The organism is Pseudomonas sp., assembly GCF_030150285.1.
In the GTDB taxonomy this organism is placed as follows: Bacteria; Pseudomonadota; Gammaproteobacteria; order Pseudomonadales; family Pseudomonadaceae; genus Aquipseudomonas.
Window position 1 is genome coordinate 57,672 of record NZ_JASLGE010000032.1, and the last position, 56,366, is coordinate 114,037.

At 61.1% G+C, this 56,366-nt stretch carries 52 protein-coding genes (2 of these 52 cut by a window edge); 35 read left to right on the top strand and 17 right to left on the bottom strand.

Translation table 11 applies throughout. The annotated features are described in order from the left end of the window. From Q1W15_RS06955 to Q1W15_RS07000, 10 genes are all read left to right on the top strand, one after another. Positions 1-459 carry the 3' portion of an ATP-binding protein gene (locus Q1W15_RS06955; RefSeq protein WP_300725445.1) on the top strand. 1,263 nt of this gene lie to the left of the window's left edge, so the window shows 459 of its 1,722 coding nt (coding positions 1,264-1,722); its start codon lies beyond the left edge, outside the window; it ends in the stop codon at positions 457-459. 52 nt (positions 460-511) lie between these two features. Continuing rightward, positions 512-1,840, top strand: coding sequence for a sigma-54 dependent transcriptional regulator (locus tag Q1W15_RS06960; protein WP_300725447.1), 1,329 nt, complete (start codon positions 512-514; stop codon positions 1,838-1,840). Positions 1,841-2,033: 193 nt separating this feature from the next. Next, the gene (locus tag Q1W15_RS06965) at positions 2,034-3,356 is read left to right on the top strand and encodes an ABC transporter substrate-binding protein (RefSeq protein WP_300725449.1); all 1,323 of its coding nucleotides are present in this window, start codon (positions 2,034-2,036) and stop codon (positions 3,354-3,356) included. A gap of 23 nt (positions 3,357-3,379) precedes the next feature. Then, entirely contained in the window at positions 3,380-4,705 is a 1,326-nt protein-coding gene (locus tag Q1W15_RS06970; RefSeq protein WP_300725450.1) for an ABC transporter substrate-binding protein, read from the top strand. Between the two features lie 109 nt (positions 4,706-4,814). Then, the gene (locus Q1W15_RS06975) at positions 4,815-5,711 is read left to right on the top strand and encodes a branched-chain amino acid ABC transporter permease (protein WP_300725452.1); all 897 of its coding nucleotides are present in this window, start codon (positions 4,815-4,817) and stop codon (positions 5,709-5,711) included. Position 5,712: 1 nt separating this feature from the next. Next, the gene (locus Q1W15_RS06980; RefSeq protein WP_300725454.1) at positions 5,713-6,657 is read left to right on the top strand and encodes a branched-chain amino acid ABC transporter permease; all 945 of its coding nucleotides are present in this window, start codon (positions 5,713-5,715) and stop codon (positions 6,655-6,657) included. Beyond that, the gene (locus Q1W15_RS06985; RefSeq protein WP_300725456.1) at positions 6,654-7,424 is read left to right on the top strand and encodes an ABC transporter ATP-binding protein; all 771 of its coding nucleotides are present in this window, start codon (positions 6,654-6,656) and stop codon (positions 7,422-7,424) included. The genes Q1W15_RS06980 and Q1W15_RS06985 overlap by 4 nt, the downstream gene beginning before the upstream one ends. Continuing rightward, positions 7,421-8,068, top strand: coding sequence for an ATP-binding cassette domain-containing protein (locus Q1W15_RS06990; protein ID WP_300725459.1), 648 nt, complete (start codon positions 7,421-7,423; stop codon positions 8,066-8,068). The genes Q1W15_RS06985 and Q1W15_RS06990 overlap by 4 nt, the downstream gene beginning before the upstream one ends. Positions 8,069-8,076: 8 nt before the next feature. Beyond that, complete coding sequence (locus Q1W15_RS06995; RefSeq protein WP_300725460.1) at positions 8,077-9,231, top strand: iron-containing alcohol dehydrogenase; 1,155 nt, start codon at positions 8,077-8,079, stop codon at positions 9,229-9,231. 17 nt (positions 9,232-9,248) lie between these two features. Then, a complete protein-coding gene (locus Q1W15_RS07000; RefSeq protein ID WP_300725461.1) occupies positions 9,249-10,403 on the top strand; it encodes an iron-containing alcohol dehydrogenase in 1,155 nt (384 codons plus the stop codon). Positions 10,404-10,665: 262 nt separating this feature from the next. Here the strand turns inward: Q1W15_RS07000 and poxB are convergent, their stop codons facing one another. Further along, positions 10,666-12,387, bottom strand: a complete 1,722-nt coding sequence (gene poxB / locus Q1W15_RS07005) for a ubiquinone-dependent pyruvate dehydrogenase (protein ID WP_300725463.1) — start codon at positions 12,385-12,387, stop codon at positions 10,666-10,668. 625 nt (positions 12,388-13,012) lie between these two features. On the opposite strand from poxB, the gene Q1W15_RS07010 reads away from it, so the two are divergent. Then, on the top strand, positions 13,013-14,392 hold the full coding sequence (locus Q1W15_RS07010; protein WP_300725465.1) for a glutamine synthetase family protein: 1,380 nt from the start codon (positions 13,013-13,015) through the stop codon (positions 14,390-14,392). A gap of 118 nt (positions 14,393-14,510) precedes the next feature. Beyond that, positions 14,511-15,158, top strand: coding sequence for a class I SAM-dependent methyltransferase (locus tag Q1W15_RS07015; RefSeq protein WP_300725467.1), 648 nt, complete (start codon positions 14,511-14,513; stop codon positions 15,156-15,158). Here the strand turns inward: Q1W15_RS07015 and ampC are convergent. Continuing rightward, on the bottom strand, positions 15,155-16,309 hold the full coding sequence (gene ampC, locus Q1W15_RS07020) for a class C beta-lactamase (protein ID WP_300725469.1): 1,155 nt from the start codon (positions 16,307-16,309) through the stop codon (positions 15,155-15,157). The genes Q1W15_RS07015 and ampC overlap by 4 nt on opposite strands. A 221-nt stretch (positions 16,310-16,530) precedes the next feature. Here ampC and rnd point away from each other — a divergent pair, with 221 nt between their 5' ends. From rnd to Q1W15_RS07035, 3 genes are all read left to right on the top strand, one after another. Further along, entirely contained in the window at positions 16,531-17,664 is a 1,134-nt protein-coding gene (gene rnd / locus Q1W15_RS07025; RefSeq protein ID WP_300725471.1) for a ribonuclease D, read from the top strand. Further along, entirely contained in the window at positions 17,661-17,954 is a 294-nt protein-coding gene (locus tag Q1W15_RS07030; protein WP_300725473.1) for a YcgL domain-containing protein, read from the top strand. Before rnd ends, Q1W15_RS07030 begins: the two co-directional genes overlap by 4 nt. A gap of 119 nt (positions 17,955-18,073) precedes the next feature. After that, positions 18,074-19,006: a D-2-hydroxyacid dehydrogenase gene (locus tag Q1W15_RS07035; RefSeq protein ID WP_300725475.1), complete on the top strand. Its 933-nt coding sequence runs from the start codon at positions 18,074-18,076 to the stop codon at positions 19,004-19,006. A 176-nt stretch (positions 19,007-19,182) separates the two neighbouring features. Here Q1W15_RS07035 and Q1W15_RS07040 read toward each other — a convergent pair whose 3' ends face one another. Beyond that, a complete protein-coding gene (locus tag Q1W15_RS07040; protein WP_300725477.1) occupies positions 19,183-19,776 on the bottom strand; it encodes a nitroreductase family protein in 594 nt (197 codons plus the stop codon). Positions 19,777-19,931: 155 nt separating this feature from the next. On the opposite strand from Q1W15_RS07040, the gene Q1W15_RS07045 reads away from it, so the two are divergent. The 8 genes from Q1W15_RS07045 to Q1W15_RS07080 all read left to right on the top strand — a co-directional run bounded on the left by Q1W15_RS07045 (position 19,932) and on the right by Q1W15_RS07080 (position 29,962). Further along, a complete protein-coding gene (locus Q1W15_RS07045) occupies positions 19,932-20,381 on the top strand; it encodes a YcgN family cysteine cluster protein (protein ID WP_300725479.1) in 450 nt (149 codons plus the stop codon). 28 nt (positions 20,382-20,409) lie between these two features. Then, on the top strand, positions 20,410-21,648 hold the full coding sequence (locus tag Q1W15_RS07050; protein ID WP_300725481.1) for a hypothetical protein: 1,239 nt from the start codon (positions 20,410-20,412) through the stop codon (positions 21,646-21,648). A 392-nt stretch (positions 21,649-22,040) separates the two neighbouring features. Continuing rightward, complete coding sequence (gene kdpF / locus Q1W15_RS07055; protein WP_300725483.1) at positions 22,041-22,130, top strand: K(+)-transporting ATPase subunit F; 90 nt, start codon at positions 22,041-22,043, stop codon at positions 22,128-22,130. 8 nt (positions 22,131-22,138) lie between these two features. Next, a complete protein-coding gene (gene kdpA, locus Q1W15_RS07060) occupies positions 22,139-23,833 on the top strand; it encodes a potassium-transporting ATPase subunit KdpA (RefSeq protein ID WP_300725485.1) in 1,695 nt (564 codons plus the stop codon). A gap of 10 nt (positions 23,834-23,843) precedes the next feature. Beyond that, positions 23,844-25,913, top strand: a complete 2,070-nt coding sequence (gene kdpB / locus Q1W15_RS07065) for a potassium-transporting ATPase subunit KdpB (RefSeq protein ID WP_300725487.1) — start codon at positions 23,844-23,846, stop codon at positions 25,911-25,913. 17 nt (positions 25,914-25,930) lie between these two features. Continuing rightward, positions 25,931-26,482 (top strand): potassium-transporting ATPase subunit KdpC, encoded by a 552-nt coding sequence (gene kdpC / locus Q1W15_RS07070; RefSeq protein WP_300725489.1) that lies wholly within the window; start codon positions 25,931-25,933, stop codon positions 26,480-26,482. 93 nt (positions 26,483-26,575) lie between these two features. Beyond that, positions 26,576-29,239 carry a sensor histidine kinase KdpD gene (locus Q1W15_RS07075; protein ID WP_300725491.1) on the top strand — a complete coding sequence of 888 codons (2,664 nt, stop codon included), beginning with the start codon at positions 26,576-26,578 and terminating at the stop codon, positions 29,237-29,239. Between the two features lie 36 nt (positions 29,240-29,275). Beyond that, complete coding sequence (locus Q1W15_RS07080) at positions 29,276-29,962, top strand: response regulator (RefSeq protein WP_300725493.1); 687 nt, start codon at positions 29,276-29,278, stop codon at positions 29,960-29,962. Here Q1W15_RS07080 and Q1W15_RS07085 read toward each other — a convergent pair. Then, the gene (locus Q1W15_RS07085; protein WP_300725495.1) at positions 29,959-30,999 is read right to left on the bottom strand and encodes a patatin-like phospholipase family protein; all 1,041 of its coding nucleotides are present in this window, start codon (positions 30,997-30,999) and stop codon (positions 29,959-29,961) included. The genes Q1W15_RS07080 and Q1W15_RS07085 overlap by 4 nt on opposite strands. Before the next feature lie 165 nt (positions 31,000-31,164). Here Q1W15_RS07085 and Q1W15_RS07090 point away from each other — a divergent pair, with 165 nt between their 5' ends. From Q1W15_RS07090 to Q1W15_RS07100, 3 genes are all read left to right on the top strand, one after another. Continuing rightward, positions 31,165-31,443: a hypothetical protein gene (locus Q1W15_RS07090; protein ID WP_300725497.1), complete on the top strand. Its 279-nt coding sequence runs from the start codon at positions 31,165-31,167 to the stop codon at positions 31,441-31,443. Positions 31,444-31,469: 26 nt separating this feature from the next. Next, the gene (locus Q1W15_RS07095) at positions 31,470-32,237 is read left to right on the top strand and encodes a CHAD domain-containing protein (RefSeq protein WP_300725499.1); all 768 of its coding nucleotides are present in this window, start codon (positions 31,470-31,472) and stop codon (positions 32,235-32,237) included. Between the two features lie 76 nt (positions 32,238-32,313). Next, the gene (locus tag Q1W15_RS07100) at positions 32,314-33,111 is read left to right on the top strand and encodes an acyl-CoA thioesterase II (protein ID WP_300725501.1); all 798 of its coding nucleotides are present in this window, start codon (positions 32,314-32,316) and stop codon (positions 33,109-33,111) included. Position 33,112: 1 nt separating this feature from the next. Here the strand turns inward: Q1W15_RS07100 and Q1W15_RS07105 are convergent, their stop codons facing one another. The 3 genes from Q1W15_RS07105 to Q1W15_RS07115 all read right to left on the bottom strand — a co-directional run bounded on the left by Q1W15_RS07105 (position 33,113) and on the right by Q1W15_RS07115 (position 35,876). Further along, positions 33,113-33,370, bottom strand: coding sequence for a terminase (locus tag Q1W15_RS07105; RefSeq protein ID WP_300725503.1), 258 nt, complete (start codon positions 33,368-33,370; stop codon positions 33,113-33,115). A 99-nt stretch (positions 33,371-33,469) separates the two neighbouring features. Further along, positions 33,470-34,951: a methyl-accepting chemotaxis protein gene (locus tag Q1W15_RS07110; protein ID WP_300725505.1), complete on the bottom strand. Its 1,482-nt coding sequence runs from the start codon at positions 34,949-34,951 to the stop codon at positions 33,470-33,472. Positions 34,952-35,069: 118 nt separating this feature from the next. After that, positions 35,070-35,876: a TatD family hydrolase gene (locus tag Q1W15_RS07115; protein WP_300725507.1), complete on the bottom strand. Its 807-nt coding sequence runs from the start codon at positions 35,874-35,876 to the stop codon at positions 35,070-35,072. Between the two features lie 237 nt (positions 35,877-36,113). On the opposite strand from Q1W15_RS07115, the gene Q1W15_RS07120 reads away from it, so the two are divergent. From Q1W15_RS07120 to Q1W15_RS07130, 3 genes are all read left to right on the top strand, one after another. Then, entirely contained in the window at positions 36,114-37,532 is a 1,419-nt protein-coding gene (locus Q1W15_RS07120) for a transglycosylase SLT domain-containing protein (RefSeq protein WP_300725508.1), read from the top strand. A 99-nt stretch (positions 37,533-37,631) separates the two neighbouring features. Then, positions 37,632-38,066, top strand: coding sequence for a DoxX family protein (locus Q1W15_RS07125; RefSeq protein ID WP_300725510.1), 435 nt, complete (start codon positions 37,632-37,634; stop codon positions 38,064-38,066). Positions 38,067-38,360: 294 nt separating this feature from the next. Further along, on the top strand, positions 38,361-38,669 hold the full coding sequence (locus Q1W15_RS07130) for a class I SAM-dependent methyltransferase (RefSeq protein ID WP_300725512.1): 309 nt from the start codon (positions 38,361-38,363) through the stop codon (positions 38,667-38,669). Positions 38,670-38,750: 81 nt separating this feature from the next. On the opposite strand, the gene Q1W15_RS07135 is transcribed toward Q1W15_RS07130, so the two are convergent. The 9 genes from Q1W15_RS07135 to epsC form a co-directional block, all read right to left on the bottom strand. After that, positions 38,751-39,512 carry an amino acid ABC transporter ATP-binding protein gene (locus Q1W15_RS07135; protein WP_300725515.1) on the bottom strand — a complete coding sequence of 254 codons (762 nt, stop codon included), beginning with the start codon at positions 39,510-39,512 and terminating at the stop codon, positions 38,751-38,753. Positions 39,513-39,521: 9 nt separating this feature from the next. Further along, positions 39,522-40,619 (bottom strand): amino acid ABC transporter permease, encoded by a 1,098-nt coding sequence (locus Q1W15_RS07140; protein WP_300725517.1) that lies wholly within the window; start codon positions 40,617-40,619, stop codon positions 39,522-39,524. 9 nt (positions 40,620-40,628) lie between these two features. Beyond that, positions 40,629-41,807, bottom strand: a complete 1,179-nt coding sequence (locus Q1W15_RS07145; protein WP_300725519.1) for an amino acid ABC transporter permease — start codon at positions 41,805-41,807, stop codon at positions 40,629-40,631. A 65-nt stretch (positions 41,808-41,872) separates the two neighbouring features. Further along, positions 41,873-42,892 (bottom strand): amino acid ABC transporter substrate-binding protein, encoded by a 1,020-nt coding sequence (locus tag Q1W15_RS07150; protein ID WP_300725714.1) that lies wholly within the window; start codon positions 42,890-42,892, stop codon positions 41,873-41,875. Between the two features lie 253 nt (positions 42,893-43,145). Continuing rightward, complete coding sequence (locus tag Q1W15_RS07155; RefSeq protein WP_300725521.1) at positions 43,146-44,303, bottom strand: M20 aminoacylase family protein; 1,158 nt, start codon at positions 44,301-44,303, stop codon at positions 43,146-43,148. A gap of 5 nt (positions 44,304-44,308) precedes the next feature. After that, positions 44,309-45,826, bottom strand: a complete 1,518-nt coding sequence (locus Q1W15_RS07160) for an aldehyde dehydrogenase family protein (protein ID WP_300725523.1) — start codon at positions 45,824-45,826, stop codon at positions 44,309-44,311. Then, complete coding sequence (locus Q1W15_RS07165; RefSeq protein ID WP_300725525.1) at positions 45,823-46,719, bottom strand: NAD(P)-dependent oxidoreductase; 897 nt, start codon at positions 46,717-46,719, stop codon at positions 45,823-45,825. The genes Q1W15_RS07160 and Q1W15_RS07165 overlap by 4 nt, the downstream gene beginning before the upstream one ends. 15 nt (positions 46,720-46,734) lie before the next feature. Further along, a complete protein-coding gene (locus Q1W15_RS07170; RefSeq protein ID WP_300725527.1) occupies positions 46,735-47,625 on the bottom strand; it encodes a VOC family protein in 891 nt (296 codons plus the stop codon). 14 nt (positions 47,626-47,639) lie between these two features. Next, entirely contained in the window at positions 47,640-48,404 is a 765-nt protein-coding gene (gene epsC / locus Q1W15_RS07175) for a serine O-acetyltransferase EpsC (protein ID WP_300725529.1), read from the bottom strand. Positions 48,405-48,509: 105 nt separating this feature from the next. On the opposite strand from epsC, the gene Q1W15_RS07180 reads away from it, so the two are divergent. The 6 genes from Q1W15_RS07180 to Q1W15_RS07205 all read left to right on the top strand — a co-directional run bounded on the left by Q1W15_RS07180 (position 48,510) and on the right by Q1W15_RS07205 (position 54,843). Then, positions 48,510-49,418: a LysR family transcriptional regulator gene (locus Q1W15_RS07180; RefSeq protein WP_300725531.1), complete on the top strand. Its 909-nt coding sequence runs from the start codon at positions 48,510-48,512 to the stop codon at positions 49,416-49,418. A gap of 87 nt (positions 49,419-49,505) precedes the next feature. Next, entirely contained in the window at positions 49,506-49,997 is a 492-nt protein-coding gene (greB, locus tag Q1W15_RS07185; protein ID WP_300725533.1) for a transcription elongation factor GreB, read from the top strand. Positions 49,998-50,189: 192 nt separating this feature from the next. Next, positions 50,190-51,161, top strand: a complete 972-nt coding sequence (locus Q1W15_RS07190; protein ID WP_300725535.1) for a LuxR C-terminal-related transcriptional regulator — start codon at positions 50,190-50,192, stop codon at positions 51,159-51,161. A 168-nt stretch (positions 51,162-51,329) separates the two neighbouring features. Continuing rightward, positions 51,330-52,442 carry a class II histone deacetylase gene (locus tag Q1W15_RS07195; RefSeq protein ID WP_300725537.1) on the top strand — a complete coding sequence of 371 codons (1,113 nt, stop codon included), beginning with the start codon at positions 51,330-51,332 and terminating at the stop codon, positions 52,440-52,442. 399 nt (positions 52,443-52,841) lie between these two features. Further along, a complete protein-coding gene (locus Q1W15_RS07200; protein WP_300725539.1) occupies positions 52,842-53,852 on the top strand; it encodes a helix-turn-helix domain-containing protein in 1,011 nt (336 codons plus the stop codon). Position 53,853: 1 nt separating this feature from the next. Continuing rightward, on the top strand, positions 53,854-54,843 hold the full coding sequence (locus tag Q1W15_RS07205; RefSeq protein WP_300725541.1) for an AraC family transcriptional regulator: 990 nt from the start codon (positions 53,854-53,856) through the stop codon (positions 54,841-54,843). A 97-nt stretch (positions 54,844-54,940) separates the two neighbouring features. On the opposite strand, the gene Q1W15_RS07210 is transcribed toward Q1W15_RS07205, so the two are convergent. Beyond that, positions 54,941-56,366: the 3' portion of an aldehyde dehydrogenase family protein gene (locus tag Q1W15_RS07210; RefSeq protein ID WP_300725543.1), read on the bottom strand. Its footprint extends 29 nt past the window's final position; 1,426 of the gene's 1,455 nt are visible here — the last part of the coding sequence; the start codon falls outside the window, past its right edge — the gene reads right to left on this strand; its stop codon occupies positions 54,941-54,943.

A 56,366-nucleotide genomic window follows, 5' to 3' on the forward strand; every position in this document is an offset into this window, starting at 1 on the left:
CCGCCCAAGCCACAGGTGGTGTCGGTGGCGCAGTTGTTCGAGCAAACGGCCCAATCGGTGATGCCACAGATGCAGGCGCGTCAGGTTGAATTTCAGTACGAGGCAGCGCCGGATTGCCAGGTGCTGATCGACCCGGACCAGGCGCAGCAAGTGCTGCTCAACCTGTGCCTGAACGCGTTGCAGGCCAGCGCTGATGGCAGTGTGGTCAAGCTCTACACCGAGCCCGGGGCAGGCCGTGTGCGGATGGTCGTGGCCGATCAGGGCTGTGGGATCTCGGCAGTTGATCTGCAAAACATTCGCCAGCCGTTCTTCACCTTAAAGGCCCGGGGCACCGGCCTGGGCTTGAGCATTTGCCATCAACTGCTGGAGGCCAATGGCGCGCGCATGGAAATTGTCAGTACCGTAGGCGTGGGCACACAGGTCACACTGGACTGTTGTGCACCACCGCGTTCTTTGTAGCCGCTGCCCGTGTGGCGTGTCAGCGATTACGGGTTTATAGGGATAACCCTCGATGTCCGATGTTCACGTTTTAATTGTCGATGATGAAGAAGCGCTGGTGCGCTCCCTCAGTTTTGCCTTGCGCGAGGAGGGCATGCGTATCAGCACGGCCAACAGCGGTGAGGCCGCGTTGCAACACGCACTGGATGACATCGACCTTGTGCTGCTCGACCTGGGCCTGCCGGGCATTGACGGCATGGCCACCCTGGAGGGTTTGCGTCAGCGCAAGCCGCAGTTGCCGGTGATCATGATCTCGGCCCATGGCGATACGCGGGCCGCTGTGCAGGCGGTCAAGGGCGGTGCCACCGATTACCTGACCAAACCATTTGAGCTGGACGACTTGCTGGCTACCATTGGCAGCACCTTGGCCCTGGAAGCTCCCGAAATGCCCATCAGCCTTGAGCTGACGGCGGGCCTGCAAGGCCAGAGCGCGGTCATGGCCGGCCTGCACGCGGCGGTGCAGCGCATCGCCCGCAGCTCCGCGACGCGCATTCTACTGCTGGGTGAATCCGGTACCGGTAAAACCCTGGTGGCTCAGGCACTGCACGGGCTGAGCGTGCGCTCGGCCAGCCCGTTTATCGAGGTCAACTGCGCGGCCTTGCCGGAGCAATTGATTGAGGCCGAACTGTTTGGCTCCGAAAAAGGGGCCTACACCGGCGCGCATCAAAAACGCGTCGGGCTGGTCAGCCAGGCCAACGGCGGCACGCTGTTTCTGGACGAGATCGGTGAACTGCCGCTGACCTTGCAGGCCAAGTTGCTGCACTTTCTGGAGAACGGCAACTACCGCGCCGTGGGGGCCAGCCAGGCCAGCAGCGCCGACGTGCGCGTGGTCGCGGCCACCAACCGTGACCTGGCCGACGATGTGCGGTTGGGGCGCTTTCGTGAAGACCTGTTTTACCGCCTGAACGTCATCACCGTGGATATTCCCGCGTTGCGCGAGCGCGGTGACGACTTGCTGCTGTTGGCCCAGTACTTCGCCCGGCGTCAGGCCGCGGAAGAGGGCGTCGAGGCGATTCGTTTTCTACCCGAGTGTGTGGCGGCGCTGCGTCGGCATCGCTGGCCCGGCAACGTGCGCGAACTGAAAAACCTGGTCGAGCGCCTGACCATTCTGTCGCCGGGCCAGGCCATCAGCGCGGCGATGCTGCCTGCACACCTGCAGGCTGCCCCCGGCGCGCACCCCTCCGAGTTGATGCTGGGCGACCAGCTTGAGCGTGCCGAGCGTGATCTGGTGAGCGATGCCCTGGCCCGCAGCGCCGGCCACAAAGGTTTGGCGGCGCAATTGCTGGGCATTTCGCGGCATGCGCTCAAGCGACGTTTGCAGCGCCTGGGCATTGAGCGCTAACCGCTCAACCTTGCGCGCCGGTTGAGCGGTTAGCGCTCAAACTTTCTGCGTTTAAAGATCGCGAGCACGCTCATTCCTACAGAAGTATCTGCAATATGTAGGCGCGGGCGTGCTCGCGATCCTTTTGGCACATCCCTTGCTCTATCCCTTTCGCTGACCAACAAGAGGCGTTCACAACGCCCGAAGGATTTTTATGCGCCCGATCCGTCAATGGGGTTTCCACTTCCTGGCTCTGAGTAGCCTGCTTGCCAGCGCCGCCGTTTGCGCCGAAGCCGGGCGGCTGGAGTTGGGTGTGCCTGCCGCACACGCCGACCTGACCATGGGCTGCCTGTACCCGATGACCGAGCGGGCCGCCATTTATGGGCTGGACAGCATCCTCGGCATTCAGGTCGCCCTCGCCGAGCTGGAGGCCCGCCACCAGGCCGGTGAGCCGGTACCGCGCCTGCGGGTGATCGTCGACGATGACCAGTCCAAGGCCTCTTACGGTGTCAGCCTGGCCAAAAGTTTTGTGCACAAGGACGGCGTACAGGTGCTGTGCGGCATGGTGTCGTCCGGCGTGGCCCTGGCGGTCAGCCAATGGGCGCGGCAGGAAAAAGTGCTGATGATCGGCACTGACCACGCGTCCTCGCGCATGACCCTGGAAAACGGCCACCCGTACTATTTTCGCGTGACCAACGACACCTGGACCTCCATGGCCGCTGGTGCCCGCTACCTCAAAACCCTGCAAGGCAAGACCGGCTGGAAGCGCCTGGCGTTTATCGGCCCCGACTATGAATACGGCCACGTGTCGCGCGATGACCTGCACGCCGCGCTCAACCAGTTGGGCGTGAAGTTCGATGATGTCATTGAGCTGTGGCCGCGCCTGTACGAGCCGGACTACTCGGCCTACATCACGGCGCTGGAGCAATCCAAGCCCGACATTATCGTGTCGGCCCTGTGGGGCGGCGACTTCCACGCCTTCCTCAAGCAGGCCGCCGGTACGCGTTTGCTGGACACCGCGCGCCTGGCGAACTTTGACACCGGGGCCAACTACGACTTTCTGGTGTCGCTGGGCAACAAAGCGCCGGCGGGGCTGATTCTGTCGGCCCGCCATCACAACAACTGGCCCGATACCGCACGCAACCATGCCTTCGTCGAGCGTTTCCGCGAAATGAGCGGGCGCTATCCCACCTACGCCGCCCAAGGTGCTTACACCGGGGTGATGGTGCTGGCCAAAGCCTACGAAAAGGCCGGGGGTGCCACCGACACCCAAGCGTTGATCAAGGCTCTGGAAGGCCTGGAAATTGCCTTGCCGGAAGACCCGCAAGGCTTCGATTCGCGGATCGACCCCGTGACCCATCAGATCCAGCAGAGCCAGGCCATTGGCTCGCCGGTCAGCAACACCGATTACCCGCCCGCCCAGTTGATGCTGGGTGATTGGTCGGTGTACTCGGCGCAAGAACTGCAACTCGACAGCGCCACCTTAAAGCGGCGTCTGGCAGCCCGAAAACCCGTTGTCGAAGGGCAGGCCCCCTAGACCTCACACTCCGAGACTTTGGCATGAACAACTATAAGAAAAGTACACGTAAACACCCTTTGGCCCTGGCCATTACTGCTGCTGCCGGTCTGGCGCTGTCGTTTAACGCCAGTGTTCAGGCGGCCGATAACGGCAAGTTCCGTATCGGCGTTGTCACCTTTTTGTCGGGCCCGGCAGCCGGGCCATTTGGTGAGCCGTCGGCCAACGCCGCCAAGTTGCTGGTGGAAGGCCTCAACCAGGGCAAACTGCCCGCGCCTTACGACAAGATCGGCATCAACGGTGCTGAAATTGAAATGGTGATCATCGACGAGGCGGGCGGTGCGGCCAAACAGGTCGAGGAATTCCGCAACCTGGTGCAGCGCCAGAAGGTCGATGCCGTGGTCGGCTACATCTCGTCCGGCGACTGCCTGGCCATCGCGCCGGTAGCTGAAGAACTGGGGGCCATGACCGTGTTTTACGACTGCGGCACCTCGCAGTTGTTCAAAGAAGATAAAACCCCGCAGTACGTGTTCCGTACCAGCCTGGACGCGGCCGTCGACAACATTGGCGCGGCCCGCTACCTGGCCAAGGTGCGCCCCGACGCGCAAAAAGTGGCCGGTATCCAGCAAAACTACGCTTGGGGCCAGGACAGCTGGAACGACTTTACCCACTCGATGGACCAGCTGATGCCTAAGGCCAAGGTGGTTGAATCGCAGATGCCGAAAGTTTTCCAGGGCCAATACGGCGCTGAAATTTCCGCCATTTCGGTCAAGCGCCCGGACATCATCCACTCCAGCTTCTGGGGCGGCGACATGGAAGCGCTGGTCTTGCAGGCCAACGCCCGCGGCCTGCTGGAAGACGCCACCGCCGTTCTCACCTGTGGCGAGTCGGCCATCGACCGCTACAAGGATCAGGCACCCAACGGCATGATCATCGGTGGCCGTGGCCCGTTCGGCGCGTTTGCCCCGGATAACGACCTGAACCGTTGGTTCAAGTCCACCTACGAGACGGCCTACAAAACCTCGCCGACCTACCCGGCCAGCAAAATGGCCCAGGCCATTCTGGGCCTCAAGCACGCCGCTGAAAACGCCAACGTCGCGTCGGGCAAAGTGCCAACGCCGCTGGAAATCGCCAAAGCCTTCAAGGGTTCGACCTTTGAGTCGGTGTCGGGCACCGTGCAAATGGCCCGTGCCGATGGCCACCAGGCCATGCAGGGCATCGCTTACGGCGAGTACCAGTACGACAAGGCCAGCAAAAAAGGCAGCGTGCAGAACGTTATCGCGTTCTCGGGCGAGTGCGTGACCCCGCCGGACGGCACCACAGCGCTGGACTGGATCAAGGCCGGTTTCCCCGGCGCGCAATGTAACTGATCCGCTAACGGCTACTGTAGGAGCGAGCGTGCTCGCGATCTTTTAAAGATCGTGAGCACGCTCGCGCCTACAGGTTTTGCCACCTTCTTGCCAAGGTAGGACCTCTATGATGAGTCTTTTCGCGGTGCTGATTGACGGCACCATCTATGCCTCGTGGCTGTTTCTGGTCGCGGCCGGGCTCACGGTTATTTACGGGGTGATGCGCATCCTGAACATGGCCCATGGCAGCTTTTATGCCATCGGTGCCTACACCGCCGCGTCGCTGGTGGGCTGGTATTTCAATAACGGCATTGGCCCGGTGTGGGTCGGCTACTTGATGATGCTCGGCTGCGCGCTGGTGGCCGGCCTGATCGTGGGCCTGATCATCGAGCGCGGCTTGCTGCGCTTTATGTACGGCCGTGACGAAGTGCTGATGGTGATCATCACCTACGCGCTGCTGCTGATCCTCGAAGACACCATGAAAATGATCTGGGGCGTGAACCCTTATTTCGCTTATCAGCCGTATGCCGAGATGGGGCGCAGCGCCCTGGCCGGGCTGAAAGTCTCCAATTACGACCTGATGCTGGTCGGCGTTTCCGCGGTGCTGGGCCTTGGCCTGTGGCTGTGGCTGGAGCGCACGAACCAGGGCAAGGTACTGCGCGCCGTGATCCACGACCGCGAAGTGGCGATGGCCATGGGCGTGAACGTGCGCCGCATGTTCACCCTGGTGTTTGTGCTGGGCACCATGCTCGGCACGCTGGCGGGTGCCCTCACGGCCCCGGCCATTTCGGTGGTGCCGGGCATTGGGGTTGAAATCATCGTACTGGCCTTTGCCGTGGTGGTAATCGGCGGCATGGGCAGCATTGAAGGTGCTGCCGTCGGTGCGTTGCTGGTGGGTTTGAGCCGCGCAGCGGCGGTGCATTACGCACCGGAATTCGAACTCTTTGTGATTTACGGGGTAATGGCCTTGGTGCTCGCAGTGCGCCCCCAAGGGCTGTTCGGCCGTGTGCTGGCGAGGAAAATTTGATATGCGCCTGAGTAAAACCGAATTGATTCTGCTGGGCGTGGCAGTGCTGCTGGCCGCCGGCGGTGTGATTGCGCCGCAGTGGCTGGTGTTTCTGCTGACGATGGCGCTGGCCAAGGCGATGGTGGTGCAAGGTGTGGTGATGCAAATGCGCGCCGGCCTGGTGACCTTCGGCCAGGGCCTGTTCTTTTGCGTCGGCGGTTACGCCGTGGGCATGAGCGGGCACTTTTTAAACATCAGCGACCTGGTGGTGTTGCTGTTGATCGGCGTGGGCGCGGCGGTGCTGCTGGCCATGGTGCTGGGCTTGCTGATGACCCGCTACCGCGAGATTTTCTTCGCGATGCTGTCGCTGGCGTTCTCGATGATCCTCTACGGCGTGCTGGTCAAAAGCTCGGCGCTGGGCAGCACCGACGGCTTCAACGTCAAGGCCTGGACCCTGTTTGGCTGGACGCCGGCGGCCGGCCAGGCACCGTTGGCGCTGTTCATCATCATCGTCGCGTGCTCGGGGCTGCTGGCGGTGTTGCTGCACCGCTACAGCCGCAGCAGCGCCGGCATGATGTGCGAAGCCATTCGTGAAAACGAAGTGCGCGTCGAATACCTGGGCCAGTCCCCGCGTTGGGTGCTGTACATGAACTATGTGGCAGCGGCGGCCGTGTCGGCGTTGGGCGGTGGCTTTATGGCCTTGTCCGCCGGGCATATCGACCCGGAAATGGCCTACTGGATCACCTCCGGCGAGTTTGTGTTTATCGCCTTGCTCGGCGGCACTGCCCACGTGGCGGCACCGTTTATCGCGGCCATTCTGTTTGCCGTGGTGCGCACCTACGCCATCGAACTGGTGCCGCACAGCTGGCAGATGATCCTGGGGTTCACCCTGCTGGCCATCATCGTCTTTTTGCCCAAGGGCCTGTGGAGCCTGTTCACCGGGCAAGCACGGAGAGCTAAAGCATGACTTGCATTCTTGAAACCCAGGGGCTGTGCAAATCGTTCGGGGCCGTCACGGCGGCCAAGGATGTGAATGTGCGCATCCACAAAGGCGAAGTGGTGGGCGTGATCGGCTCCAACGGCGCGGGCAAGACCACGTTTATCAACATGGTCACCGGTTACCTGAAGCCCAGCAGCGGCGAGATTCTGTTCAACGGCCAGTCAATCATCGGGCACACGCCGCGTGCCATCACCCGTTCGGGCATGGCCCGTTCCTTTCAGGTGGCGCAACTGTTCCCGCAACTGAGCGTACTGGACAACCTGCTGATTGCAGTGTCGGCGGCACAAAGCCCGTTTCCGTCGTTGCTGGCCCCCATGCGCAATGCGTCACGCATCGCCCAGGCCGACGCGATTCTGGCCGAGTTCGACATCAGTCGCTGGCGCGATACGCAGGTCACGGCGGTGCCCCAAGGCGTGCGCAAGCTGATCGACATCGCGATGGCGCTGATTGGTGACCCGCAAATGCTGCTGCTCGACGAACCTACCAGCGGCGTCAGCGCCGAAGAAAAAACCGCGCTCATGGACACGGTGATGCGCGTGGTGGCACAGCACCAGGTCACGGTGCTGTTTGTGGAACACGACATGGACGTGGTGCGCCGTTACGTGTCGCGCATTCTGGCGTTCTACAGCGGTGAAGTGCTGGCCGACGGCGCACCTGAAGAGGTGCTGGCCAACGCCCGCGTTCAGGAATTTGTCACGGGCGGCCCCAACGCTCACACGAGGGCAGCGCAATGACTCTGGCCATTAGCAACCTGCACGTCTCGATCGAAGGCGTGCCGATTCTTCACGACGTGTCCCTGCAGGTGGGCACTGGGCAAATGGTCGGCTTGATCGGCCACAACGGTGCCGGTAAAACCACGCTGATCCGCACCATCATGGGCCTGCTCGATGCCGACTCCGGCACACTGACCTTTGACGGCCAGGACCTGCGCAGCCAGCCGGGCTTCACCCGTGCCGGGGCGGGCATCAGTTACCTGCCGGAAGACCGGCGGCTGATCCCGGCCCTCACGGTGCAAGAAAACATCCTGTTGCCGGTGTGGGCCAACAAACTGCCTGCCCATGAACAACGCCTGGAATGGGTTTACAGCCTGATCCCGGAAATCGCCCAGTTCCGTGACCGCAAGGCCATGCAACTGTCGGGCGGCCAGCAAAAGCTGGTGGCGCTGGCGCGTTCGTTGATGCCGGGCAACAAGCTGTTACTGCTGGATGAGCCCTTTGAGGGCGTGGCGCCGGTGTTGTCCCGGCGCTTGAGCGAGGTGATCGCCAAGCTGGGCCAGGAAGGCCTGTGCGTGCTGATTTCCGAATCCGATGACACTCATTCTGCTGACCTGGTTGATGCGGTGTTTCGCATCGAACGCGGCAGTGTGACCGCAGGGTAATGACCATCATGTCGACATTTACGTTTGAAACCACCCCCCGCGTGATCTGTGAAGTGGACGGCGCGCTGCGCTTGGGTGCGCTGTGCCGTGAATTGAACGCCGAGCGCGTATTGCTGGTCAGCGACCCGGGCCTGCACCGCGCCGGGTTGCTGGACGCCCCGTTGCAAGCCCTGCGTGACAGCGGTTTGCAGGTCACGCTGTACAGCGATGTACAGGCCGACCCGCCGGCGGCGTCGGTGCAAGAGGCGGTCGATGCGGCCCGCGCCTGTCGCGCGCAAGCCGTTATTGGCCTGGGCGGTGGCAGCTCGCTGGACACCGCCAAACTGGTGGCCTTGCTCTGCGGCCAGGAACAGCGCCTGGAAGACATCTACGGCATCAACCTGGCCAAAGGTCCGCGCTTGCCGCTGATTCAGGTACCGACCACGGCGGGCACCGGCTCGGAAGTCACGGCGGTGGCGATTGTCACCACCCCCAGCCACGAGAAAAAAGGCGTGGTCAGCCCGCTGCTGTACCCCGACATTGCGTTGCTGGATGCGCGCCTGACGGTTGGCTTACCGCCTGCGGTCAGCGCCATGACTGGCATCGACGCCATGGTGCACGCCATCGAGGCCTACACCAGCGCGCACAAAAAGAACGTGCTGTCAGATGGCCTGGCCGTACAAGCCCTAAAGCTACTGGCGGCCAACATGGATCGCGTGCTGGCCGAGCCGGGTGACCTGTCTGCGCGATCCGACATGCTGGTGGGCTCAATGCTGGCGGGTATGGCGTTCGCCAACGCTCCGGTGGCGGCGGTGCATGCGCTGGCGTACCCGTTGGGCGGGCACTTCCATGTGCCCCACGGGTTGAGCAACGCCCTGGTGTTAGTGCCGGTGCTGAACTTCAACCGCCCGGCGGCGCAAGCGCTGTACGCGCAATTGGCGGCAGCGGTGTTGCCGGGCCAACGGTTCGCCAGTGACGCCGAGGCCTGCGACGCCTTTATCGGCTTTATGACCGAGTTGGTGGCGCGCATGCCCTTTGCCCAGCGCCTGAGCGACGTGGGGGTAACGGTGGAAGACCTCGACCGGCTGACCACTGACGCGCTGAAAGTCGAGCGCCTGTTGATCAACAACCCGCGTCCCGTTACCCGCGACGACATCCACGGCATCTATGCCTCGGTGCTCTAAGTTTTCAGGAGTCAGTCATGAGTTATGAATTTAGAAGCGTGCCACGCATTGTCTGCGAAGCGGGCGCGATGCAGGGTGTTGGCCAGGCCTTTGAACAGTTGGGTGCCCGGCGCGTTCTGCTGGTGTGCGACCCCGGCATCGTCCGGCTGGGCTTTACGGCGCAAGCGCAAAGCGCCCTTGAAGCTGCCGGGTGCGCAGTGGCGGTGTTTGATCAGGTCACGCCCGACCCCTCCACCGCTGTGGTTGAAGCGGCCACCGCTCAAGCGCAGGCGTTCAAGGCCGATGGCGTACTGGGGCTGGGCGGCGGCAGCTCACTGGACGCGGCCAAACTGGTGGCGTTGCTGATCAACAGCGAACAACCGCTGGAAGCGCTGTACGGTACCGACAAAGCCCGCGGGCAACGGGTACCGCTGGTGCTGATGCCCACCACCGCCGGCACCGGTTCGGAAGTGACCTGGGTGTCGGTGATCACCGACCCGCAGCAGCGCAAACAGGCGGTGTACTCCGCGCAACTGATGCCCGACGTGGCCATCCTCGACCCGCTGCTGACCCTGGGTTTACCCGCCCACGTTACGGCGGCCACGGGGCTGGACGCCATGGTTCACGCCATTGAGGCCTACACCAGCCGCACCCGCAAAAACCCGATTGCCGATGGCCTGGCCACCGCCGCGCTGACGCTGCTGGGGAGCAACCTGCGCAAGGTGTTGGCCGACGGCCAGGACGTTGCCGCGCGCACCGCCATGCTGCAAGGCTCGCTGATGGCGGGCATGGCGTTCGTCAACGCCTCGGTGGCGGCGATTCATGGATTGGCGTACCCGCTGGGGGCGCGTTTCCACATCCCCCACGGCCACGCCAATGCGCTGGTGATGGCCCCGGTGATTCGCTTCAATCTGGTCGAGGCGCAGCGCGAATACGCTGAGCTGGCGGCCTATCTGTTGCCGGGCGAGTATTTTGCCGATGAGTCAGAAGCCGCCGAAGCGTTTGTTCGGGCCATTGAAGCGTTGGTCAATGACAGTGGCCTGGAGCGGCGCTTGTCCGCGTTGAAGGTGGATGAAGCCTCGCTGCCATTGATGGCCAGCGAAGTGGCCGTCGGCATTCGTCGTTTGATCGACAGCAACCCGCGAGACATGACTGCACAGGAGATCGAAGCGATCTACCGCAGTATCTTTTAACCCGCGAAGACACGCCTTTCGTCGCAATCATCGTGAAAACAGGTTGCGCGGTATACCTGTTAGATCCGGGATTCAGGTTTTACGATCGCTGCGCAATCGGACGTAGCCTCGTTCCTTCGGCAACTGCTACGAAGCGCGAGCCCTGTAGCAGTTGCCGAGCCTTGCGAGGCTACGTCCGGCGACGTAGTCGTCGTAAAACCAGGCCGCGCGGTGCACCTGTCAAACCCAGGCTCGATCGCAACCTGCGGCAGCGATTAGCGGGTTAACGCCACAGATTGACCTTGGCCAGGTCAATCAGCTCGCGGGCGCGGCCATCCATCACGGTTTTGAGCATAAACAGGCTGAACCCCTTGGCCTGCTCGAAGGTGGTGGTGGGCGGCATCACCAGTTCCTGACGGGCGCTGACCACGTCCACCAATACCGGGCCGTCATGGCTGAAGGCTTCGCGCAGGGCGGCTTCCAGTTCCGCCGGGTGTTCGACGCGGATGCCCTTGACCCCCATCGCCTCGGCCATCGCCGCAAAATTGGGGTTGTCCAGGTTGCAGCCCACATCCGGGAAACCGGCTGCCTTCATTTCCATTTCCACAAAGCCCAGAGTGCCGTTGTTCAGCACGATCACCTTCACCGGCAGGCCCACCTGATTGAGGGTCAGAAAGTCGCCCATCATCATCGTGAAGCCGCCGTCACCCGACATGGACACCACCTGGCGATACGGGAACGTCGCCTGCGCGCCAATGGCTTGCAGCATGGCGTTGGCCATCGAGCCGTGGTTGAACGAACCCACCAGCCGGCGCTTGCCGTTCATTTTCAGGTAACGCGCCGCCCAAGCCGTGGGCGTGCCCACATCGCAGGTGAAAATCGCATCCTCGTCCGCCAGTTCGCTGACCAGCCGGTTGAGGTACTGCGGGTGAATGATTGAACTGTCAGGCCCACTTTCTGCCAGCGCGTCGAGGTCTTCGCGGGCTTTTTTGTAGTCTTTGAGCGCAGCGTCCAGGTGGCCACTGTCGGGCTGTTGAGTGAGGCTGGGCAGCACCGCCTGCAAGGTCAGTTTGACGTCACCGAGCAACCCCAACTCCAGGCGGCAGCGGTTGCCCAAAGCCTCGGCGCGCAAGTCGATCTGTGCCACGCGGCCGTGTTCCGGGTAAAACTGGCGATACGGGAAATTGGTGCCGAGCATCAGCAGCGTGTCGCAGTTCATCATCGCTTTATAGCCCGAGGCAAAACCGATCAGCCCGGTCATGCCCACGTCATACGGGTTGTCGTACTCCACATGCTCTTTGCCACGCAAGGCATGCACGATGGGTGCTTTGAGGCGCTCGGCCAGGGCCAGGATTTCAGTGTGGGCCCCGGCACACCCCGCCCCGCACAGCAGCGTGACTTTCTTGCCGTCATTTAAAAACGCCGCCAGCGCATCGATATCGGCATCACCGGGGCGAACCAGCGGCTGCGAGGGCTTGAGCCAGTGGGGCACCTTGGCCTCGGTGGCTTGCAGCGCCACATCGCCGGGAATCACCACCACCGCCACACCGCGCTTGGCGATGGCCATGCGCATGGCGCGCTGCAGAACTTGCGGCAACTGATCGGGGTGCGACACCAACTCCACATAATGGCTGCACTCCTTAAACAGACTCTCGGGGTGCGTGGCCTGGAAATAATCGATACCGATTTCGCTGCTGGGGATATGCGCGGCCAACGCCAGCACCGGCACACCGCTGCGGTGCGCATCGAACAGGCCGTTGATCAGGTGCAAATTACCGGGCCCGCAACTGCCGGCGCACACCGAAAGCTCGCCGGTCAAATGCGCCTCGGCCCCGGCGGCAAAGGCGGCGGCCTCTTCGTTGCGCATATGAACCCACTGGATCTGCTCCTGACGGCGCAGCGAATCGGTAAACCCGTTGAGGGAATCGCCTACCACGCCAAACACGCGTTTGACGCCTGCTTGCTGCAGGGTTTCGGTGATGAAATCGGCAACCGTTCGGGTCATGGCGTGGCTCCTTGAAATAAGAAAAAGACAACAGCGGCGCAGTGACACACCGCCCCGGGCAGGATAGACGCCCACGCCCGGCTGTACAGGTGAGCAGTCGGCGGGTAAGGGCGTGCTAGTTCCGACTCGCGTCATTGCGCCCAGTTCCTTATGGGGACAGGATTGGCCTAGAACCACGTCCCCCTCGGGTCTGCCCCTGAGCAACCGTACGCGCTGACGATGTCGAAGGTTTATCCCGGTGACAGGCTGTTTGGTCAATGTTTAGCCATCGCGCACCCAAAGGTTTGAAACTGGCTATTGAAATGACACGATCAGTCGTGTGAGGCTGTGGGATCTTTGTGACTTGCGGTTGTGTGTATGGTTGTTGGGTGTGTAGGGCAGGTGGGTCGAGGGCTGTCGCCGAGCATTGCGCTTCGTGGGGTGGTCTGTCGTTTCTTTGCCTTGTATGCGCCTAGCCTGTGCAAACTCCCTTCCGAACTGGCCTTTTGGGCTTTGTATCACTGTCGCCACGCCCGCCCACCAGATACGTCTTTTTCCCGTTAAGCCTTGAGTGTTTGCGCCTGTTGCGGTGCAAGCCAATCGGCGCGCCTGTGCGCCTGCCTGATGCGAAAATGTGAGTATCCCCATGAGTGCCACGTCCACGTTTGCCCCGCTGCAAGAAGCCCAGCAATTTCTGGAATCGAACCCGGATATCGAGATGTTCGAGCTGTTTATTCTCGATAACAACGGTGTGCCTCGGGGCAAGTTGTTGCACCGTGATGAGTTGCTGGAGGTTTACAAGAGCGGGCGGCCGTTGCCGAGCACGATTCTGGGCTTGAGCATTCAGGGCGATGATGTCGAAAACACGGGTCTGGTGTGGGAAGTGGGTGATATCGATTGCCGGGCCTACCCCATTAGCGGCAGTTTGCAGCGGATGCCGTGGCGTTTGATGCCGATGGCGGCGGTGCAGGTCAGCATGCACCCGCAGCAAGGCATGCCAGCGACCGTGGCCGACCCCCGGCATGTACTGGCCAAGGTGATTGATGGCCTTAAAGCCGACGGTTACTACCCGGTGATGGCCGCCGAGCTGGAGTTTTACTTGCTGGACCAGCAGCGTGATAGCAACGGCCGGCCGCAGCCGGCACGTGATGCCGACGGCCAGCGCCCTCGGGCGACGCAGGTGTATGGGTTGCGTGAGTTGGAGCAAATCGAACCGTTCCTGGCCGACCTGTACAGCGCCTGTAAATTGCAGGGCATTCCGGCCCGCACGGCCATTTCCGAATACGCGCCGGGGCAAGTGGAAATTACCCTGGAACACCGCAGCGATGCGTTGCAGGCCATGGACGAGGCGGTGCGTTACAAGCGCCTGGTCAAGGGCGTGGCGCACAAGCACGGCATGGTGGCGTGCTTTATGGCCAAGCCGTTCGATGACCTGGCCGGCACCGGCATGCACATGCACGTGAGCCTGGCGGACAAGGACGGCCATAACCTGTTCGCCAGCGAAGCGCCGGACGGCACGCCCTTGCTGCGCCAGGCGGTCGGCGGAATGCTCAGCACTTTGCTCGATTCGCTGTTGCTGTTTTGCCCCAATGCCAACTCGTACCGCCGTTTCCAGAGCAACAGTTACGCGCCGCTGGCGGCCACCTGGGGGGTCGACAACCGTACGGTGAGCCTGCGGGTGCCCGGCGGGCCGGCGTTTTCGCGGCATATCGAACACCGGATTTGTGGGGCCGACGCCAACCCTTATCTCGCGGCGGCGGCCATTTTGGCGGGTATTCACCGCGGCATCCGTGAGCAGATGGACCCGGGCGAACCGGTTGAAGGCAATGGCTATGCGCAGGCCAGCGAGCGGCTGCCGACAGACTGGCTCACCACCCTGCGGGCGCTGGAAGGCTCAGCCTGGGCCAAAGAAGCGTTCGGGCCGGACTTTCTGAAGGTGTTCCTGGCGGTGAAGCAGGCCGAGTACCGGCAGTTTATGGGCGAAGTCGGTGAGCAGGACTGGCGCTGGTACTTGCACCAGGCCTGACGAAGGGCTTGCGGCGCGGGTTGTCCGCAGTTTTTTCAATGATTGCTGACAATTTTTTCACTGATGGCCCTCTAGTCTTTGTGCTGATCTTCTTCCTACACCTAAGAGTTCGTGGGCCATGTCATCGCAGCTACCTTCCACTTTTGAGCTTGAGCTGGCCGAGCAGTATGACCGCGAGCACGCCCGAGTTTGCCAGCAGGCCCGCCCCCTGGGGCTGTTGCAGCGGCTAGCGTTGCGGCGTCAAAAAAGCCTGGTGCGCCGTGCGCTCAAAGCGGCCGGCGAGCCGGGGCTGGTGTTGGACATGGCCTGTGGTGCCGGGCTGTTTTGGCCGGTGCTGGCCGAGCATGGCAACCGCGTGATTCTGGCCGCCGATTCGTCACAAGCCATGCTGGATCATGCCCGCACGCATCACGGCGCGAGCCTGCTGAAGCGGATCAAACCCTTTAAAAGCTCGGTCTTCAACATCGACTTGCCCGCCAATGCCGTGGACAGCATCTTTTGCATGCAGCTCTTTCACCATGTGCGGGACAGTGAACATCGCTTGGCCCTGCTGCGTGAGTTTCACCGGGTTAGCCGCGACAGCCTGATTGTATCGGTGCACGTGGGGCGTTCGGCTGCTCAGCGCAATGACCCGTTGTGCATCGCGGTGAGCCGCGCCGAGCTTGAGGCGCAGTTTGCGCTGGCGGGTTTTAGCGTGTTCAAGCACTACACCGTGCTGCCCGGCAGTGCGCTGGGCAGCATTTATATTGTGCGCAAAGAGCGTTAGTTCAGCGTGTCCAGCAGGGTGTAGGCCAGCTTGATGCGGGCCTCGTTGGGGTAGTTTTTGTTGGCCAGGATAACCACGGATTTCTGTTCGCCCGGCACAAAGGCCACGTAGGCACCAAAGCCACCGGTGGAACCGGTTTTGTTGACCCATGCCGCGGGTTGGGGAGGCTTGACGGGGTTCAGGGCAATGGCCCCGTTGTTCGAGTACGCCATCTTGTTTGAGTTGCCGGTTAGCAGTGAGTCCAGGGACACGGGTGTGGGGTATTGCTCCCAGATCAGGTCCTGGGTCATTGGCCCCACCTGGAAATACCCGACGCGGGTGTCGTCCAGTGCCTGGCGAAGGGGCGCGGGGAGTGTGCCGGGTGCCATGCTCAGTTGTGTGAAGTGCAACAGGTCGCGCGCACTGGTTTTAACCCCATACGCTTCATCGGCCAATACCCCCGGGTTCAACCGCACTGGCTTGCCCTCTTTGTCGTAACCCTGCGCATACAGCGCCATTTTTTCTTCAGGCACGCGCAAGTAGCTGTTTTTCAGGCCCAGTGCCGGGAACAGGTGCTGTTCCAGTGCCTGGTTGTACGTCATGTTCAGGCTTTTGGCCGCAATCAGGCCGAGCATGCCGATACTGGGGTTGGCGTAACTGCGTTGCGTGCCGGCGGGGTAAAGCGGTGTCCAGTCGTTCAAGTATTCAATGAGCTGGCGCCGATTTTTCACGGTCTCCGGTACCTGCAGCGGGAACCCGCCTGCCGTGTGGGTGGCAAGGTGCGTGAGCACGACCTTGCCAAACGCTGAACCCTTGAGTTCGGGCAGGTAGTGGCTGACCGTCTCGGACAGCGACAATTTGCCGTTGGCCTGGGCGTAGGTGGCCAGGGTGGCGGTAAAGACTTTGCTGATCGAGCCGACTTCAAACAACGTGTCGGGTGTTACGCCGGCCTGCGTTGACCGTGACGCCACGCCGAAGTTATGGAACTGCTCCTTGCCGTTGACGCTGATTGCGATGGCCAGCCCTGCAATATCGTAGGTGTTCATGACGTCTTTGACGGCTTCATGCACCTGGGGGGGCAGGGCCGTGGTCTCGGCCCGGGCCAATGGAGCCAACACACACAGGCTTAAGAGAGAGAGCGCAAGAGTGCAGGATGTGAGGTGCGCACGCATTCGGGTGATCCTCTTTTATAGGGATAGACAACGATGGGTGTTCAGACTGCACCGCCCTGTGTGAATCAGGGGGCTCGGGCAACCTATAGCTAAAAGGTCCATTTGGATGCAGTCCCGCGACCTAAATTCTGTAGGCTTTTTCGATGACAAGATGACGAGTCGATGCCCGGTTATCCCTGGTGCCGATATATACTGCCCGCCATTCTTCAAGGGAGAGCCGTGTGGCCATCGATACTCACTGGATTTGCGACAACGATAGCCTCGGCCAACATTGCGCTGAATGGCAAAAATTGCCATTCGTCGCCCTCGACACCGAATTCATGCGGGTCGATACGTTTTACCCGATTGCCGGCCTGATCCAGATCTGCGACGCAGAGCGCGCTTACCTGATCGACCCGTTGACAATCGATAACTGGCAGCCATTGTCAGCGCTGCTGGAAAATCAGTCCGTGGTCAAAGTGCTGCATGCGTGCAGCGAAGACCTCGAAGTGCTGTTGCGCCTGACGGGAAGCCTGCCGGTGCCGTTGTTCGACACCCAACTGGCTGCGGCCTATCTGAACCTCGGGTTCTCGATGGGCTATTCGCGCCTGGTCAAGGACGTACTGGACATCGACTTGCCGAAAGGTGAAACCCGTTCGGACTGGTTGCAGCGCCCGTTGTCTGAAACACAAGTCAGCTATGCGGCCGAAGATGCCCTGCATCTGGCACAAGTTTACACCCAGTTGCAGCCGCGACTGTCGGAGCAAAAGTACGGCTGGGTGCTGGAAGACGGCGCTGAGCTGGTGGCGAACCTGCGCCGCGAAGTGGACCCGTATGAGGTGTATCGCGAGTCCAAACTGGCCTGGAAATTGTCCCGTGCCGAGCTGGCGGTGTTGCGTGAAGTGTGTGCCTGGCGTGAGCGTGAAGCCCGCGCCCGGGATGTACCGCGCAACCGCGTGGTGCGCGAGCATGCGCTGTGGCCATTGGCCAAAACCCAGCCCGATAACCTGGTGTCGCTGGCACGCATTGAAGACATGCACCCGCGCACCGTGCGCCATGACGGCGAGTTTTTGCTCAAGCTGATCAAAGGCACCGCCAGTGTGCCGCCAGAACAGTGGCCGCCTGCCGTGCCCGAGCCGCTGCCAGTCGAGGCGGCTGCGCTGATCAAGCGCCTGCGTGCCATTGGCCAGGCTGAAGCCGAGCGTCTGGACATGGCTGCGGAGCTGATGCTGCGCAAGAAAACCCTGGAGGCGCTGGTCAAAAGTGGCTACCCACAGGGCCCTTATCAATTGCCGGATTCACTGCGCGGATGGCGCCGTGAACGGATGGGTCAGGCGTTGCTCGACTGCCTGGCCACCGCTGGAGAAGCGTCTTGAAACGTATTTGTTCCATTTACCGCAGCACCAAGCGCAACGAAATGTACCTGTATGTGCTCAAGGCCGATGCCCTTGAGCGCGTGCCGGAAACCCTGATGTCGGCCTTTGGCAAGGCGATCCATGCGTTCGACCTGGTGCTGACGCCCGAGCGCAAGCTGTCTCGCGAAGACATCAGCAAGGTGCTGGAAAACCTGGAAACCCAGGGTTACCACCTGCAAATGCCCCCAGCTGAAGACGAATACATCGAGCATTTGCCCGAAGAGTTGTTGCGCCGCAACGACCCGATGTGAACGGCTCCAGGTGCCCGCAGTGGGCACCTGTCTCACACTGATATTGATTGGCGCCGGTCGAATTCGACGGGACAACCCGCGATGGCGAGCGCTGGCCGTGGTTTAAGAAGGTTAGAAACATGCGTGTTCTGATTGCCGAAAACGATTACCCGCTCTACACCCGACTCCTGCAAAAAGCCGCGCCGGGCCTGGAGATTCTCTCCAGCGGTGATTCGGCGCAGCTTTCGCAAATGGCCGCTGATTGCCCGGTGTGGCTGGGGCAGCCGGACCTGCTGGCGACCCTGCTGCGTCAGGGGCATACCCCACGCTGGGTGCAGTCGACTTGGGCGGGGATTACACCGTTACTGGCCGAAGGCGTACCGCGTGATTATCGTTTGAGCCGTGCGGTCGGTATTTTCGGTCAGGTGATGGCCGAGTACGTGTTGACCTACATGCTCGGCCACGAGCGTGAAGTCATGGCGCGTCTGGTGAGCCAGGTGGAACGCAAGTGGGACGGTCGCTTGGGCCAAAGCCTGGTGGGGCGCAAGGTGCTGATTGTGGGCGCGGGCGATATCGGCCAGACAGTGGCTCAGTTTCTGCAGCCGTTTGGCGTTGAAACCTACGCCATTGCCAGCCGTGTGCGTGAACTGGCACCGTTTAAAGAAGTGGGCGTATTGAGCGACCTGCCGCGGTTGGTCGGGCAAATGGACTATGTGGTCAACCTGTTGCCCAACACCCCGGACACCCATGACTTGTACGACGCCGAACTGTTTGCGCTATTCAATCCGACGGGCGTGTTTATCAACGCCGGGCGCGGCGTTGCGGTGGTCGATGCTGACCTGGTTGAAGCGTTGCGCCTGGGCCATTTGGCCGGTGCGGTCATTGATGTGTGCCGCCAGGAACCGTTACCGGCCAAACATCCGTTCTGGACGGCCTGGGGCTTGTTGTTAACGGGCCACAGCTCGGCACCGACATCGCCGCCGATGATGGTGCAGCTGTTTGTCGAAAACCTGAGCGCGTATCAACAAGGACAGCCGTTGCGCGGCGAAGTGGATTTTGAACGCGGCTACTGACGCGCAACAGAATCCTTGGGCAGCGACTACCCACCGGTAGTCGTTGACGCGCTTTGCGAGGCTACGTCCGGCGCCGAAGGCGTCTTGAACCCCGGTCAAACCCGGGACTCAGCGTTTACGCTTGCTTGGCAACCAGACGCAGCCTTGTTCCTTCGGCAACGAATACGAGGGAATCGTTACAGGCTGAAATCGCCTTCTGCCACGCGGGTGCTCAGGGGCTCGCGCTGGCTGGGCACTTCCTTGGCTTGCAGGTAATCCACCAGGCGGGTTTTGTCGCCAATCTTGCCGATGGCCACCATCGCTTGCACCTCATAACCCTCGGGGATTTTCAGTTCTTGGCGCGCGCGTTCGTAGTCCAGACCGCTCATGCCGTGGGTGTGCCAGCCGCTCAAGTGCGCTTGCAGCGCCAGGTAGCCCCAGGCTGCGCCAGTGTCGAAAGCGTGGGTGGGGGCCGGTTTTTCTTCGGTGGTGCCCGGTGTGGCAAACGTGGTTTTCGACACGATCACCACCAGCGCAGCGGCGTGCTTGGCCCAGCCCTGGTTGAATTCCACCAGCAGTTTCAGGTAACGGTCAAAGTCCGGTGTGCCGCGCAAGGCGAACAGGAAACGCCACGGTTGGGCGTTGTAAGCCGACGGTGCCCACCGCGCCGCTTCGAAAAAACTCAGCAGCGTCGGTTTGTCGATCGGGGTGTCGTCAAAGGCGCGGGGCGACCAGCGCTGAGTAAATTGTTCATCAATCGCGTGTTCGGCAATGCGGTGTGAGGCTGGCATTCGAGTGTCCTGAGTTGAATGTAATGGGTTAAGACCGGGCATAAAGCTACTGTTATGCCATGCGACTGACAAGTCTGACGGCCAGCCCTTGGCCCACGGGCCTTTGGGCACTAGACTGGCGGCCTTTTCCACTCCCTGATGTTGATGTTCGAACCATGGCCGCAATCGTTCAACCCTTCTGGATCCGCAAAACCCTTGACCAACTGGATCAGGAGGAATGGGAGTCGCTGTGCGACGGCTGCGGATTGTGCTGTTTGCAAAAGCTCGAAGATGAAGACGACAACAGCGTCTACTACACGCGCATTGCCTGCAAACTGCTCGATCTGAAAACCTGTCAGTGCACCGACTACCCCAACCGTCGCGACAGCGTGCCGGACTGCATCCAGCTGTCACCGGGCAAGGCCGAGTCGTTCAAGTGGCTGCCTGTAACCTGCGGCTACCGTCTGGTCAGCGAGCGTAAGGACTTGCCACTGTGGCACCCCTTGGTCTGTGGTGACCCTGAAGCCGTGCACCATGAGCGTATTTCCCAATCAGGCCGCATGCTTGCCGAAGGCAGCGTGTCGGAAGACGACTGGGAAGATCATCTGATTTTTCGCGCCGGTTAACTGCCGGAGCGGTCGCGAAGGAGTGTCTATGCCGCTGCGTTTTAAAGGGCTTGCCGGGTTGGGCCTGCTGCTGTTGATCAGCGGCGGCCCCGTGTGGGCGGCCAAAAAGGTCGATCTGGACTACCACGTTCGCCTGTTGCCCGAGAGCAATCAGGCCGAAGTGCGCCTTACGCTGGGCGACGGCGCGGTGGTGCGCAGCCTGGAGTTCGACCTGGGTGCGCCGGGCAACTACACCGACTTCAAGGCAGACGGCCCGTGGAAGCTGACACCCGACGCCCAGCACAGCCGGGGCCTGTGGCACCCGGAGGCGGGCAAGGCCAGCCTGACCTACCGCGTGCAATTGGACCATCAATACCCGAACGGCAGCTACCAAACGCGGATCACGCCCAAGTGGGCCCTGTTTCGCGGTGAGCAACTCGTCCCCCCCGCCACCCTTGATCAGCAGGACGGTATCGAATGGGCCTCACGCCTGGCCTTCGAGTTGCCAGAGGGCTGGAAAAGCGTTGAAACCGCCTGGCCGCGTATTGGCAAACAACGTTTTCGCATCGATGACGTGACACGGGTCTTCGACCGCCCGACGGGCTGGATGCTCGCGGGCACGCTGGGCAGCCGCCGCACCACCCTGGGTGAAACCGAAGTCACCGTTGCCGCGCCGCAAGGGCAGGGTATGCGGCGTATGGACGTGCTGACCTTACTGACATTCGTCTGGCCTCAGGTCCAGGCCGTGTTCCCGCGCAACCCGGCCAAGTTGTTGATCGTGGGCGCTGGCAGCCCGATGTGGAAAGGCAGCGCTGCGGCGCGCAATTCGATCTACCTCTCCAGCAGCTTGCCGATGGTCAGCGAAAATGGCAGCAGCCCATTGTTGCGCGAAGTGGTGCAACTGTTTAGCGACATCAATGCTGAGCCGGGCCATGAGTGGATCAGCGAAGGCTTGAGCGAGTACTACGCCATTGAACTGATGCGCCGGGCCGGTGGCATGAGCGACGAGCGCTACCAAACCTTGCAACACCGTCTCAATGCGGCGGGCAAAGGGGTTACGCGCCTGCGCGGCACACCGGCCAGCGTCGCGACGGTGGCGCGTTCGGTCACCCTGTTGCAGGCGCTCGACCGTGAGATACGCCTGCACACCCACAGCAAGCGTTCGCTGGACGATGTGAGCCAAGCGTTGATGCGAGCGGGTAAGGTCAACACCCAGTCGTTTATTCAACTCAGCGAAAGCGTGCTGGGCAGTGGTTCTGACGTGCTTGATACCTCATTACTGCGCTGACCGCGCTCGGCCTCCTCCCGATCAGCAGCGACTACACAACCCGTAGCAGTTGACGAGTAGAACGAGGCTACGTCCGGCGGCGAAGCCGTCGTGAAACCAGACAGCGCGGTGTTCCTGTTAGATCCGGGATTCAGGTTTTACGATCGCTGCGCAATCGGGCGTAGCCTCGCATGGCTCGGCAACTGCTACGGAACACGCCGCACGCGCTGTTGATTTTGATTTTCAAGACCCTTTCGGTCTCCCGGGAGGGCAGGTAGGTCAACATCACGACCGCTTTCTGTGTTTTTTACGACTTCTTTACGAACCAACATCCCTCTCGATCTCGATCCTTTACGCCCTCATTCCACACACTCTTCCTACACGCGGCAGTCGCCGCTTTTGGGAGTTTTGGCATGGGCGTTCTGGATGGGGTGTCGCTGCTGTTGGCAGCCGGGCTGTTCGTTTATCTGCTGGTGGCGCTGTTGCGCGCCGGTCAGCATTAGGAGCCGCCATGCACATTTATGACTATGCGCTGGTTCTGGCGTTTTTCGGGTTGGTGTTGCTGCCAGCACCGTGGCTGGGGCGGTTTTACTTCAGGGTGATGGAAGGCCAACGCACTTGGCTGACCCCGCTGCTCGGCCCTGTGGAAAGGGCCTGTTATCGCGTCGCCGGGGTCGACCCCGGCACCGAGCACACTTGGCAGCAGTACGCCCGGGCCTTGTTGGCGTTCAATCTCGCCGGCTTTGTGTTGTTGTTTGCGATTCTGCTGTTTCAGCAGTACCTGCCCCTCAACCCGCAACACTTGCCAGGGCAGGCGTGGACGCAAGCGTTCAACACGGCGGTGAGTTTTGTCACCAACACCAATTGGCAAAGTTACAGCGGCGAAGCCTCGCTCAGCTATTTCAGCCAAATGGCCGGGCTGACCGTGCAGAACTTTGTCAGCGCCGCGACGGGCCTGGCCGTGCTGGTGGCGCTGTGCCGTGGTATCAGCCGGCGTTCGGCTCATACGCTGGGTAACTTTTGGGCCGATATGACCCGCGCCACGCTCTACGGCCTGTTGCCGCTGTGCCTGGTGCTGGCGCTGGTGTTGGTGTGGCAGGGCGTGCCGCAAACCTTCGCCCAGTATGCGAACGCTTTGACGCTGCAAGGTGTGGATCAGGTGATCCCGCTCGGCCCGGCCGCCAGTCAGATTGCGATCAAACAACTGGGTACCAACGGCGGCGGCTTTTTCGGGGTGAATTCGGCGCATCCGTTCGAGAACCCAAGCGCCTGGAGCAATCTGTTCGAGGTAGCTTCGATCATCCTGATACCTGTGGCGCTGGTGTTTACCTTCGGTCATTACGTCAAGGATCTGCGCCAAAGCCGCGCCATTCTGGCCTGCATGCTGACGCTGTTTTTGATCGGTGGCGGCACTGCGCTGTACGCCGAATACCAGCCTAACCCGGCCCTGAACAGCCCGCAGGTGGAGCACACCGCACCGCTGGAAGGCAAGGAAGTGCGCTTCGGCACCACGGGCAGCGTGTTGTGGGCCACGACCACGACCGCCGCGTCCAATGGTTCGGTCAATGCGATGCATGACAGCCTCAGCCCCCTCAGCGGAATGGTGGCGCTGGTCAATATGATGGTCGGCGAAGTGATTTTCGGCGGCGTGGGGGCAGGGCTTTACGGCATGTTGCTTAACGTGTTGATCGCGGTGTTTTTGGCCGGGCTGATGATTGGCCGCACGCCGGAATACCTCGGCAAAAAGCTGCAAGCCAGGGATGTGCAACTGCTGGTGGTCACGTTGTTGGTGATGCCCGTGGGCGTGCTGGTGCTGGGTGCGATTGCTACGGCGGTACCGGGTGCCATGGCCTCGGTGAGCAACCCCGGCCCGCACGGCTTCAGCCAGGTGCTGTACGCCTTTACCTCGGCCAGCGCCAATAACGGTTCGGCGTTTGCCGGGCTCAATGCCAATACGCCGTTTTACAACCTGATGCTGGGGGTGGGCATGTTGATTGGCCGCTTCGGTTACATCTTGCCAGTGCTGGCGCTGGCGGGCGGCCTGGCGATCAAGAAAGCCGCGCCGCTCGACCCGAACAGTTTTGCGACCCACGGCCCGCTGTTTGTCGTGCTGTTAACCGTGACCATCGTGTTGGTGGGTGGCCTGACGTTCCTGCCGACATTGGCCCTGGGGCCGATAGCGGAACAACTGACTTTGGGTTTCTGAGGAGACGATGATGACTCTGCCTGCGCCTGTTTCACTTAAATCTGCGCCTGATAATCAGGTACCCGAAGCCCCGAAAACGGCCTTTGCGCACCTCTGGCGGCCCGCCCTGCTGCAAGCGTTTGTGAAGCTGGACCCGCGCCAGCTCAAACGCTCGCCGGTGATGCTGGTGGTCGAATTGACCGCCATGTTCACCACCGTGTTGTGCGTGGTGCCCGACCCGCTCGTGCCCACCGGGGTGGCGGTGCAAATCGCCGTGTGGCTGTGGTTCACCGTGTTGTTTGCCAACTTCGCCGAAGCTTTGGCCGAGGGCCGGGGCAAGGCCCGCGCTGACAGCCTCAAGGCGGGCAGTGTTGGCTTGAGTGCGCGGCGGCGCATGGCTGACGGTAGCTATGAAGTCGTGGCGGCCACCCGTTTGCGCAAGGGCGATGTGGTCCGCGTTGAAGCCGGGGAAATGATCCCCGGCGATGGCGAAGTCATCGAAGGCATCGCAGCGGTCAACGAAGCGGCAATTACCGGCGAGTCGGCCCCGGTGATACGAGAGTCGGGGGGCGATCGCTCGGCAGTCACGGGCAATACCCGGCTGGTGTCGGATTGGCTACTGGTGAGCATCAGCGCCAACCCCGGCGAGTCGACCCTGGACCGCATGATCGCGCTGGTGGAGGGGGCCAAACGGCAGAAAACCCCCAATGAAGTGGCGCTGGATATTCTGCTGATCGGCCTGACCCTGATCTTTTTGATCGTGGTCGTGACGCTGCAACCCTTTGCGGCGTTCTCGGGGGGGCGCTTGCCGCTGGTGTTTTTGGTGGCGCTGCTGGTCACGCTGATTCCCACCACCATTGGCGGCTTGCTGTCGGCCATCGGTATAGCCGGTATGGACCGCCTGGTGCGCCTGAACGTGATCGCCAAATCCGGGCGCGCAGTGGAGGCGGCGGGGGACGTGCATGTGTTGCTGCTGGACAAGACCGGCACCATCACCTTTGGCAATCGCCGTTGCAGTGCGCTGTATGCGGCTCCGGGTATCAGTGCCCAGGCGTTGGCCGAAGGCGCGCTGCTGGCGTCGCTGGCGGACGAAACGGCGGAAGGTAAATCCATCGTCGAATTTATCGCTCACCACTACCCCCTGGCGCAGCCGTCGGTGGCGGACTTCACCGCCGTACCGTTCACCGCTGAAACGCGTCTGTCGGGCATCGATTGGCACGGCCGGGTGTATCGCAAAGGCGCGGTGGATTCGGTGCTGGCGTTTGTCGGCCTGGACCGCAGTGCCGTGCCCACCAGCCTGGCGCGTGACATCGAGCAGATTGCGCAAAGCGGTGGCACGCCGTTGTTGGTGTGCGCCGAGGGCCAACTGCTGGGGGCCGTGCACCTCAAGGACGTGGTCAAGCCCGGTATACGCGAGCGGTTTGCCGAGTTGCGCAAGCTGGGCATCCGCACCGTGATGGTCACCGGTGACAACCCGCTGACTGCCGCCGCCATTGCCGCCGAAGCGGGCGTGGACGACGTGCTGGCCGAGGCCACGCCCGAGAAAAAACTGGCGCGTATTCGTCACGAACAAAACGACGGCCGACTGGTTGCCATGTGTGGCGACGGTGCCAACGATGCCCCGGCGCTGGCCCAGGCCGATGTGGGCATGGCGATGAACGATGGCACCCAGGCCGCCCGCGAGGCCGCGAATATGGTCGACCTGGACAGCGACCCGACCAAGCTGCTGGATGTGGTGCAAATCGGCAAGGAGTTGCTGGTGACACGGGGCGCGCTGACCACATTTTCGATTGCCAATGACGTGGCCAAATACTTTGCCATTCTGCCCGCGCTGTTTGCCTCGGTTTACCCGCCATTGGCGGTGCTTAACGTGATGCACCTGGCCAGCCCGCAGAGCGCCATCCTGTCGGCCATTGTCTTTAACGCATTGATTATTGTGCTGTTGATTCCGCTGGCGTTGCGCGGGGTACGGGTGCAGGCCAGCAGTGCCGCGCAATTGCTGCGCCGCAACGTACTGATTTATGGCGTGGGCGGGCTGGTGGTGCCGTTCGTGGGCATCAAACTGATCGACCTGTTGCTCACTGCGCTGCACCTGGTTTAACCCTGGAGAAATTGCCCATGATGACTTTATTACGCCCGGCCCTGAGCCTGATGCTGTTGATGACGGCCATTACCGGGGTGGTGTACCCGCTGACCGTGACGGGCATTGCGCAACTGGCTTTCCCTGAGCAGGCCAACGGCAGTTTGCTGCGTGACAGTGTTGGTGCCGTGCGCGGTTCACGTTTGATCGCGCAGGACTTCACCGGGGAGGCGTGGTTTCAGCCACGGCCGTCAGCGGGGGCGTTTGCCACCGTGCCCAGCGCTGCCAGTAACCTGGCCCCGAGTAACCCGGCGCTGGCAACGCGCATCAAGGACAGCGCAGCGACATGGGCCGTGGCCGGCCAGGGCCCGGTGCCGATGGCTTTACTGACCACCTCGGGCAGCGGCCTCGACCCGCACTTGCCACCCGAGGCAATACGCTATCAACTGGCACGTGTTGCCGCCGCGCGCCACCTGCCGGTGCAGGCCGTCGAACAGCTCGTGGCCGCACACACCGAGCAACCCTGGGTAGGACCGCCGGTGGTGAACGTGCTGCTGCTGAACCAGGCACTGGCCGAGCTCAACCGCTGACCTGTGTTTACAACGTGTAGTCCACCGCGCGTTACGCGGGGGGCTACAGGTGGGGTGCCCGCTCTGGCACCCCAAGACGTATAAGGACATCCCATGAATGATTCCGGTCGCGCCGATGCGCTGTTAGCTGATTTGCCCCGGGCAGGCCGTGGCCGGCTCAAGGTGTTTCTGGGGGCGGCACCCGGCGTGGGCAAAACCTATGCCCTGTTGCAGGCCGCTCATGCACAGGTGCGCCAGGGCATCAAGGTGATCGCTGGCGTGATCGAAACCCACGGTCGCGCCGAAACCGAGGCGCTGCTGAACGGGTTGGCGCAACAGCCCTTGCTGCGCTCTGAGTACCGCGGGGTGCCGCTCGAAGAGATGGACCTTGATGGGTTGTTGCAGGCCCGGCCGGCCTTGGTGCTGGTGGATGAACTGGCTCACAGCAACGCGCCTGGCAGCCGTCATGCCAAACGCTGGCAGGACGTGCAAGAGCTGTTGGCCGCCGGGATCGACGTGTACACCACCGTCAACGTGCAGCATCTGGAAAGCCTGAACGACCAGGTGCGGGGTATCACCGGGGTGCAGGTGCGCGAAACCGTGCCCGACTGGGTGGTGCAGGAAGCCTATGAACTGTTGCTCATCGACTTGCCGCCGCGTGAACTGCTGGAGCGCTTGCGCGACGGCAAGGTGTATGTGCCCGAGCAGGCGCGTGCGGCCATTGATGCGTTCTTTAGCCAGACCAACCTCAATGCCCTGCGCGAATTGGCGATGCAGACCGCCGCCGTGTACGTCGACGATGAACTGGACAAGGGCTACCGCCAATTGGGCCAGGCCGCGCCGGCTTTGCGCGGGCGGTTGTTGGTGGGGATCAAGGGCGACGTGCATGCCGAGCGCCTGGTGCGCCACGCCAGCCGAGTGGCGGAGCGTCGGCATCTGCCCTGGAGCCTGGTGTCGGTGGATAACGGCAGCGCACAGGATGAACAATCGCGCTTGCGCCTGCAAAGCGCTCAGCAACTGGCAGAGCGCCTGGGGGGCGAGGTGGTGCTGTTGCGCGCCGGTGAAGTCGCCAAAACCCTGATCCTGCACGCCCGTGAACGCCGCGCCAGCCTGTTGCTGGTGGGGCAATCGCGGCCCTCGTGGCGCCGACGGGTGTTTGGCGGCGGGTTGGCGGCGCGGTTATTGCGCGATGCCCATGGCCTGGAAATCAACGTGCTCGACAACGAGCCCACGCTGCACACGGGCCCCGGCCGCCGTAGCCCTTCACTGAGGGGGTTTGACTATGGCCTGGCGGTGCTGGCCACGCTGCTGGCCAGTGCCTTGGCCTGGGGCGTGTCCAGTGTGCTGGCATTGCCCAATATCTCACTGGTGTTTCTGGCCGCCGTGCTGCTGGTGGCCGTGCGCAGCAGCCTGGGGCCAGCGCTGGCCTGTGCGGCGCTGTCGTTTTTGGCCTATGACTTTTTGTTTATTCCGCCTAACTTCTCGCTGAGCATCCAGCGCGAAGAGGATGTGCTGACGCTGTTGTTCTTCCTGCTGATGGCCGCTCTGACCGGCAACCTGGCGGCCCGGCAACGGCGGCAGTTGCAGGCATTGCGCGACACTCAGCAGGAAACCACCGAGCTGCTCGACCTGTCGCGCCGGCTCACCGCCGCCACCGATCGCCAGGCGGTGATCACGGCCGCCGCCCAGCATTTGAGCGGCTGGAAAAGCGTGCATCTGTGTTTGCTCAACCGCGATGGCAACGCCGGCTGGACGGTCGAGACGGGTGGCCCGCTGACGTTCAGCGAGGCGGAGCGGGCCGCCGCCGACTGGGCCTGGGCCCATGACCAACCTGCAGGCCATGGCACGGGCACCTTGCCGATGGGCCGCTGGTGGTGGTGGCCATTGACGGTGGACAGTGCGCCGTTGGCCTTGCTTGGGGTGTGCCCCAAAGACGGCCAGCCGTTCAGTGATCAGCATCGGCGATTATTGATGGCGCTCAGCCAGCCGCTGGCCCAGGCGCTGGCCCGTGCTCAGTTGGCGCAAGACCTGGAAGCCGCACGGCTGCATGGTGAAACCGAACAGTTGCGCAGCGCGTTGCTGGCCTCGGTGTCACACGACTTGCGCACACCGCTGACCACCATGCGCGGCAGCATCGACACGTTGCTGGCGCTGGGCGAGGCGATCCCGCTGGCCGACCGGCGCGACTTGCTCGAAGGCACCCGCGACGAAGCCGAACGGCTGGACCGCTACATTCAGAACCTGCTGGACATGACCCGCCTGGGCCACGGAGCCTTGAAACTGGCCCGCGACTGGGTGTCTCCTGCCGACATCGTGGGCAGCGCGTTGAACCGTCTGCGTGCAGTGCTGGCACCGTTGCAGGTGCGCGTGGCGGTGCCCGCGCCATTGCCGCTGCTGCATGTCCACGCGGCCCTGATCGAGCAGGCGCTGGTGAACGTGCTGGAAAACGCGGCCCGCTTTTCCCCGCCCCATGGTGTGTTGCAGTTGAGTGCCGGGGCGGATGCGGGTGAGCTGTGGTTTGCCGTCAGTGATCAGGGGCCGGGCATTCCCGAAGCCGACCGCGCCCGGATTTTCGACATGTTTTACACCGCCGCACGGGGGGACCGTGGCGGCCAGGGCACGGGGCTGGGCCTGGCGATTTGCCAGGGCATGGTCGGTGCCCATGGCGGGCGCATCACCGTGGGCGCGGGCATCGACGGCCAGGGCACCTGCATCACCCTGTATTTACCGTTGGCGCAACAACCGGCCGCTGATGAAGAGGTCGATCCCGATCGCTGATATTCTTTTGCCCTTCCTTTGCCGCGATGAGAAACCATGAGCCAGCCTGCAACCGTACTGGTCATCGACGACGAGCCACAGATTCGCAAGTTTTTGCGCATCAGCCTGGTCTCCCAGGGCTACACCGTGCTGGAGGCTGCAACCGGCGAGCAAGGGCTGAGCCAGGCCGCGTTGGGGCGACCGGACGTGGTGGTGCTGGACCTGGGCCTGCCAGACATGGACGGCCAGCAAGTGCTGCGCGACTTGCGCGAGTGGTCGGGCGTGCCGGTGCTGGTGCTGTCGGTGCGCGCCAGTGAAACGCAAAAAGTCGAGGCATTGGACAACGGGGCCAACGACTACGTGACCAAGCCCTTCGGGATTCAGGAGTTTTTGGCGCGCATCCGCGCGCTGTTGCGCCAGGCCCCCGGCGCAGAGCCCCACGCGGGTGCGATTGAGCGGGGCCCCTTGAGCATCGACCTGGCCTTTCGCCGCGTACTGCTGGAGGGCGTTGAAGTGCCCTTGACCCGCAAGGAATACGCTGTACTCGCGCAACTGGCGCAGCACCCGGGGCGGGTGATTACCCAACAGCAACTGTTGACGGCCATCTGGGGCCCTAGCCACGTTGAAAACACCCATTACCTGCGCATCGTGGTCGGGCATTTGCGGCAAAAACTGGCGGATGACCCCACTCGGCCGCGTTTTATCGCCACGGAAGCCGGCGTGGGGTATCGCTTGCTGGATTAATGCGCGTCGCGCTCGTAGCGGTCCAGGGTGTCGCGGGCAATTTCGCGGCCCAGTGCGATAAGTTCCGGTGCCTTGTAAAACTCGAAAAACCGGCAGGCGCGCTTGGGCACGTTGATCAGAATATCGGGCGGGTAACCGGCGATCTTGTATTGCGCCAGAGACGTTTGCATCACCTCGAAACTCTGGTTGACCAAGTCCAGCAGCGAGGCCGCACCGACGTTGTCGATGATAAACGAGCCGGTCGCGGATTTCGGCGCACCCTCTGCGGTGGGCGCTGCTGTCGCTTGCTCGCAGGTGCCCCGTGGCGGCTGTAGCCAGGGGTCGACTGTTTCGCTGGGGGCCGGCTTGAGCATTTCGCGCTCCAGATCGAGCAGGTCCTGGGCGTGTTTGTTGCGAAACGGCAGGTGCGAGCCGAGGGATGTCATGAGGTTGTCAAAGCGGCTTTTGAAGGCGGGTGTGCGGGGAATGACCGGCAATTGGTAGCCGTTCTGCTGGGTGGAGTTGAGGTTGACGGCGATGATCAGGTCACAGTGGCTGGACACCACCGGCACGATCGGTAACGGGTTAAGCAGGCCGCCGTCCACCAGCATGCGGTTGCCTTGCATCACCGGGGTGAAGAGGCTGGGGATCGCCGCCGAGGCGCGCATGGCTTGATGCAGGCAGCCTTCCTGAAACCAGATCTCCTGTTGGTGAGTGAGGTCGGTGGCGACGGCGGTGTAGGGAATGCGCAGGTCTTCGATATTGATCTCGCCGACGATATTGCGGATTTGGCCGAAGACTTTCTCGCCGCGAATGGCCCCCAGGCGAAAACTGACATCCACCAGCCGTAACACATCGAGATAATCCAGGCTTTGAATCCAGTCGCGGTACAGATCAAGCTTGCCGGCGGCGTAGATGCCGCCGACCACCGCGCCCATTGAACAGCCCGCGATGCAGGCGATGTCGTAACCGCGGCTTTCGAGTTCTTCAATGACCCCGATATGCGCATAACCCCTGGCACCGCCAGAACCCAACACCAATGCGATCCGCTTTTTCATGAGTCGATCCTTCGCCAGTCAGACGTTCACAATGCCCTTTTGTGCGCTACAGCGACAGCCCGTTGCATTTTCCCCCTTTAGGCTAGAGTGATGGGGGTTACCGGGCACTTTTTGACAGGTTGCCCGTCTTAGCCTGCACTGAATACCAATCGTGAGGAAATCAGCATGAAAGCATGGATGTGTTTGCCCTTGATGGTCATTGCTTTGGCCGGGTGTGCGGGTAAAGCCGCTTATCGCGACAGTTGCGCCACGCAACTGGATGCGGCCTGGCATGAGCTGGACTTGGCCAAGGCCGAAGGGTTTGCCGGCACGATCAGTTATTCCAAGGCGTTTTCCTTGCTGACGGCCGCCAAAACCCAGCAACAGTTCGAAGCGTTCGAAGGCTGTACAAGCAAGGCCGAAAAAGCGCGTTTCTATATTCGTGAGTCCCGTGCGGGGCGTTAAGTCAATGTGGGTTGGGGAGGGTAAGGATGTCTGAGTGGGCTGACCGGATTGCGGCAGTGGTGGTACGCCTGGAGGTCAAATTGTTGGCCTGCCAGGCGCGTTTGCAAGCTGATACCGACCCTGAAGCGCTGCACGATTTGCGTACCACCGTACGTCGACTGCGCAGCGTTTTAAGGCCCTTGCGTGGTTTGCCGGGGGTTTTGCAACTGGAGATGGCGGCCGCCGGGGTTGGCCGCTTCACCACGCCGCTGCGCGACCGTGAAGTGCTGGGAGCCTGGTTGCAGGCGCACGGCTATGCACCGTTGGCGGCCAAGTACCTGCAGTCGCGTACCGCCACGTATGCCACCGTGGCCGAGAGCGCCGAACTGGCGCAGTTGTTGATGATTGTGGATGTTTTTCCGCGTTTTCTGCGGGCGGCCGAGCGTGAAGGTTTGCTGCGCGGCTTGCGTCAACGCATCGAGAAGGTCCTGGAAAAACAATGGCGCACCCTGGAAAAGGCCCTGAATGATCCGGGCCACGACCGGCACCGCGTGCGGCTGTTGATCAAGCGCGTGCGCTACGCCGCCCAGGCCTACCCCGACCTGGATCACCTGCCGCCGTTGGTGATCGAGCGGCTCAAGGCCGCGCAACAGGCCTTGGGCGAATGGCATGACGCTTGGCAGTGGTTGTTGCAGGCCGAGCAGCAGCCAGACTTGCAACCGTGTGTTGCAAAGTGGCGGGCAGCGTTGGAGGCGGGCGAGAAAAACGCCGACCGTGCACTGGTGAAGCTCAGCGCCGCCTGTTTTCACGCCTAGAATGGCCGATATAGACGCTGTGCACAGGTTGGCGGGTGGGTAGTATGACCGGCTCTCAATGGACGTCGAGGTGGTTATGCAGTTCTCTGAATTGATCCAGGCGGTTCGCCGCAATGCATCCAGCGTCATCATTCCCGCCGATTGGGGGCAGGGGCGGGCCAGTTTTGGCGGCCTGGTGGTGGCTTTGCAGTATGAAGCCATGCGGGCGCAGGTCGCTGTAGAGCGCGCCCTGCGTTCATTGTCGGTGAGTTTTGTAGGCCCGGTGGAACCTGAAGTTCCCGTCAGCTTTGAGGTCGAGGTGCTGCGCGAAGGCAAGGCGGTCACCCAAGTGTTGGGCCGCGTGGTGCAAAACGGCGCGGTAGTGACGTTGGTACAAGGCAGTTTTGGTGCGGCCCGCGAATCGGCCGCGCGCATTGATGGCCAGCCGGCACCGTCCATGAAACCGGAAGGCGACTGCCCGCTGTTGCCCTACATCAAAGGCATAACCCCGGAATTTATGCGCCACCTATCGATGGGATGGGCGGTGGGGGCTTTGCCGTTTACTGGCCAGGGTGGCCGTGAGATGGGCGGGTGGGTGCGCCTGGCGGGCGATGTGCCGGATGAGCCCGTGACCGAAACCCATCTGCTGGCGCTGGTGGACGCTTGGCCACCGGCGTTGTTGCCGCTGTTGAGCAGGCCTGCCGCCGGCAGCACATTGACCTGGACCCTTGAGTTTGTGCAGCCATTGCCCGCCGTCAGCACCTTGCAAGCATGCCAATACTTGGCCGTGATCGACCATGCCCGTGACGGTTACGGCCATGTCGCGGCCAACCTGTGGGCCCCGTCTGGCGAGCTGATAGCAATCAGCCGCCAGACGGTCACCGTTTTCGGCTGAATCAAAAGGCCTTGCTGGACGCGTCCTTGGTTTCGCTCGTGCGGGCTTGACGTTGCAAGGCCAGTGCACCAAACAGGGCGATCAGGCCAATCACCGCGCTGCTGGCGTTGGCGCTGAAAATGCCGGAGGCCAACAGCAAAAAGGCCACGACCATGATACCGGCGCCCATCAGATGAGCCGCCTGACTCGCTGCACGCGGATGGCGCTGTGGGTTGGAGCGCCATTGCCAGGCGGGTAAGTGAGGATGACGTTTGCCCATGATTGTTCTCCTTGTTCGAGGGTTCAGCCTTGGCTGAACCGGATGAACAAAGAATAGGGGCGCAAAGCGGCGACTGCGAATCGACAATGGCTATTGGCCTTATAGCTTTAACTGACCAATGGCCCGGTTCAGTTCACCCGCCAGTGTGGCCAACTGGCTGCTGGTGGTGGCCGAGTCGACGGTCTGCTGCACGGTGTTTTCCGTAACGTCGCGAATACTCACGACCGCTCGGGTCATTTCTTCCGCCACCTGGCTTTGCTGCTCGGCGGCGACGGCGATTTGCGTATTGCTCTCACGCATACGGGCCACGGCATCGGTGATGTCGGCCAGCGCCGCGCCGGCTTCCTGAGCCTGTTGCACGCAGTCATCGGCCTTGAACGAACTTTCCTGCATAAAGTCCACCGCGTCGCGGGTACCCGATTGCAACGCCTGGACCATTAACGTGATCTCGTCGGTGGAGGTTTGTACGCGTTTGGCCAAGTGCCGCACTTCATCGGCCACCACGGCAAACCCGCGCCCCATCTCACCGGCCCGTGCGGCCTCAATGGCGGCGTTCAAGGCCAGCAGGTTGGTTTGCTCGGCAATGCTGTGAATCACGCTGACCACGCCGTTGATCTTCTGGCTGTCCTGGGCGAGTTTCTGGATCATTTCGGCGGTGCTTTGCACCCCCGTGGACAGGCTGGCGATGGACTGCTGCACGCGGCTGACTACCTGTTGCCCGCTGCCCGCCAGAGTGTCGGCGGTTTGCGAGAGGTCGCGGGTGGCCCCCGCGTGCTGAGCGATATGGTGCACGGTGGCGGACATTTCGTTGATCGCGGTGGCGGCCTGATCGGTTTCGCTTTGCTGGCCGAGCATGCCGTGGCGCACCTCGTCCATGCTGCTGGCCAGGCGGGCGGCTCCTGCATCCAGTTGCGCGGCGGTGTCGGCCACGGTGCTGACCACCCGCTGGTAACCGGCCTGCATGGCGTTAAAGGCGCTGGCCATTTGCCCCACTTCATCGGCGCAGGCCAGGGGCACACGGGCGGACAGGTCGCCGGTGCTCTCCACATGCAGCATCACGTCTTTCAAGGTGTTGAGCTGGCTGAGCAGAAAGCGGATCAGCAATTGCGACGCCGCCAGCATGGCCAGCATCAGGATCAGCACGGCCGCCGCGTAGTGAGGCAAGCGGTCGACAAACACGTGGGCCAGGCTGGGCGCATAGGCCAGCACGGCGGCTTTTTGCCCGTCTGCCCGGGTCAGCACGTCGCCACCCAGCAGCAGGTCTGAGCCGAACGTAGACGGGGGGTTGAAGGCGGCCCAGCCGTTGGCGTGACGCAACTGCGCCAGTTGCAGCTCACTGAGGCCGGGCACTGGCGTGCTATCGAGCAACACCACGTGCTCGTTTTGCGGCAAGGGCTGGTTCGCGGGCCAGGCCTTGAGCAGGTGCGCCTGGGCCTGGGCACTGCTCTGGGCGGCCTGGCTGCGCGATTGCTGTTCCAGTTGCACGGCGTACAGCACCAGCAGCAAGGTGGTCACAAAGGCAACCGCGTTGACGGCCCAGAATTTGTATTTGAGCGAGATGTTGCTAAGCCAGGTACCCATGGAAGGTCTTCTCTGATTTGGCGGAAACACTATTGGCAAGGTGCCATTATTGTGCCGCTATTCAGTACAGGCTTGTTGATATGAGTCAAGGTCACAGTGGAGCCACCGGCAGTCGTCGCTACAGGAGGGCTGGCAGGCCGAAAAAGCGGCGGGCGCACGCAGTGGTGTGGGCGGCCAGGTCGGCTTCGCTTTCGCCGCGATGGCGCGCGACTTCGCGCAGCACTTCGGGCAAGTAGGCCGGCTCGTTGCGTCCGCTTTTGGGTTTGGGCCGCAAGGTGCGTGGCAGCAGGTACGGCGCATCGCTTTCCAGCATCAGCCGGCCACGGGGGATCTCGCGCACCAGCGGGTGCAAGTGCGTGCCGCGACGTTCATCGCAAATCCAGCCGGTGATGCCGATGTGCAGGTCCAGGTCGAGGTAGCTGAACAGGGCGTCTTTTTCGCCGGTAAAACAGTGCACCACTGCAGCGGGCAAGTGGTCGCGGTAGTCCTGCAGGATTTCCAGTAGCCGTGGGTTGGCATCGCGTTCATGCAGGAACACCGGCAACTGCAAGTCAACCGCCAGTGCCAAGTGGTACTCCAGCACCTTTTCCTGTTGCGCGCGGGGCGAGAAGTCGCGGTTGAAGTCCAGCCCGCATTCGCCCACGGCGCGGACGTTGGGGGCCTGGAGCAAGGCTTGCAAGCGCTGGGCGCTGTCGCTGTTCCAGTCGCTGGCCGAGTGGGGGTGAATACCGGCCGTGGCAAACAGCCGTTGGCCGCTTTCGTCCAGTGCGCGGCACAGGTTCAAAGCCTGTTCGCTGCCGTCGACGCTGGTGCCGGTGAGCACCAGTTGTGCCACGCCAGCCGTATACGCACGTTCCAGCACCGCTTCGTGCTTGCCGTCGAAGGCGGAGTTGGTCAGGTTGACGCCGATATCGATGAGTTGCATGGTGCTACCTCAGGCCACAGGCCGCGAAGCATATCAGAGCTGTAGATTTATAAGAAAAATCAAGAACTACAGACAGTTATGGTTGTCTTTGAATGCCGCAACAACGTAATGCCCCGTACGCCACAGGGCGCATTTATCGTTTTGCGTGCTGTTTTCAGCGCCGAAAACCCCGAAAAGGGGCGACCGATTGTCGGGTAATCTGACAGGGTGCTGGGCTGTATTCTTTCCGGAGAACGGATGACAAGACCCACGCTTTTGCTTGCGCTGTGCCTGCTGCTGTTGCCCTTACCGGCACTGGCGCGCCTGGCTGGCCCGCTACAGGTCGGGCAGCCGAGTCAGGTTCGCGATCTGGCTCAAATTCGCAGCAGCCAGGTGCTGCGGGTGCTGGTCAACCAAAGCCGCAACAGTTCCGGCGAAGTGCAGGGCCAGGCCATCGGCGTGGAATACCACCGGCTGCGGGCTTTTGAACACTACCTCAACCAGCGCGCCCGCGATGGTCATGAAATCACTCTCAAGATTATCCCGACCCCCAAGGACCAATTGCTGGGCGCGTTAATGCGCGGGGAGGGCGACCTGGTTGCCCCCGGCGAATTGATCGATGCGCCGCCCAGCCATGCCATCAGCCCCAGCAACCCGATTATCGATGACGTGCCCTTACTGCTGGTGGGGGTGAAAGGTGAGCATCGTTATACCCGTTTCGAACAACTGTCAGGCCGCACGCTGGCCCTTACCACGGGCAGCGCCGCGGGGGCGGCGGTCAATGCGATCAATCAAAAACTGGCGCTGCGCAAATTACCGCCGGTGAAGATCGAATGGGTGGACCCCAGCCTGGCCGTAGAGGATGTGCTGGAAATGGTGCAAGCCGGCATTTTTCACCTGACCATCGTTGAGCAGCCGATTGCTGAGCGCTGGGCCACGCTGATGCCCAAACTGCGTTTCGACCGCAAGGTGCTGGTCAGCGAACCGACAGCGATGCGCTGGTATGTACGGCGCGATGCCTCCATGTTACGTGCCAGCATTGATCAGTTTCTGACCCGTTATACGGCCCCCGACGATCAGGATGTGGCGTTTGAACGGGTGTATCGGCGGCTCTACCGGGTGCATTACCCCTTGGCCCATGCAGACCGCCAGAAGCTGGAAAAGCTGCGCCCGGTATTGCAAAAACACGCGAGCCAGCAAGGTATGGACTGGTTGAACCTGGCCGCGCTGGCGTTCAAGGAATCGGCCCTTAACCCGGCCGCCAAAGGCTCGGGCGGGGCCACGGGCCTGCTGCAAATCACCTCGGCCGCCGCTCAGCGCGTGGGGGTCAATAACATTCAAAATGTCGACAGCAATGTACAGGCCGGGGCCAAGTACCTGGCCATGATCCGCCGCACGTTCTTTTCCAGCCCCAAACTCAACGAGCGAGAGCGCATGGCGTTTGTGCTGGCGGCCTACAACATGGGGCCGGAACGCGTGCAGAGCATGCGGGCTGAAGCCAGGCGACGGGGTTTGAACCCCAACAAATGGTTCTTTCAAGTTGAGCGTATCGCGATGGAACAAGTGGGAATGGGGGCCGTCAGCTATGTTAATAGCGTGAACAAGTACTACTTGGCCTTTGACCGCGAGCGGGACTCGCTGGAGCCCTTGAAGCCTGAACGGGTTGCCCGAAAATAATCGAATAACTTGATTGTTTTGTCAGGGTTTTTCGGCTTTTAGTAATGGTTTATTCGATTAGTATGCTGTCCATTCCCATCTGACTGAAAGGGCTTCGCCATGAGCAAATTGATCCACACCGTTTTGAACACTCGCGCGGGTTATGGGCTGACGGTTTTGCGTATTTTTGTCGGCATTATTTTTGCGGCCCACGGTTCGCAAAAACTGTTTGGCTGGTTCGGCGGCAATGGTCTTGCGGCCACTGCACAATGGATGGAAAGCATCGGCCTGGCCCCCGGCACGTTGATGGCCCTGATGGCCGGCGGCACCGAGTTCTTCGGTGGCTTGGCGTTGATCATCGGTTTGCTGGCCCGCCCGGCGGCGCTGGGGTTGTCGTTTACCCTGCTGGTGGCGATTTTCTCGGTGCATATCCACAACGGCCTGTTCATGGCCAATAACGGTTATGAGTTTGCCCTGGCGCTGCTGGGTGGCACGCTCGCGGTGTTGATTGAAGGGGCGGGCAAAATCTCCCTTGATCGGGCCATTGCTGACTGAGGCTAGCGTGTGTGCAGAGGGGGCCGCGCAATCGGCTCTTTCGATTAAACGGCAGGTCAAAAGATCGCGAGCAAGCTCGCGCCTGCGCAGCGGTGTTGTGTGTGGCCTGAGCGGCCCGTGTAAACGTGATTGTTGACAGTTGTAACCCGGTTTCTCTAGGATGTTTCTTGCGCCGATTTAAACAGCTACTTGCGGGGCGCCGAGGCTTGATACAGGTCTCCAAATACCGCTAAAGCGCTGGTTCGGTGTTGCCTCTCACCTGCCACGCAGAAACTTGAGGCGGAGAACCGATTCATGAGTCAGCCACATCCCCTTGTACGTCTGGTGCCGGTCACGGCTCCTGTCAGCTTGCGCAACCCCAAAATTCTGTTAGGCGGCAATCATCAGCCAACGCTGTTGCGTTATCTGGATGGGTGGCCACGCCGAAAAGGCCGCGCTTCGGCCTTTTTGATTCAGTTTGCGCAAGCCGGTGACAATCTCGAGCGTTTTGCCAGTAATCACTTCGACCTGGCGGTTATTCAGTCGCCGGGTGCCGAGTTGGCCGAGCAGGTCATTCGCAACCTGGTCCGTGTGTCGCGCCAGGGGTTGATTGCCCTGCGCTAAGGCGCTCGCAACAGCAGCAGTGGGCGGCTGACCCCGCCGGCCCACTGCTAAATATCGCCGCTGAGCGTGCTGCGGGCCGGGCTAGTGCAGAATTTGCCCGAGAAACAGCTTGGTCCTCTCGTTTTGAGGGTGGTCGAAGAACACGTCGGGCTTGGCCTGTTCAACGATTTCGCCCTTGTCCATGAAGATCACCCGATCTGCGACGGTTCGTGCGAAGTTCATTTCGTGGGTGACGCACAACATGGTCATGCCGTCCTGGGCCAGGCCCACCATGGTGTCCAGTACCTCTTTGACCATCTCTGGGTCCAGGGCAGATGTCGGCTCGTCGAACAGCATGATTTTCGGTTTCATGCACAACGCCCGCGCAATCGCCACCCGCTGTTGCTGGCCCCCGGACAATTGGCCGGGGTACTTGTGCGCCTGTTCCGGGATCCGTACGCGCTCCAGGTAATGCATGGCAATTTCTTCAGCCTGGCGCTTGGGCGTTTTGCGCACCCACATGGGGGCAAGCGTGCAGTTTTGTAGAATCGTCAGGTGCGGGAACAGGTTGAAGTGCTGAAAGACCATACCGACTTCGCTGCGAATGGCCTCGATCTGTTTCAGGTCTTGGGTGAGCTCGATACCGTCGACAATAATGCGGCCTGCCTGGTGCTCTTCCAGGCGGTTGATGCAGCGGATGGTCGTGGATTTGCCGGAACCCGAAGGGCCGCACAACACGATGCGCTCGCCCTTTTTGACGGTGAGGTTAATGTCTTTGAGTACATGAAACTGGCCGTACCATTTGTTCACGGCCTGCAGCTGGATGATGGTTTCGCCGGTGGTTTCTTTCAGGGCTTGAGACATGATTGATTCCTAATTTTTATGGCCGGTATCGAGCGTGCGTTCCAGGTGAACGGAGTAGCGCGACATACCAAAACAAAAGATCCAGAACACCAGAGCAGCAAACACATAGCCTTCGGTGGCCATGCCCAGCCACTTGGGGTCAGAAGCCGCTTGTTTGACGCTGTTGAGCAGGTCGAACAGGCCGATGACGATGACCAGGCTGGTGTCTTTGAACAGCGCGATAAAGGTGTTCACGATGCCCGGAATCACCAGTTTCAAGGCTTGCGGCAGCACCACCAGGCCCATGCTTCGCCAGTAGCCCAGGCCCATGGCCGCTGCCGCTTCGTATTGCCCTTTGGGTATGGCCTGCAGGCCGCCACGCACCACCTCAGCCACATACGCCGACTGGAACAGAATTACGCCAATCAGCGCGCGCAGCAGCTTGTCGAAACTCATGCCCTCGGGCAGGAACAGCGGCAACATCACCGACGACATAAACAGCACCGTGATCAACGGCACGCCGCGCCAGAATTCGATGAAGGTGACGCATACCACCTTGATCGCCGGCATGTGCGAGCGCCGCCCCAGTGCCAGGATGATGCCCAGCGGCAAGGCCCCGGCGATGCCCACCGTGGCGATGACCAGGGTCAGCATCAGGCCGCCCCATTGGCTGGTTGCCACTTGGCTAAGGCCCAGCACGCCGCCGTGCAGCAAGCCGTAAGCGATGACCGGGTACACCACCAGGAAGCTCAGCCCGTACACCGTTTTGTGCGAGAAGCGCGAAATAAACAGAGGCGCTGCGCCGATGATCGCCAGCAACACCGTGGTATCGACGCGCCAGCGTTGTTCGAACGGGTAATAGCCGTACATGAACTGGCCAAAGCGTTGTTGGATAAACACCCAGCACGCGCCTTCTTTTGTGCAGTCGGCGCGGGTGGTGCCGACCCAGTTGGCATCGACAATCGACCAGCTCAGCAAGGGCGGCAACACCAGCCACACCAGGTACAGCGCGAACAGGGTCAGTAGCGTGTTCAGCCAGTTGGAGAACAGATTCGCCCGCATCCAGGCCAAGGGGCCGACGCTGGTCGTGGGCGGCGGCAGGTCAGGTTTAAAGGTGTGTGCGCTCATGGCCAACCCTTATCGCTCAATTAGCGCAATGCGCTTGTTGTAGAGGTTCATCAGCATCGAGATGGAAATGCTGATAGCGAGGTAGACGCTCATCGTGATCGCAATCACTTCAATGGCCTGGCCTGTCTGGTTCAGCACCGTACCGGCAAACAGCGAAACCATTTCGGGGTAACCGATACCGGCGGCCAGCGACGAGTTTTTGACCAGGTTGAGGTACTGGTTGGTGAGTGGCGGGATGATCACCCGCAGGGCTTGCGGAATAATCACCTTTGACAGCATCGGCCCGGGGCGCAGCCCCAGTGAACGCGCAGCTTCGGTTTGGCCGTGGCTGACCGACTTGATGCCCGAGCGCACGATTTCCGCAATAAAGGCGGCGGTGTAGACCGTGAGCGCCAGGGTCAGCGCCAGCAGCTCCGGGATCAGCACCCAGCCGCCGACGAAATTGAAGCCCTTGAGCTCCGGGACTTGCCAGTGAACCGGGCTGCCCCACAGCAGAACGCTGAGGGTCGGCAGCACGAGCACCAGCGCCAGGCTTGCCCATACCTTGTGAAACGGCTGGCCGGTGGCTTCAAACCGCCGGGTGGCCCAGCGGCACATCAGTGCCGAGGCGACGATTGCGAGGGCCAGGCTGGCCCAAAAAGGCCAGGCACCGTCTGCGGGTAGGGCCGCCGGCATGTTCAGCCCGCGGCTGCTGACGAAAAACACCTCCATAAACCCGTGGGCATTGCGCGGGCCGGGCATTGAGAGGAACACGGCGAAGTACCAGAACAGAATTTGCAGCAGAGGCGGGATATTGCGAAAGACCTCGACATACACCGTGGCCAGTTTGCTGATCAACCAGTTGGGCGAGAGCCGGGCGATGCCGATCACGAAGCCTAGAACCGTGGCCAGCACCACACCGATGGCCGACACCAGCAACGTATTGAGCAAGCCAATGAGGAAGACCCGCGCATAGGAGTCGGACTCGGTGTAGTCAATCAGGTGTTGTGCAATACCGAAGCCGGCCGTGTTCTGCAGAAAATCGAAGCCGGTGGTGATGCCGCGGTGCATCAGGTTGGTGTAGGTGTTGTGGTAGAGCATCCAGCCGAACGCGACGACCGCTATCACGGTCAGCAACTGGAAAATCAAGGCCCGTGTGGCGGGGTTGGCCAAAGAGAAACGAGGCCTGGTAACGATTTGAGTGTGCATGCAGCGCCCCCTGAAAGACAGGCGAAGGGACAGTGCCCGGCAGCTCACTGCCGGGCGAGCGAAGGTCAGCGTACCGGTGGGCCGTATTGAAGCCCGCCCTGGGTCCACAGGGCGTTCAGGCCGCGTTTGATCTTCAAATCGCTGCCAGCCCCGAGGTTGCGGTCAAAGGATTCGCCGTAGTTGCCCACTTGCGCCACGATTTTCGCCGCCCAGTCATTGGGCAGGTTCAGGTCTTTGCCGAGGGTGCCCTCGGTGCCGAGCAACCGCGCAATGTCCGGGTTTTTGGACGATTTGATCATCTCGCCGACGTTCTTGGAGGTAATGCCCAGCTCTTCGGCATTGAGCATGGCGGCCAGCGACCAGCGCACCACGGTGAACCATTCGTCATCGCCTCTGCGCACGGCCGGGGTCAGGGGCTCTTTGGAAATCACCTCGGGCAGCACGATAAAGTCATCGGGTGCCGAGAGTTTCAGGCGTTGCCCGTAAAGCTGCGACTGATCGGTCGTGAGCACATCGCACCGCCCGGATTCCAGCGCCTTGAAGCTTTCGTCCGAGGTATCAAAGGTGATGGGGGTGAACTTCATGCCGTTGCTGCGGAAGTAGTCCGCCAGGTTCAGTTCAGTCACGGTGCCGGCCTGGATGCAGAACGTGGCGCCGTCCAGTTCCTTGGCGCTGTTCACGCCCAGTTTTTTGTTCACCAGGAACCCCTGCCCGTCGTAGTAGGCCACGCTGGTAAACAGGATGCCCATGCCGCCGTCGCGCGAAGATGTCCAGGTGGTGCTGCGCGACAGCATGTCGACTTCACCGGACTGAAGCGCGGTCAGCCGCTCTTTGGCGGTCAATTGGGTGTATTTGACCTTGTTGGAGTCGCCCAAGACCGCCGCGGCGACAGCGCGGCAGACATCCACGTCGAACCCATGAAAGTTGCCTTTGGCGTCTGCAAACGAGAAGCCGGGCAGGCCGTCGCTGATACCGCATTGCACGAAGCCTTTCTTTTTCACGTTATCCAGGGTTGCGCCCGCATGGGCGTTCAGGGCAAACACCGTGCCCAGGGTCAGGCACGCTACCGTTGAGGCCAGTTTCAACCGCTTGTTTTCTCGTTTCATTGCAGTGCTCTCATGTTTGTGGGGGGTAAGTGCTAAATCCGCGCTCAGCCAGGCCAAGGCCTGGCGTGCAGGCGTAGTGTTCAACATCAAAACGGGGAGGGCAGAAACAAGAGCCAGGCCTCAGGGAGCCCGGCAAAGGCTGAATGTTTTTTTATGAGTGGGCATGGTTGTCTTCTTATTGTTATGTCGGCTTGAGTGCCGCGTTCAGGGTGAGTGAAGCGTTAAGCTTCGATCAGGTGGCAGGCAATGACTGCTCCACCAATTGAGCCCAGACCGCCACCGCTGGCTCAATCACCTGGTCGTTAAAGTCGTAATACGGGTTGTGCAGGGCCGCCGAGGGTTCATCACCATCCACGCCCATCCACAGGTAGGCCCCGGGGCAGGATTGGAGCATAAAAGAGAAATCTTCCGAGGCCATTGAGGGGTTGCACCCCCACTGCACCCGGGATTCTCCGACCGCCGCCACCGCCGCCCGGCGAACAATGGCGGCGGCTTCAGCGTGGTTTTGCGTGACGGGGTAGCCAACGTGATACGTCAACTTGCCCTTGATGCCAAAAGCCCCCGGCAGGTGTTTCACGAACTGGGCGATCAGCGCCTGAACCGTGTCGCGAACCGGGGATTGTAAACAGCGCACGGTGCCTTTGAGCACGGCGGTTTCCGGGATCACATTGATCGCTTCCCCCGCGTTGACCTGCGTCACGCTGATGACCGCGCTGTCGAGCGGTGAAAGGCGCCGTGACGGGATGGTCTGCAACGCCAGAATCAGTTCGGCCGCCGCAATGATGGGGTCAGCCCCTTTGTCTGGCATCGCGGCGTGACAGCCTTTGCCGGTCAGGGTGATTTCAAAGGTGTCGAGGGACGCCATCATGGGGCCGGGGTTGATCACGACGTGCCCGGCCGGGGCACCGGGCCAGTTGTGCAGCCCATAGATGGCGTCCATGGGGAATTGCACGAACAAGCCGTCCTCAATCATCTTCCTGGCCCCCGCCAGGCCCTCTTCGGCGGGTTGAAAGACAAAATGCACCGTGCCGCTGAAGCGCCGGGTTTCACTCAAGTGGCGGGCGGTGGCCAGCAATATCGCCGTGTGCCCGTCATGGCCACACGCATGCATGCAGCCTTGGTGGGTGGACATGTGCGCAGACTGACCCAGCTCCTGGATGGGCAGGGCGTCCATATCGGCGCGAATGCCGATGGTGGGGCCCTGGCCGTTTTTCAGTGTGCCGATCACACCGGTGCCGCCCAGCCCGCGCGTCACTTCGATGCCAAAGCTCTCCAGCAGATGCGCCACCCGCTCGCCCGTTTTCAGTTCGTGGTAACCGAGCTCAGGTGCCGCGTGAAAGCTGCGGCGCCAGAGGATGGCATCGTCTATCAGTGCTTTAGAGATCGACATGGGGTTTACTCCAGGCTGGCGCCGTAACCAAAGCTGGCGGCGGGTTTGGCCGCAGTTTCGACCCAGACACTTTTCACTTCGCTGTACTCGCGCAGGGCATCGAGCCCGGAAGAACGGCCGTAACCACTCTCGCCGTAGCCGCCGAAGGGCGAACTCACGTGAATCGTCTTGTAGCCATTGACCCAGAAAGTGCCAGCGCGCACCTGCCGGGCGACGCGGTGTGCCCGGCCGACATCGCGGGTCCATACCCCGCCGGCCAGGCCGAAGCGGCTGTCGTTGGCAATACGGATGGCATCCGCTTCGTCTGTAAAGGGAATGGCCACCACCACCGGCCCGAAGATTTCCTCTTGCGCGCAGTACAGGTCGTTGGTGCCTGTCAGTACCGTGGGGTTGATGTAGTAGCCAGGGGTGTTCGGAACAGGGTCTGCAGCGGGATCGATCAGTTTTGCGCCGTCTTTCAGTGCGCCTTCAACCATGGTTTTGACATGGTTGTACTGTTTGGCGTTGTTGATCGGGCCAATCTGCGTTTCAGGATCGCTGGGGTCGCCGACCTTGAAGTGGCGGGCGGCCTGCGCCAGGGCCTGGGTGAACTTTTCAAAGATCGAAGCCTGCACCAGCAAGCGCGACCCGGAGACGCAACTTTGCCCGGCTCCGGAGAAAATCGCGGCCTGAGCACCGCGCAAGGCGATGTCCAGATCAGCGTCTTCGAAGACGATGTTGGCCGATTTTCCGCCCAGTTCCAGCACCGCCGGAATGCAGCGTTGTGCGGCGGCGACGGCAATGTGGCGCCCTGTCGCGGGGGACCCGACAAAGATCACTTTGCGGATATCGGCCTTGGCGATGAAGCCTTGGCCGATGGTGTGGCCGTAGCCTGCAATGATATTGACCAGCCCTTTGGGCACCCCCGCCCGCTCGATCAGCACACCGACCACCAGTGACGACAACACGGTCAGTTCCGAAGGTTTGAGGATGACCGCATTGCCAGCGGTCAGGGCGGGTGCAATTTGCCAGCCGCAGGTGAACACCGGCGCGTTCCAGGGCGTGATTTGCAGTACGGTGCCCAACGGTTCGTAAGTGACATAGTTCAAGTGGGAAGTCGGCACCGGAATGACTTCCCCGTGCAGCTTGTCGGCCCAGCCGGCGTAGTACTCGAACATTTCGGCCACTTTGGCCACTTCCACAATGGCATCGCGGATCGGCTTGTTGGCCGTCAGCGATTCAATCTGGGCCAGGCGATCGGCGTTTTCCCGAATCAGCGCGCCCACCCGGTAAAGGGCGCGGCCCCGCGCTTGGGCGGTGAGGGCCCACCATTGGGCCTGGGCGGCCTTGGCCACGCTGTCGGTGTGCGCAATCAGCGCGTCGTCGGCATCGGGATAGCTCAGCAACAGGCTGTCATCGTGCGCGTTGCGCACGTCCACCGGCGCGCCGTGACCGTCGATAAACTCGCCCCCGACGTAGCTGGCGATGACCGTGCGATCCCCCCAAAACGGGTGCATCAGTTCCAGGATTTTTTGCGCGCTCATTGGTTGTCTCCACGGCCATACAGCTGGGCATCGGTGCGCTGCACAATTGCGCAGAAGTCTTCGTTGTCGGGCAGCGATTCGCTGCTGGCTTGCCACAGTTGGGCGACGACACGGGACAAGGGCAGTTCCAGGTTCAGGCTTGCGGCCAGGTCGCTGGCCAGGCCCACGTCCTTGCGCATCAAGCCCATGGTGAAACCCGAGTCATAGGCGTTGTTCAGCACCCAGGTCGGGAACATGACTTGCGTGGCACCACTGCGACCTGAGCCGGCATTCAACCCTTGCAGCAGCTTCTCGGGTTCGACACCTGCCTTGGCGGCCATCGCGACGGCTTCAGCGGTGCTGATCAAGTGACAGGCGGCCAACATGTTGTTGGCGATTTTGGCGACGTTGCCCGCACCGCATTGGCCCACATGCACACGGGTGCCGCTCATGCCCTCCAGCACCGGCAGGGCGCGGGCCAGGTCCGCGTCCTCGGCGCCGATGACCATCGACATGGTGCCGGTCGCGGCCCCTTTCGGCCCGCCGGAGACCGGTGCATCGATAAAGGCCACATCAATAGTGGCCAGCGCCGCCGCGACCTTTCGGCTGGCTTCGGGGGTGGACGTGGTGGTGTCGACCACGATCAAGCCTTCGCGGCCCACCTCGATGACGCCACCCTTGCCCAGGCAGACCTCTTCGACATGGTGCGCTTTGGGCAGCGACAGAATCAGGATGTCCGATTGGCGGATCAACTGGCTGCGGTCACTGACCGGTGTAACGCCTTTCTCTTTGGCGTGGGCGAGCGCCGCCTCGCTCAGGTCAAAGCCGCTCACATCGAAGCCTTTACCCGCAAGTGTGGCGGCCATGCCGCCGCCCATATTGCCCAAGCCAATGACGCCTACTTTCATGGTCATTTAGAAAAATCCCGGTTAAGTGTTCTGAACGAATTCGAGGATCACGTTGCCTGCCGACTGCGGTTCGACGAACACCCGTCCCGGGATTTCACAGTGGGGCATGTCGTTTTGCTCCAGGATCGAGCGCAATGCGGTGAGGCTGGTGGTATGCAGGCGGATGGCAATGGCGTGGGGCCGCTTCTGGGCCACGCGCGGCAACTCGACGCCCGGAAATTCCTGGGCTGCGGTGGCGGCGTCGATGGCACGCAAAACGCCACACCCGGTATCGGCTTCCAGTGCCGTGCCGTTGTACTTCACGGCATCGCCGTAGAGGGCGCGCCAGCGCGGCTCAAGTGCTTTCGTGTCGGCCAGGTAGGTGATGGCGAGAATGCCGTCTGCCCCATTGGGGTGGTGCTGCCAGCCCTTCACCCAAATCAGTTCGGGGCGATGTTGATGGCAGATAAAGTTGGACGCATCGGCCAGCTCGGGGTCGATAAACAGCGCCAGCGACACAACCGCTTCATCGTGGCGACCATCGGGCAGCGTCATGCGGCGGCGAAAATCGATGCGACCCTGGCTTTCAAGGCCGGCTTGCACCATGCGGGCATGGTCGGCGTCCGCATCTTTGCTGTGCAGGGCCACCAGTGAAACGCCTTCCTCGCCCCGATCAAGGAATTGGCCCAGTTGGCGGCCGAAGCAAAAACCGTTTACCGAGTTGGTACCGAACTTGGACGGGTCATCGACGCCAATCAGCTCGATAAAGTTGCTGGGGAACATCATCAGGGAGGTCACGCTGCCCCAAGGGTGATAGCTGATGGGTGAAGGTGTGAACCCCATCCGGCGGTAAAGCTCCAGCGCCTCGGCGTGATTGCGCACGGTGACCAGAGGGTGATCGATACCCTGCGGGGATTGAGCAACGGCTGTCATGGGGTCTCTCCGGGTTAGCCAGTGGTTTTTGTTGAGAGGGTGGCGAGTGAGGCGGGCGCGTTACCGATCACCTTGGCCGGTGTACCTGCAACAACCGTTCCGGCGGCCACGGGTTTGAGTACGACGGCGTTGGCGGCCACGATGGCATTGGCCCCCACTTCGATATTGCCGAGCACGGTTGCGCCCGCGCAAATCAGCGCCCCGCGGCGGATTTTGGGGTGCCGGTCGCCGACCTCGCTGAGCGTGCTGCCCAGCGTGACGCCGTGCCACAGGCTGACCCCGTCTTCGACGACAGCGGTCTGGCCAATCACCAGGCCGATGCCGTGATCGACAAACAGGGCGGTGCCCAGGCGGGCGGCCGGGTGAATATCGATGCTCCAGGTATTGGCGGCCCAGTTTTGCACCAGCACTGCGCTTTGCACGTCACCTTCGGTCCACAGCGCATGGGCAATGCGATACGCCTGCACCGCCTGAATGCCGCGAAATGTCAAAAACGCCGTGAGGTGGTCTGGGCAGGCCGGGTTCACCTCTTCCAGGTGGTTGATATCGGCTGCTGCGGCTTCAGCGATGCAAGGGTGGGCGTTGATGATTGATTGAAACCAGCTTTCCAGCGCCACGTTGCTGGCCTGCGTTTGCATCTGACGGGCAAGGTTGGCGGCGAGGGCATCGCCGAATGTCGAAAAGGCCAGCAGGTGGCTTGTCGCGTAGTCGCGTAGTACCGGATTGCGCTCGGTCAATTGGTGGGCTTGATCACGAAGGCGCTGCCAAAGGGGGCTCATATCCATCTCCTGTTGCGGATGGGCCGAGTATGGACATGGGCCAGAGGCTCCAGCAATAATCTGGAATTCACAACTCTGTTGCTTTTACGGCAACACAGGAGATCTATGAGCCTGGTACACGATCGTCGAATTTTTTATTTTTTTGAGGCGGTCAGGCTGGGCAGCGTGCGTGCGGCGGCGGATTACCTCAACGTCGCCCCCTCTGCCGTCAGCCGGCAGATCGCCCAGTTGGAACTGGAACTGGGCGCGTCTCTGCTTGAGCGGCATCGCCGAGGGGTGAAACCGACTGAGGCCGGGGAGCGAGTGCTGGGGTATTACCGCCAGCGCCAGACGCATCAGGAACTGTTGCTCGATTCACTGCAGGCGCTGAGGGGGCTGCAAAGCGGGTCGGTGGTACTGGCCGTAGGGGAAGGGTTCCTGGACGGGCTGGCGGGTGCACTCAGCCATTTTTCCACGTTGTACCCCGGCATGGACATCCAGGTGAATGTGTGCGGCAGCAACGAAGTCATACGCCAGGTCGTGGAAGACGAAGCCCATATCGGCCTGGTGTTTAACCCGGCCGCCGACCCCAAGATCCGCTCTCACGCCTCGCAACCTCAGCCGGTGTGCGTGATTGTTAACCCTGACCATGTATTGGCGCAGAGCCACAGCCCGATTCCGCTGGCGGGCCTGGACACTTATCGCCTGGCATTGCCGGAAGTGTCATTCGGGATACGGCAAATACTGACCCTCGCCGAGCATCAGTTGGGGGTGATGCTCAACCCCACACTGACCTGCAACAACATCGCCATGCTCAAGCGCTACTCGATGCAAGGCGGGGTTACGCTGTTGCCGACGTTTGTGGTGGATGAAGACGTGCAAGCCGGGCGTTTGTGCACCCTGACGTTGCACAATGAAGTGTTTGCCAGCCCGCGTGTACACCTGATCAGCCGTTTGGGCCGGCAAATGAGCGTGGGGTCGAGCCGTTTGCTGGCGCTGCTGCTCCAGGAAATGTCGGCTTTCAAACCTCGTTGATCGACGAAGGCGCGCGTCGTTTCCTTGTCAGCGAACGTATTTTGTGGGATAGCCTGACCGGCGAATGAATCGGCGACGGAGCAACACGTGAGCACCAACATTATCACTGCAGAGGGGCACCACGCCCTGAAGAAGGAGCTGGACTACCTCTGGCGGGAGAAGCGGCCCGACACCACCCGCAAAGTCACCTGGGCCGCGTCGTTGGGGGATCGAAGCGAGAATGCCGATTACCAGTACAACAAAAAGTTGCTGCGCGAAATTGACCGGCGTGTGCGCTACCTGCGCAAACGGCTTGAAGACGTGCGGGTGGTGACGTATTCCCCGGAGCAGGAAGGCAAAGTCTATTTCGGTGCCTGGGTCGAAATTGAAAACGAAGCCGGCGAAACCAAGAGGCTCAGGGTAGTGGGCTACGACGAGATCTATGGGCGCAATGATTACATCTCGATTGACTCACCCATGGCGCGCGCGTTGTTGAAAAAAGAGAAAGACGACGAGGTGGTGGTGATCACGCCGACGGGAGAGGCTGTGTGGTACATCAATGCGGTGTTTTATCAGCCGCCCGCGGACCCGCCCAAGTAATACGGGCCCTGGCGCGCCCGGCCGGTGGGGTGCCAGGGGGATGGGTGCGGGCGGTCGCATCCTGCATCTGTAGGATAGCGATCCCTTTCGCCAGCGCCGATACTCACCCCCAGGCCCTGAGTCACTCATCGACTGCACGGCCTGAAAAAACCGGTGACGAAAACAATAAGAAAGTCCCACAGAGGAACGCCCATGAGCCGTGATGAACACGTCAGCCTGTTGCAGGCTTTCAGCGCTCTGACCCTGGACCTTCAACGCCTGGCGCAGCATGAGGTGATTGAACACTTCCATCGCCGCGCCCTGACCCGGATCAGTCAACTGATTGCATTCGACAGCGCCTGGTGGGGGCGTGCGGCGATGATTGACGGGGTGCCGGAAGAGCACAGCCCTCACTTCTACAACCTGCCAGCCAGTTACCTGGCGGACTGGCAGTCGATCCGCCATTTGGACGTGACCGTGCAACGGGTGCACCAGACCCCAGGCCAGGCCGTAATTGTCGACATGCGTGACCCCGCCAGTGGCGCAGGGTTGAACTGGCTGGGCGAGCGCTATGGTATTGGCCAGTGGATGTGTGTGGTGATACTCGACCCGAAAACCAACCTGAGCGATCACCTTGCCCTCTACCGCCGGCCTGACGCCGCACGGTTCAGCGATCAGGACTGCCAGTTGCTCAGCCACTTGATGCTGCATCTGGTGGCTGCCGTGTCGGCGAATCAGATCCGAACCTTGGTCGCCATGCGCGAAACGCTGACGGGTACTGGCAACCTGGCCTTGGCGGTCTGTGACACGCGTGGGGTGCTGCAATGTGCCGAAGGCGGGTTTATCGAGTTGTTACTCAAAGAGTGGCCGCAGTGGAGCGGCCCCGTCCTGCCTATCGCGCTGGATGAATCCGGCCATGCGGGTAAACAGGTCCATATCGACGCTGTGCCGGTGGGTAACCAGTACCTGTTGGCCGCCCGGGCCCACCGCGCGCTGCCCGGCCTCAGCCCGAGGGAAAACGCCGTCGCTCAAGGGTTTGGCGAAGGCAAGACCTACAAGGAAATCGCGCGCGACCTGGGCCTGTCGCCCAATACGGTGCGGCATCACATTCGTGGCATTTACAGCAAGCTCGGGGTCAAGGACAAGGCCCGCATTGCACACCTGTTACACGCCCCGCCCGACTGACGGTTTTTCTTCTTTCACCGAGTGCCCGGTGCTGTCGTTCTGACGGTCACGGGAGCCTGTTGCCCCTGTTTTATGTTGCATGCCGGTGGTGAGGCCGTACGCAGAGCCCTTCACGAACGCCGCCCCAGTGCCCCGATCTGTTGTTGTCCTGCTGAACTGGAGAGTCTGATGAAACGAAATACTGGGTTTTTCTCTGATGAATTGAGCTTTTGGCACACCCAAAGTGCTCATGTCTTGTGCGTTCCCACAGGTGGCTGGGTGCAGCCGTCTTCAAGCACCGGGCATGCCGAATCGCCCGAAACCAAGCGACGCCTCAAAAGCCTGCTGGAAGTTTCGGGCTTGAGTCGCCACCTGCTTCAATACAGCGCCACCCCGGCTAGCCAAGAGGATTTGCTACGGGTGCACACCGCCGAATACCTGCAGCGCTTTAAGGCCATGAGTGACGCCGGTGGCGGCTACCTTGGACCTGAGGCACCGATTGGGCCGGGCAGTTATGAGATCGCGTGTCTTTCCGCCGGGCTGGCCATGGCTGCCGTGGACGCGGTACTGAGTGGCGAAACAGACAACGCCTATGCGCTGTCACGGCCACCGGGGCATCACAGCCTGGCAGATGGAGCCATGGGGGTATGCTTTCTGGCCAATATCGCCATCGCCATTGAAGCTGCCAAAGTACGCCATGGCCTGGGCAAAGTAGCCGTGGTTGATTGGGACGTGCACCACGGCAATGGCACCCAGTCGATTTTTGAAAGCCGCGGGGATGTGCTGACAATTTCCGTGCACCAGGATGGCTGCTTTCCGCACGGTTACAGCGGCGAAGAGGATCGCGGTTACGGTGAGGGTTTGGGGGCGAACATTAACATTCCGTTGCCACCGGGCAGCGGTCACGAGGCTTACCTGCATGCGATGGAGCGTATCGTACTGCCGGCGCTGGAACGCTTTGAGCCCGATTTGATCATCGTCGCGTGCGGCTACGACGCGAGTGCCGTCGACCCGATGGCGCGCATGCTGTTGCACAGTGAATCGTTCCGCCTGATGACCCGCGCTCTGCGCCAGGCCGCCGAACGGCTGTGTCAGGGCCGCTTGGTGCTGGTGCATGAAGGCGGTTACAGCGAAGTCTATGTACCGTTTTGCGGGCTGGCGACGATTGAAGAACTGGTGGGTGTTCGCACAGAGGTGGATGACCCGATGCTGGAAGCGATCCAGTTACAGCAACCCAAGGAGGCGTTTCTGGGGTTTCAGCGCCAATTGATCGAGCGCATGGCGCAGGATTATCTGGCCTGACCCTTCGATGTCGTGAGCCGTATAGCCGGGGTCTGAACACGTTGCGGACACCTGGCTATCGAGTCGTTTTGTTCAACAGCGGCCTGCTCTGGCGGGCCGGGCCGCTTTGGTGCCCAGCGTTAAATGCGGCTGTTACCCGTGCACGGTGCCGTGCCTGGGAACGATCGTAACGTTAATCACAATGCCACTTAAACATTACGCCCGAGTCGGTGGGTGAGGCTTAAACCGTGTTCCATTTCGGCCGGTTGATTGCATTATTTAAATGCCGATATCCCATTATTCCTTATTCACTATCCGAAAAATTCGTTCGTGATAGTTGGCCTTCAACGGCATAACCCTTGCTTGAAATAGAGTATCGCGCCGGGTAGAGCGTGAACCCCATAGCCGTAGGTGCTCTCAATGCAATCCCATAGCCATGCCGCTAATAATATTCGTGTAGAAAGGTGCGACTTCTCGGGAGCGCAGGCCTGGATGGAGCACGTGTGCGGGCCGCATTCTCTGCGAGCCACCCATCCGCAGAATATTCAGTTTCGGCATAGCGCCAAGGTGTTTAACAGTTTTTCAACGACGCTCGGTTTTATTGAGTATGGGACCGACGTAACGGTTGATATAAAAGACTCGGCGTTTCTGACGAGTTATTGTCTCAGTTTGCCGTTTTCAGGGGGCCAAGCCCTGTCCAAGAATGGCAGCCTATTTGTCTCTGATGCCGATCACGGGCTTGTGGTTTCGCCCCATGAAACCCAGGAATTGTGGATGGCGGGGGACTGTAGAAAGTTATCTGTCATCATTCCCCGACTGTCCATGCGCCAAACCCTGGAGGACATGTTGCACCGCACGGCGGATATACCGTTAAAGTTTGAGCCGACGGTGGATGCGCTTAACGGAGCGACGGCTTCATGGTGGCGGTTGGTGAGGCAATTTGCCGAAGAGTTGGAGCGCGGCAGTGGTGTGTTTGAACATTCGCTGTTTTCACGGGACATTGAAACAGCCCTGATCAAGGGGCTGATACTCTCTCAGCCCAACAACTACAGCGCCTTGATCAGCGAACACTTGCAGGGGCAGTTGCCGCACTACTTGATTAAAGCCCGACAGTTTATTCATGAACGCGCGCGCGAAGACATCGGCCTGGAAGATATTGAAAAAGCGTCGGGCGTGTCACGCTTCAAAGTGTTTGATGGTTTCAAGCGGCACTTCGGCATGCCCCCAATGGCTTATCTGAAAAAATACCGATTAACAGCGGTGCGCCGGGAAATATTAGAGGGCGGTGCGGTAAGAAGCCTGTCAACGCTGGCGATGGGGTGGGGGTTCAAGCACTTGGGGCGCTTTGCGATTGAATACCGCAAACTCTTTAATGAACCTCCCAGTGCAACGTTGCAGCGTGGCGAACTTCGGCACAAGAGGCCACTTTAAGATGAACCGAGTGATTGATCGTCTTAACGATATGCCGGGTATGGATTTGTCCGGTATTTTACAGTGCCCGGTGTTTACCAGCAGCTCGGCATGCGAATCGCGGAATCGGCTTACCCAAGAGCTGGTTGAACACGAAATTGAGTGGGGGCAGGGTCGAGTCAATACCGCGCTGTATCGAGCGCAAGTAGGGCGGTGCGAAGTGATGGCGCTGCGTTACGGTGCGCAGGTTGAAATCCGGCCACAGCCTTTTGAACACTTTGTCCTGATTCAAATGCCGATACGGGGCAGGGCAGAACTCAGGTCTGCAAGCGCAACGTACGCTGTGAGGCCGGGTGAAGCGGCCATATTTTCGCCGGGCGAGCAGGCGTCGTTATTGTGGAGCGAAGACTGCGAGCAATTGATGGTCAAGGTTCCGCTAAGCCTCGTCAGTTGGGGTTTTTCCCAGTTTCAGCCGGTGAGCGCGGGCCGTCATGAGTTGCCCGAAGTGCAAACCCTGCAGCAGCATACTGCTTCGCGGTTGCTCAGGTTGGTGGCGGAGTTGCTGGACTGTATGAGAACAAACGAGACCGCGAGCTCAAGATGGACGCGGCAAGTGGAAGAAAGCCTGACGTTGTTCATACTCGATAATTATTTTAATGCGCAGGCACCAGGCAGTGCTGCGTTGGCCCCCCCTTCAAACAGTGCCAGCAAACGCGTCGAAACGTTTTTCAAATCCCGTATCGGGCAAGAAACGACACTCTTGGACCTTGCCACAACAATGGGTGTCAGCGTGCGCAGTTTGCATTCCATTTGCCAGCGCGAATATGGTCAGAGCCCTATGGAACTGCTGCGTAGCTTTCGGCTGGAGGCGGTCAGGGAGCGGTTATTGGCGTCAGACCCATCCAGTGTCACGCAAGTGGCTTTGGAGTATGGGTTCAGCCATGTGGGCCGTTTTGCGCAGTATTACCGGGAGCGTTTTGGCGAGTTGCCGCACACTACCGCCAGAGGGTAAAGGTGCCAGGCCTTTCAGGGTTCTGCCGCTCAGCAGGAGCACAATCAAAAAAGCCGCCTTATTCAGGCGGCAAAAGGAGCGGCCTACAGGGTATTCATTAAAGGGGGAAGAAGCGCTCACCCAACTGCAGAGTCACCCATTTAAGTTCGGTCATATCGTGCAGGGAATAACGGCCATTCTCTTTGCCGTGGCCACTGTCTTTAAAACCGCCGAACGGGGCGTTTGGGTCGTCGTCGAACGAGTTGTCATTGATATGCACTGAACCCGCGTGCACATTGAGCGCAAAATCGAATGCTTTTTGCAGGTCATTGGTGACGATGCCGGAAGACAAGCCATAAGACGTGTCGTTAGCCAGTTCGACCGCATGTTCATAGTTATTGGCCTTGAGAATGGACACCAGCGGCCCGAAGGTTTCATCGCCATAAACGTCCATGTCCGGGGTTACATGGGTCAGCACAGAGGGCGCAAACACATTGCCTTCATGGGTTCCACCGGCGAGGAGTACAGCGCCCTTGGCGAGCGCGTCATCAATATGCTGGCGAACAAACTCACATTGAGCGTGACTGATCAGCGGCCCTACGATAGTGTCCGGATGAGAAGGGTCGCCGGCCTTTATCGTGCGTACTTTGTCGACAAAGCGTTTGCAGAACTCATCGTAGATGTCCGCTTCCACGATGATGCGCGAGTTGGCCATACACACCTGGCCCTGATTGAAATAAATGCCGAATGCCGCAGCCCGGACGGCGTAGTCCAGGTCGGCGTCTTTTAAAATGACGATGGGGCTCTTGCCACCCAACTCCAGAACGATTTTTTTCTGAAACTTCCCGGCCAGCGCTGACAAGTAGTTGCCAACTTTGGCCGAGCCGGTAAACGTCACCATCTTGACGCGTTTATCCGAGAAGAATGTATCGCCCAATGCTTCGTTGGTGGTGGGCAATACGCTAAGCACACCGGGCGGCAATCCGGCCTGTTCCAAAATCTCGGCAAAGAGCAAACCAATTAACGGTGTTTGCGGCGCGGGCTTCAATATAAACGCATTGCCGGCAGCAAGGGCGGGTGCCAGTTTTTTCCCGTTGAGCAGAAAAGGCGCGTTGAACGGGCCAACCCCTGCAATCACTCCCAGGGGTTGTCTGATCGACATTGAGATCCGCCCGGGGGCATCAGCCGGCATGGTTTCCCCACGGACATCGCGGGCTTGGCCAGCGGCGATGCGGAAGGTGCTGATCATGTAATCGCACTCAAACATCGCTTTGCCAAGGACGTTGCCACCTTCCTCGATCAGGACTTTTACAATGTCGGCTCTGCGCAACTCGATAATATCGGCCGCTTTGCAAAGAATGGCTTCGCGCTCTTTTGCAAGTGTTTTGCCCCAGGTTTTTTGTGCTTCTACTGCGCTGGCAATTGCACGGTCAATATCCTCTGCAGTGGCCAGGTTTACGCGCGCAATAACAGTTTTATTATAGGGGTTGATGACATCCTGTTGAGGCTGATCGGCTCGTTGCCACGGCTTGCCCTCAATGTAA

What these genes read in the sequence shown, in the direction of transcription:
- Q1W15_RS07195 (WP_300725537.1), top strand. Translation starts at nt 51,330, where the DNA reads ATGAAACGAAATACTGGGTTTTTCTCTGATGAATTGAGCTTTTGGCAC.
- Q1W15_RS07160 (WP_300725523.1), bottom strand. Translation starts at nt 45,826, where the DNA reads ATGAGCGCGCAAAAAATCCTGGAACTGATGCACCCGTTTTGGGGGGAT.
- Q1W15_RS07035 (WP_300725475.1), top strand. Translation starts at nt 18,074, where the DNA reads ATGCGTGTTCTGATTGCCGAAAACGATTACCCGCTCTACACCCGACTC.
- Q1W15_RS06985 (WP_300725456.1), top strand. Translation starts at nt 6,654, where the DNA reads ATGACTTGCATTCTTGAAACCCAGGGGCTGTGCAAATCGTTCGGGGCC.
- Q1W15_RS07050 (WP_300725481.1), top strand. Translation starts at nt 20,410, where the DNA reads ATGCCGCTGCGTTTTAAAGGGCTTGCCGGGTTGGGCCTGCTGCTGTTG.
- Q1W15_RS07105 (WP_300725503.1), bottom strand. Translation starts at nt 33,370, where the DNA reads ATGGGCAAACGTCATCCTCACTTACCCGCCTGGCAATGGCGCTCCAAC.
- Q1W15_RS06965 (WP_300725449.1), top strand. Translation starts at nt 2,034, where the DNA reads ATGCGCCCGATCCGTCAATGGGGTTTCCACTTCCTGGCTCTGAGTAGC.
- ampC (WP_300725469.1), bottom strand. Translation starts at nt 16,309, where the DNA reads ATGCGTGCGCACCTCACATCCTGCACTCTTGCGCTCTCTCTCTTAAGC.
- Q1W15_RS06970 (WP_300725450.1), top strand. Translation starts at nt 3,380, where the DNA reads ATGAACAACTATAAGAAAAGTACACGTAAACACCCTTTGGCCCTGGCC.
- Q1W15_RS07135 (WP_300725515.1), bottom strand. Translation starts at nt 39,512, where the DNA reads ATGTCTCAAGCCCTGAAAGAAACCACCGGCGAAACCATCATCCAGCTG.
- Q1W15_RS07165 (WP_300725525.1), bottom strand. Translation starts at nt 46,719, where the DNA reads ATGACCATGAAAGTAGGCGTCATTGGCTTGGGCAATATGGGCGGCGGC.
- Q1W15_RS07200 (WP_300725539.1), top strand. Translation starts at nt 52,842, where the DNA reads ATGCAATCCCATAGCCATGCCGCTAATAATATTCGTGTAGAAAGGTGC.
- kdpF (WP_300725483.1), top strand. Translation starts at nt 22,041, where the DNA reads ATGGGCGTTCTGGATGGGGTGTCGCTGCTGTTGGCAGCCGGGCTGTTC.
- Q1W15_RS07205 (WP_300725541.1), top strand. Translation starts at nt 53,854, where the DNA reads ATGAACCGAGTGATTGATCGTCTTAACGATATGCCGGGTATGGATTTG.
- Q1W15_RS07170 (WP_300725527.1), bottom strand. Translation starts at nt 47,625, where the DNA reads ATGACAGCCGTTGCTCAATCCCCGCAGGGTATCGATCACCCTCTGGTC.
- epsC (WP_300725529.1), bottom strand. Translation starts at nt 48,404, where the DNA reads ATGAGCCCCCTTTGGCAGCGCCTTCGTGATCAAGCCCACCAATTGACC.
- Q1W15_RS07145 (WP_300725519.1), bottom strand. Translation starts at nt 41,807, where the DNA reads ATGCACACTCAAATCGTTACCAGGCCTCGTTTCTCTTTGGCCAACCCC.
- Q1W15_RS07115 (WP_300725507.1), bottom strand. Translation starts at nt 35,876, where the DNA reads ATGCAACTCATCGATATCGGCGTCAACCTGACCAACTCCGCCTTCGAC.
- Q1W15_RS07125 (WP_300725510.1), top strand. Translation starts at nt 37,632, where the DNA reads ATGAGCAAATTGATCCACACCGTTTTGAACACTCGCGCGGGTTATGGG.
- poxB (WP_300725463.1), bottom strand. Translation starts at nt 12,387, where the DNA reads ATGACCCGAACGGTTGCCGATTTCATCACCGAAACCCTGCAGCAAGCA.
- Q1W15_RS07100 (WP_300725501.1), top strand. Translation starts at nt 32,314, where the DNA reads ATGCAGTTCTCTGAATTGATCCAGGCGGTTCGCCGCAATGCATCCAGC.
- Q1W15_RS06990 (WP_300725459.1), top strand. Translation starts at nt 7,421, where the DNA reads ATGACTCTGGCCATTAGCAACCTGCACGTCTCGATCGAAGGCGTGCCG.
- Q1W15_RS07110 (WP_300725505.1), bottom strand. Translation starts at nt 34,951, where the DNA reads ATGGGTACCTGGCTTAGCAACATCTCGCTCAAATACAAATTCTGGGCC.
- kdpB (WP_300725487.1), top strand. Translation starts at nt 23,844, where the DNA reads ATGACTCTGCCTGCGCCTGTTTCACTTAAATCTGCGCCTGATAATCAG.
- Q1W15_RS06960 (WP_300725447.1), top strand. Translation starts at nt 512, where the DNA reads ATGTCCGATGTTCACGTTTTAATTGTCGATGATGAAGAAGCGCTGGTG.
- Q1W15_RS07155 (WP_300725521.1), bottom strand. Translation starts at nt 44,303, where the DNA reads ATGTCGATCTCTAAAGCACTGATAGACGATGCCATCCTCTGGCGCCGC.
- Q1W15_RS06975 (WP_300725452.1), top strand. Translation starts at nt 4,815, where the DNA reads ATGAGTCTTTTCGCGGTGCTGATTGACGGCACCATCTATGCCTCGTGG.
- Q1W15_RS06995 (WP_300725460.1), top strand. Translation starts at nt 8,077, where the DNA reads ATGTCGACATTTACGTTTGAAACCACCCCCCGCGTGATCTGTGAAGTG.
- Q1W15_RS07085 (WP_300725495.1), bottom strand. Translation starts at nt 30,999, where the DNA reads ATGAAAAAGCGGATCGCATTGGTGTTGGGTTCTGGCGGTGCCAGGGGT.
- kdpC (WP_300725489.1), top strand. Translation starts at nt 25,931, where the DNA reads ATGATGACTTTATTACGCCCGGCCCTGAGCCTGATGCTGTTGATGACG.
- Q1W15_RS07010 (WP_300725465.1), top strand. Translation starts at nt 13,013, where the DNA reads ATGAGTGCCACGTCCACGTTTGCCCCGCTGCAAGAAGCCCAGCAATTT.
- Q1W15_RS07090 (WP_300725497.1), top strand. Translation starts at nt 31,165, where the DNA reads ATGAAAGCATGGATGTGTTTGCCCTTGATGGTCATTGCTTTGGCCGGG.
- Q1W15_RS06980 (WP_300725454.1), top strand. Translation starts at nt 5,713, where the DNA reads ATGCGCCTGAGTAAAACCGAATTGATTCTGCTGGGCGTGGCAGTGCTG.
- Q1W15_RS07095 (WP_300725499.1), top strand. Translation starts at nt 31,470, where the DNA reads ATGTCTGAGTGGGCTGACCGGATTGCGGCAGTGGTGGTACGCCTGGAG.
- Q1W15_RS07015 (WP_300725467.1), top strand. Translation starts at nt 14,511, where the DNA reads ATGTCATCGCAGCTACCTTCCACTTTTGAGCTTGAGCTGGCCGAGCAG.
- Q1W15_RS07190 (WP_300725535.1), top strand. Translation starts at nt 50,190, where the DNA reads ATGAGCCGTGATGAACACGTCAGCCTGTTGCAGGCTTTCAGCGCTCTG.
- Q1W15_RS07075 (WP_300725491.1), top strand. Translation starts at nt 26,576, where the DNA reads ATGAATGATTCCGGTCGCGCCGATGCGCTGTTAGCTGATTTGCCCCGG.
- Q1W15_RS07080 (WP_300725493.1), top strand. Translation starts at nt 29,276, where the DNA reads ATGAGCCAGCCTGCAACCGTACTGGTCATCGACGACGAGCCACAGATT.
- Q1W15_RS07040 (WP_300725477.1), bottom strand. Translation starts at nt 19,776, where the DNA reads ATGCCAGCCTCACACCGCATTGCCGAACACGCGATTGATGAACAATTT.
- Q1W15_RS07045 (WP_300725479.1), top strand. Translation starts at nt 19,932, where the DNA reads ATGGCCGCAATCGTTCAACCCTTCTGGATCCGCAAAACCCTTGACCAA.
- kdpA (WP_300725485.1), top strand. Translation starts at nt 22,139, where the DNA reads ATGCACATTTATGACTATGCGCTGGTTCTGGCGTTTTTCGGGTTGGTG.
- Q1W15_RS07180 (WP_300725531.1), top strand. Translation starts at nt 48,510, where the DNA reads ATGAGCCTGGTACACGATCGTCGAATTTTTTATTTTTTTGAGGCGGTC.
- Q1W15_RS07000 (WP_300725461.1), top strand. Translation starts at nt 9,249, where the DNA reads ATGAGTTATGAATTTAGAAGCGTGCCACGCATTGTCTGCGAAGCGGGC.
- Q1W15_RS07130 (WP_300725512.1), top strand. Translation starts at nt 38,361, where the DNA reads ATGAGTCAGCCACATCCCCTTGTACGTCTGGTGCCGGTCACGGCTCCT.
- Q1W15_RS07120 (WP_300725508.1), top strand. Translation starts at nt 36,114, where the DNA reads ATGACAAGACCCACGCTTTTGCTTGCGCTGTGCCTGCTGCTGTTGCCC.
- Q1W15_RS07140 (WP_300725517.1), bottom strand. Translation starts at nt 40,619, where the DNA reads ATGAGCGCACACACCTTTAAACCTGACCTGCCGCCGCCCACGACCAGC.